The sequence below is a fragment of the Streptomyces sp. 378 genome (assembly GCF_030124145.1).
Lineage (GTDB): Bacteria > Actinomycetota > Actinomycetes > Streptomycetales > Streptomycetaceae > Streptomyces.
Genome location: NZ_JASKMS010000019.1, coordinates 1 through 56,269, shown reverse-complemented (window position 1 = coordinate 56,269; position 56,269 = coordinate 1). Strand labels below are relative to the sequence as shown.

General features: G+C 70.7%; 48 protein-coding genes, 1 tRNA gene and 7 pseudogenes (1 of these 56 cut by a window edge). 33 read left to right on the top strand and 23 right to left on the bottom strand.

Annotation, left to right across the window (positions count from 1 at the left end; all coding sequences use genetic code 11):
• Window positions 1–1,359, bottom strand: the 5' portion of a protein-coding gene (locus QNO09_RS24400; RefSeq protein WP_283972381.1) for a hypothetical protein. It extends 312 nt beyond the left edge of the window; only the first 1,359 of its 1,671 coding nucleotides appear in the window; its start codon is at window positions 1,357–1,359; its stop codon lies beyond the left edge, outside the window.
• A gap of 90 nt (window positions 1,360–1,449) precedes the next feature.
• Window positions 1,450–1,680: pseudogene (locus QNO09_RS40030) on the bottom strand (DUF1156 domain-containing protein); the annotation flags it as partial.
• Between the two features lie 291 nt (window positions 1,681–1,971).
• On the opposite strand from QNO09_RS40030, the gene QNO09_RS24395 reads away from it, so the two are divergent.
• A tRNA-OTHER gene (locus tag QNO09_RS24395) sits at window positions 1,972–2,050 on the top strand.
• A gap of 1,185 nt (window positions 2,051–3,235) precedes the next feature.
• Window positions 3,236–3,343 (top strand): annotated as a pseudogene (locus tag QNO09_RS24390) (DNA-binding protein); the annotation flags it as partial.
• Window positions 3,344–3,604: 261 nt separating this feature from the next.
• On the opposite strand, the gene QNO09_RS24385 reads toward QNO09_RS24390, so the two are convergent.
• Entirely contained in the window at window positions 3,605–4,078 is a 474-nt protein-coding gene (locus QNO09_RS24385) for a peptidoglycan-binding domain-containing protein (protein ID WP_283972380.1), read from the bottom strand.
• A gap of 320 nt (window positions 4,079–4,398) precedes the next feature.
• Between QNO09_RS24385 and QNO09_RS24380 the strand changes: the two genes are divergently transcribed.
• The 4 genes and pseudogenes from QNO09_RS24380 to QNO09_RS24365 all read left to right on the top strand — a co-directional run bounded on the left by QNO09_RS24380 (window position 4,399) and on the right by QNO09_RS24365 (window position 6,874).
• Window positions 4,399–5,196: a peptidoglycan-binding protein gene (locus QNO09_RS24380; protein WP_283972379.1), complete on the top strand. Its 798-nt coding sequence runs from the start codon at window positions 4,399–4,401 to the stop codon at window positions 5,194–5,196.
• The gene (locus QNO09_RS24375) at window positions 5,193–6,068 is read left to right on the top strand and encodes a helix-turn-helix domain-containing protein (RefSeq protein WP_283972378.1); all 876 of its coding nucleotides are present in this window, start codon (window positions 5,193–5,195) and stop codon (window positions 6,066–6,068) included. The genes QNO09_RS24380 and QNO09_RS24375 overlap by 4 nt, the downstream gene beginning before the upstream one ends.
• A gap of 139 nt (window positions 6,069–6,207) precedes the next feature.
• Window positions 6,208–6,303: pseudogene (locus tag QNO09_RS24370) on the top strand (IS5/IS1182 family transposase); the annotation flags it as partial.
• A gap of 115 nt (window positions 6,304–6,418) precedes the next feature.
• Window positions 6,419–6,874: an Asp23/Gls24 family envelope stress response protein gene (locus QNO09_RS24365; protein WP_283972377.1), complete on the top strand. Its 456-nt coding sequence runs from the start codon at window positions 6,419–6,421 to the stop codon at window positions 6,872–6,874.
• A 291-nt stretch (window positions 6,875–7,165) separates the two neighbouring features.
• Here QNO09_RS24365 and QNO09_RS24360 read toward each other — a convergent pair.
• Window positions 7,166–8,045: pseudogene (locus tag QNO09_RS24360) on the bottom strand (MBL fold metallo-hydrolase).
• Window positions 8,046–8,169: 124 nt separating this feature from the next.
• Window positions 8,170–9,189, bottom strand: coding sequence for a non-homologous end joining protein Ku (gene ku, locus QNO09_RS24355; RefSeq protein ID WP_502962340.1), 1,020 nt, complete (start codon window positions 9,187–9,189; stop codon window positions 8,170–8,172).
• A 63-nt stretch (window positions 9,190–9,252) separates the two neighbouring features.
• Between ku and ligD the strand changes: the two genes are divergently transcribed.
• Window positions 9,253–10,134 (top strand): non-homologous end-joining DNA ligase, encoded by an 882-nt coding sequence (gene ligD, locus QNO09_RS24350; RefSeq protein WP_283972376.1) that lies wholly within the window; start codon window positions 9,253–9,255, stop codon window positions 10,132–10,134.
• 157 nt (window positions 10,135–10,291) lie between these two features.
• On the opposite strand, the gene QNO09_RS24345 is transcribed toward ligD, so the two are convergent.
• Entirely contained in the window at window positions 10,292–11,095 is an 804-nt protein-coding gene (locus tag QNO09_RS24345) for a nuclease-related domain-containing protein (protein ID WP_283972375.1), read from the bottom strand.
• A gap of 119 nt (window positions 11,096–11,214) precedes the next feature.
• On the opposite strand from QNO09_RS24345, the gene QNO09_RS24340 reads away from it, so the two are divergent.
• The 7 genes from QNO09_RS24340 to QNO09_RS24310 all read left to right on the top strand — a co-directional run bounded on the left by QNO09_RS24340 (window position 11,215) and on the right by QNO09_RS24310 (window position 17,908).
• Complete coding sequence (locus tag QNO09_RS24340; RefSeq protein ID WP_283972374.1) at window positions 11,215–11,718, top strand: protein-tyrosine phosphatase family protein; 504 nt, start codon at window positions 11,215–11,217, stop codon at window positions 11,716–11,718.
• 239 nt (window positions 11,719–11,957) lie between these two features.
• Window positions 11,958–12,692 (top strand): hypothetical protein, encoded by a 735-nt coding sequence (locus QNO09_RS24335; protein WP_283972373.1) that lies wholly within the window; start codon window positions 11,958–11,960, stop codon window positions 12,690–12,692.
• On the top strand, window positions 12,689–13,936 hold the full coding sequence (locus tag QNO09_RS24330) for an ATP-binding protein (protein WP_283972372.1): 1,248 nt from the start codon (window positions 12,689–12,691) through the stop codon (window positions 13,934–13,936). The genes QNO09_RS24335 and QNO09_RS24330 overlap by 4 nt, the downstream gene beginning before the upstream one ends.
• Before the next feature lie 114 nt (window positions 13,937–14,050).
• Entirely contained in the window at window positions 14,051–14,443 is a 393-nt protein-coding gene (locus QNO09_RS24325) for an SH3 domain-containing protein (RefSeq protein WP_283972371.1), read from the top strand.
• 52 nt (window positions 14,444–14,495) lie between these two features.
• Window positions 14,496–15,860: an FtsW/RodA/SpoVE family cell cycle protein gene (locus QNO09_RS24320; protein WP_283972370.1), complete on the top strand. Its 1,365-nt coding sequence runs from the start codon at window positions 14,496–14,498 to the stop codon at window positions 15,858–15,860.
• On the top strand, window positions 15,857–17,350 hold the full coding sequence (locus QNO09_RS24315; RefSeq protein WP_283972369.1) for a penicillin-binding transpeptidase domain-containing protein: 1,494 nt from the start codon (window positions 15,857–15,859) through the stop codon (window positions 17,348–17,350). Before QNO09_RS24320 ends, QNO09_RS24315 begins: the two co-directional genes overlap by 4 nt.
• Before the next feature lie 45 nt (window positions 17,351–17,395).
• Complete coding sequence (locus QNO09_RS24310; RefSeq protein ID WP_283972368.1) at window positions 17,396–17,908, top strand: DUF3291 domain-containing protein; 513 nt, start codon at window positions 17,396–17,398, stop codon at window positions 17,906–17,908.
• Between the two features lie 42 nt (window positions 17,909–17,950).
• On the opposite strand, the gene QNO09_RS24305 is transcribed toward QNO09_RS24310, so the two are convergent.
• Window positions 17,951–19,063 carry a ferritin-like domain-containing protein gene (locus QNO09_RS24305; protein ID WP_283972367.1) on the bottom strand — a complete coding sequence of 371 codons (1,113 nt, stop codon included), beginning with the start codon at window positions 19,061–19,063 and terminating at the stop codon, window positions 17,951–17,953.
• Between the two features lie 121 nt (window positions 19,064–19,184).
• Between QNO09_RS24305 and QNO09_RS24300 the strand changes: the two genes are divergently transcribed.
• From QNO09_RS24300 to QNO09_RS24285, 4 genes are all read left to right on the top strand, one after another.
• On the top strand, window positions 19,185–20,123 hold the full coding sequence (locus QNO09_RS24300; protein ID WP_283972366.1) for an AurF N-oxygenase family protein: 939 nt from the start codon (window positions 19,185–19,187) through the stop codon (window positions 20,121–20,123).
• A gap of 297 nt (window positions 20,124–20,420) precedes the next feature.
• Complete coding sequence (locus QNO09_RS24295) at window positions 20,421–21,074, top strand: TetR/AcrR family transcriptional regulator (RefSeq protein WP_283972365.1); 654 nt, start codon at window positions 20,421–20,423, stop codon at window positions 21,072–21,074.
• Window positions 21,075–21,084: 10 nt separating this feature from the next.
• The gene (locus tag QNO09_RS24290; RefSeq protein WP_283972364.1) at window positions 21,085–21,408 is read left to right on the top strand and encodes a DUF8847 domain-containing protein; all 324 of its coding nucleotides are present in this window, start codon (window positions 21,085–21,087) and stop codon (window positions 21,406–21,408) included.
• Between the two features lie 106 nt (window positions 21,409–21,514).
• Entirely contained in the window at window positions 21,515–22,696 is a 1,182-nt protein-coding gene (locus QNO09_RS24285) for a C40 family peptidase (RefSeq protein ID WP_283972363.1), read from the top strand.
• Here QNO09_RS24285 and QNO09_RS24280 read toward each other — a convergent pair.
• Genes QNO09_RS24280 through QNO09_RS24260 form a run of 5 tightly spaced genes read right to left on the bottom strand, consistent with a single transcriptional unit; the run spans window position 22,693 to window position 28,562 of the window.
• Complete coding sequence (locus QNO09_RS24280) at window positions 22,693–23,955, bottom strand: styrene monooxygenase/indole monooxygenase family protein (protein WP_283972362.1); 1,263 nt, start codon at window positions 23,953–23,955, stop codon at window positions 22,693–22,695. The two genes, QNO09_RS24285 and QNO09_RS24280, sit on opposite strands and share 4 nt — an antisense overlap.
• A 12-nt stretch (window positions 23,956–23,967) precedes the next feature.
• Entirely contained in the window at window positions 23,968–24,615 is a 648-nt protein-coding gene (locus QNO09_RS24275; RefSeq protein WP_283972361.1) for a GTP-binding protein, read from the bottom strand.
• Window positions 24,596–25,018 (bottom strand): DUF742 domain-containing protein, encoded by a 423-nt coding sequence (locus tag QNO09_RS24270; protein WP_097220385.1) that lies wholly within the window; start codon window positions 25,016–25,018, stop codon window positions 24,596–24,598. The genes QNO09_RS24275 and QNO09_RS24270 overlap by 20 nt, the downstream gene beginning before the upstream one ends.
• A complete protein-coding gene (locus tag QNO09_RS24265) occupies window positions 25,015–25,539 on the bottom strand; it encodes a roadblock/LC7 domain-containing protein (protein WP_283972360.1) in 525 nt (174 codons plus the stop codon). The genes QNO09_RS24270 and QNO09_RS24265 overlap by 4 nt, the downstream gene beginning before the upstream one ends.
• Entirely contained in the window at window positions 25,536–28,562 is a 3,027-nt protein-coding gene (locus tag QNO09_RS24260; protein WP_283972359.1) for a sensor histidine kinase, read from the bottom strand. The genes QNO09_RS24265 and QNO09_RS24260 overlap by 4 nt, the downstream gene beginning before the upstream one ends.
• 368 nt (window positions 28,563–28,930) lie before the next feature.
• On the opposite strand from QNO09_RS24260, the gene QNO09_RS24255 reads away from it, so the two are divergent.
• On the top strand, window positions 28,931–29,716 hold the full coding sequence (locus QNO09_RS24255; protein ID WP_283972358.1) for a protein phosphatase 2C domain-containing protein: 786 nt from the start codon (window positions 28,931–28,933) through the stop codon (window positions 29,714–29,716).
• Window positions 29,717–29,739: 23 nt separating this feature from the next.
• Here QNO09_RS24255 and QNO09_RS24250 read toward each other — a convergent pair whose 3' ends face one another.
• Entirely contained in the window at window positions 29,740–30,231 is a 492-nt protein-coding gene (locus tag QNO09_RS24250; protein WP_283972357.1) for a MarR family winged helix-turn-helix transcriptional regulator, read from the bottom strand.
• A 190-nt stretch (window positions 30,232–30,421) separates the two neighbouring features.
• Window positions 30,422–32,836, bottom strand: coding sequence for an endopeptidase La (lon, locus tag QNO09_RS24245; protein ID WP_283972356.1), 2,415 nt, complete (start codon window positions 32,834–32,836; stop codon window positions 30,422–30,424).
• Between the two features lie 174 nt (window positions 32,837–33,010).
• Between lon and QNO09_RS24240 the strand changes: the two genes are divergently transcribed.
• The gene (locus tag QNO09_RS24240; protein WP_283972355.1) at window positions 33,011–33,694 is read left to right on the top strand and encodes a GNAT family N-acetyltransferase; all 684 of its coding nucleotides are present in this window, start codon (window positions 33,011–33,013) and stop codon (window positions 33,692–33,694) included.
• Between the two features lie 12 nt (window positions 33,695–33,706).
• On the opposite strand, the pseudogene QNO09_RS24235 reads toward QNO09_RS24240, so the two are convergent.
• Window positions 33,707–33,961: pseudogene (locus tag QNO09_RS24235) on the bottom strand (rhomboid-like protein); the annotation flags it as partial.
• 239 nt (window positions 33,962–34,200) lie between these two features.
• On the opposite strand from QNO09_RS24235, the gene QNO09_RS24230 reads away from it, so the two are divergent.
• From QNO09_RS24230 to QNO09_RS24210, 5 genes are all read left to right on the top strand, one after another.
• A complete protein-coding gene (locus QNO09_RS24230; RefSeq protein ID WP_283972354.1) occupies window positions 34,201–34,878 on the top strand; it encodes a spermidine synthase family protein in 678 nt (225 codons plus the stop codon).
• A gap of 136 nt (window positions 34,879–35,014) precedes the next feature.
• Complete coding sequence (locus QNO09_RS24225; RefSeq protein ID WP_221758607.1) at window positions 35,015–35,755, top strand: response regulator transcription factor; 741 nt, start codon at window positions 35,015–35,017, stop codon at window positions 35,753–35,755.
• Window positions 35,752–36,864 carry a sensor histidine kinase gene (locus QNO09_RS24220; protein WP_283972353.1) on the top strand — a complete coding sequence of 371 codons (1,113 nt, stop codon included), beginning with the start codon at window positions 35,752–35,754 and terminating at the stop codon, window positions 36,862–36,864. The genes QNO09_RS24225 and QNO09_RS24220 overlap by 4 nt, the downstream gene beginning before the upstream one ends.
• 281 nt (window positions 36,865–37,145) lie before the next feature.
• Window positions 37,146–40,973 (top strand): multifunctional oxoglutarate decarboxylase/oxoglutarate dehydrogenase thiamine pyrophosphate-binding subunit/dihydrolipoyllysine-residue succinyltransferase subunit, encoded by a 3,828-nt coding sequence (locus QNO09_RS24215; RefSeq protein ID WP_283972352.1) that lies wholly within the window; start codon window positions 37,146–37,148, stop codon window positions 40,971–40,973.
• 86 nt (window positions 40,974–41,059) lie between these two features.
• Window positions 41,060–41,239, top strand: a complete 180-nt coding sequence (locus QNO09_RS24210; protein WP_003992906.1) for a DUF6104 family protein — start codon at window positions 41,060–41,062, stop codon at window positions 41,237–41,239.
• 219 nt (window positions 41,240–41,458) lie between these two features.
• On the opposite strand, the gene QNO09_RS24205 is transcribed toward QNO09_RS24210, so the two are convergent.
• Window positions 41,459–42,289 carry a hypothetical protein gene (locus QNO09_RS24205; protein WP_283972351.1) on the bottom strand — a complete coding sequence of 277 codons (831 nt, stop codon included), beginning with the start codon at window positions 42,287–42,289 and terminating at the stop codon, window positions 41,459–41,461.
• Between the two features lie 148 nt (window positions 42,290–42,437).
• Between QNO09_RS24205 and QNO09_RS24200 the strand changes: the two genes are divergently transcribed.
• Window positions 42,438–43,409 carry a DUF4097 family beta strand repeat-containing protein gene (locus QNO09_RS24200; RefSeq protein WP_283972350.1) on the top strand — a complete coding sequence of 324 codons (972 nt, stop codon included), beginning with the start codon at window positions 42,438–42,440 and terminating at the stop codon, window positions 43,407–43,409.
• 1 nt (window position 43,410) lies between these two features.
• Window positions 43,411–44,478 carry a PadR family transcriptional regulator gene (locus QNO09_RS24195; RefSeq protein WP_283972349.1) on the top strand — a complete coding sequence of 356 codons (1,068 nt, stop codon included), beginning with the start codon at window positions 43,411–43,413 and terminating at the stop codon, window positions 44,476–44,478.
• A gap of 16 nt (window positions 44,479–44,494) precedes the next feature.
• Here QNO09_RS24195 and QNO09_RS24190 read toward each other — a convergent pair whose 3' ends face one another.
• The 4 genes from QNO09_RS24190 to QNO09_RS24175 all read right to left on the bottom strand — a co-directional run bounded on the left by QNO09_RS24190 (window position 44,495) and on the right by QNO09_RS24175 (window position 48,030).
• Window positions 44,495–45,067 (bottom strand): Clp protease N-terminal domain-containing protein, encoded by a 573-nt coding sequence (locus QNO09_RS24190; RefSeq protein WP_283972348.1) that lies wholly within the window; start codon window positions 45,065–45,067, stop codon window positions 44,495–44,497.
• The gene (locus tag QNO09_RS24185; RefSeq protein WP_283972347.1) at window positions 45,067–45,276 is read right to left on the bottom strand and encodes an HTH domain-containing protein; all 210 of its coding nucleotides are present in this window, start codon (window positions 45,274–45,276) and stop codon (window positions 45,067–45,069) included. The genes QNO09_RS24190 and QNO09_RS24185 overlap by 1 nt, the downstream gene beginning before the upstream one ends.
• Before the next feature lie 101 nt (window positions 45,277–45,377).
• On the bottom strand, window positions 45,378–46,343 hold the full coding sequence (locus QNO09_RS24180) for a zinc-binding dehydrogenase (RefSeq protein ID WP_283972346.1): 966 nt from the start codon (window positions 46,341–46,343) through the stop codon (window positions 45,378–45,380).
• Window positions 46,344–46,797: 454 nt separating this feature from the next.
• Window positions 46,798–48,030 (bottom strand): NAD(P)-dependent malic enzyme, encoded by a 1,233-nt coding sequence (locus QNO09_RS24175; RefSeq protein ID WP_283972345.1) that lies wholly within the window; start codon window positions 48,028–48,030, stop codon window positions 46,798–46,800.
• A gap of 625 nt (window positions 48,031–48,655) precedes the next feature.
• On the opposite strand from QNO09_RS24175, the gene QNO09_RS24170 reads away from it, so the two are divergent.
• Genes QNO09_RS24170 through QNO09_RS24160 form a run of 3 tightly spaced genes read left to right on the top strand, consistent with a single transcriptional unit; the run spans window position 48,656 to window position 51,344 of the window.
• Complete coding sequence (locus QNO09_RS24170) at window positions 48,656–49,606, top strand: ABC transporter substrate-binding protein (protein WP_283972344.1); 951 nt, start codon at window positions 48,656–48,658, stop codon at window positions 49,604–49,606.
• 32 nt (window positions 49,607–49,638) lie between these two features.
• Window positions 49,639–50,586 (top strand): amino acid ABC transporter permease, encoded by a 948-nt coding sequence (locus tag QNO09_RS24165; protein ID WP_283972343.1) that lies wholly within the window; start codon window positions 49,639–49,641, stop codon window positions 50,584–50,586.
• Window positions 50,583–51,344 (top strand): amino acid ABC transporter ATP-binding protein, encoded by a 762-nt coding sequence (locus QNO09_RS24160; RefSeq protein WP_283972342.1) that lies wholly within the window; start codon window positions 50,583–50,585, stop codon window positions 51,342–51,344. Before QNO09_RS24165 ends, QNO09_RS24160 begins: the two co-directional genes overlap by 4 nt.
• Before the next feature lie 66 nt (window positions 51,345–51,410).
• On the opposite strand, the pseudogene QNO09_RS24155 reads toward QNO09_RS24160, so the two are convergent.
• Window positions 51,411–52,214, bottom strand: a pseudogene (locus QNO09_RS24155) (class I SAM-dependent methyltransferase).
• Window positions 52,215–52,303: 89 nt separating this feature from the next.
• Between QNO09_RS24155 and QNO09_RS24150 the strand changes: the two are divergent.
• Window positions 52,304–52,963, top strand: coding sequence for a CGNR zinc finger domain-containing protein (locus QNO09_RS24150; RefSeq protein ID WP_349636985.1), 660 nt, complete (start codon window positions 52,304–52,306; stop codon window positions 52,961–52,963).
• Window positions 52,964–53,028: 65 nt separating this feature from the next.
• Here the strand turns inward: QNO09_RS24150 and sodX are convergent.
• A pseudogene (gene sodX / locus QNO09_RS40025) lies at window positions 53,029–53,202 on the bottom strand (nickel-type superoxide dismutase maturation protease); the annotation flags it as partial.
• A 223-nt stretch (window positions 53,203–53,425) separates the two neighbouring features.
• Between sodX and sodN the strand changes: the two are divergent.
• Window positions 53,426–53,821 (top strand): superoxide dismutase, Ni, encoded by a 396-nt coding sequence (gene sodN / locus QNO09_RS24140; protein ID WP_020123534.1) that lies wholly within the window; start codon window positions 53,426–53,428, stop codon window positions 53,819–53,821.
• A gap of 315 nt (window positions 53,822–54,136) precedes the next feature.
• Here sodN and QNO09_RS24135 read toward each other — a convergent pair whose 3' ends face one another.
• The gene (locus QNO09_RS24135) at window positions 54,137–55,291 is read right to left on the bottom strand and encodes an inorganic phosphate transporter (protein WP_283972340.1); all 1,155 of its coding nucleotides are present in this window, start codon (window positions 55,289–55,291) and stop codon (window positions 54,137–54,139) included.
• A gap of 103 nt (window positions 55,292–55,394) precedes the next feature.
• Between QNO09_RS24135 and QNO09_RS24130 the strand changes: the two genes are divergently transcribed.
• On the top strand, window positions 55,395–56,129 hold the full coding sequence (locus tag QNO09_RS24130) for a VOC family protein (RefSeq protein ID WP_283972339.1): 735 nt from the start codon (window positions 55,395–55,397) through the stop codon (window positions 56,127–56,129).
• Window positions 56,130–56,269 lie beyond the last annotated feature (140 nt).

The following is a 56,269-nucleotide window of genomic DNA, read 5'->3' as shown; positions in this document are numbered from 1 at the left end:
GAAAGCAAAAGGATTGGAGCCCCGAGCTCGTTTAGCCATCTCACGCAAGGATGCACCTAGCTGCTCCCCGAAGGATTGGACGGGATTTTCTGCCTTCGGCAACAACGGTTCACCTGCGAGATCCAATTCCCCGAACCAAGCACGGTGGAACTCGGACAGCTCGTCGTAAGCAATGAAGTCGAAATAGGGAGGATCGAATACCGCGATGTCAATCATCTCTATGGCTTCCGGAGCTGAGGTCGAGGCGGCATTCTTGAGGCCTACCCAGGAAGACCCATGGTTACGTGAGAAATTGAAAAGATTCGGCACGGGCCTACGCGTCTGAGTGTCCCACGCATGTCGCCGAACTTTCGCGGCGTCCGACTTTGCGACACGCTCAATGCAAGCTGCAAGAGTGCCGCGTCCACCAGTCTCATGGAGCGGGTTCAGCTCCACTGTCAGTGCGGGAAGGGAGTACCCACGCACGGAGAAAAGAGCTGACAGTCGCCCGTAGTCTGTCGCGTACCCGCACAATTTATTATTCGTTGATAGCGAATTTGACACCGCCAGTTCCAATGCGGCGCGAAAATCCTCCTCCGGGACATTTTCTTCTATCCACTTTAGGGCGTGCCCCAAAACCAAAAGCTGTCGGTGCGTGAAAAGGTTTTCGTATGCCTTGATGCCATAGCTTCGAGGCCGCTCGTCAGAGCGAATAGCCCTAATCTCCCCCTTAGGATGCGGCAGGGAATCACGTTGGGATGCCCACTCCCTTGCTGCTTTTAGCTGAACGGACTCATCGAGACCACTCTGCATTCGTAGGTTTCGACGGCCATTAGCTTTCGTTTCCTCGACGGCCACGATACGCCGCTTTGCCATGCCCGTCTTAAGATCGCGGTGCGTGGAAGCCACCCCGCATGATGGGCAGTGATACGCGCCAGCGCGGTATGTTCCTTCGGCAATCTTGAACCGTTTATCGCAGCACCGCAACACCTTGCGATCAGGAGAGTTAAGGTAGTGCAGCTTCCAGCAGAGCGGGCAAAAGACAGTAAGCGCATGATCACGGACTACCGCGCCAACCTTCTTTGGATCGCGCACCAAGATTAGGTTCCGATAGAGCGGACCAGCTTCCATGCAAGCAGGGCACTGCACTTCAGCAATTGAGAAGTAATGTAGGGGCGCTGCTGCTGACTCCGAGGGATAAAGCCACGAGAGATTCGCTTGCAGGTGAGCCAAGAGCAGCTTGCCGTAATCACGCAACTTCTTACCGTCGACCGGCGCGAGTTCGGCCTTTACAATGCGGACAGACATAGGGTCTACGTCTGATCCCATGACCGATGCACCAAGCCGCTGCGCTTCCACCAGTGTGGATCCGCCCCCCATGAAGGGGTCATATACAGTCTTACCTAGAAGGTGAGGCTCTTCCGATGCGTATCGTTCCCAGAACTGTTCTTCGCTTACACCGGAGGGCAGGGCGGTTGCGAGGAGGAGGGCGCGAAGCAACGCCGGCGGTCGGCGCGCCCACCATCGATGACCAGCATATGCCGAATCGCGGACTCGTCGGTCCTTAGCGATCACTTGCGAAAGCGCGCGTGCAGGGAACCACGACTCAATTAGGGATGCTCCCGTTTCGGGAACGCTCGAAAGATCTGTAAGGTATTCTGCGAACCTCAGTTGGGTTCCTGCTGCGACATCGAGAGTCATTGTTCCCCATTTTAGAGTGTTACCTGACGGGACCTCCAGATGCCGTCACGGTCCGAGCCGCACAGCGCTCTCGCGCGGTAGGATACCTGGTCGGAGATCACCTTCGCAGGCATACCCCTACTGGTAAGGCCACGTGCAAGCCACGATTGGTCAGCTCCCTGTGACCAGCACGTCGGCGGCGTGCTCTGTGGTGGGGCCACCATGCTTGACAGCTGCAACGCCTACAGCGATCGTGACTCGCCGGAGCGTGGACCAGTTGTGGACAGGCGCTGCCTGTGCCCCCAAACGCAGGCCGGTGACCAGGGCGAACACCGCATGCAGAACCGGCCTCCGGAGCCGTGTGCGCAGGTTTCGAATCCTGCCCGGGGCACTCCCGATCAAGGCGCTGAACTGCAGAGGTGCAGATCAGCGCCTTTCTTTTGCATGCCAGAACCGCAACGGCCAACCTGGTCGTCATCACCCGACGCCCTGGGCATGCTGGCCAGAGGCTTCACAACACCGAACCGGTGAATTCCCATTTGTCCGGCACTTGACGTATCGGGTCATGAGGACCTCACCGCTGTTGCCGGCGCGTTCGGCGACCGCGGTGGGATCCACTCCGGCATTCAGCCAGGTAGGCAGGGCCGAGTGGCGGAGGTCGTACGGGCGGGCCGCGAGCGGTGAGTCCGCCACATCGGACGGGAGGGCAAGGGCACGGGCTTCATGCCAGACCCCGTAGTAGGTGTTGGAGCTTACGATGCCCGCCGTGCTCGTTGAAGAACAGCCGTCCGTCCTCGGCAGTGCCGAAGGTCTGGATGCTCTCCGCCACAGCATCACCAGCTCGGGCGGCAGCGCACCGGTCGGGTCCCGCCCGGCTGGCGGCTCTCAGACCGCCGCTCGTCATGGAGACGTCCGGTGTCGGTCCACTTGCCCGCCAGGGGCCGAGTGACGTGCAGGATCGCCCAGCCCCGACCCTCCGTAAGCAGAACGCAGTCCGGCAGGGACACTGCGACCACCTCCGCAGGTCGGCGTAGTACATGCCAGCGAGCAAGCCGACCAACCGCCGTCCGCGGGCACGCCGGTAGCCACCGACGTAGGAGAGAGCGCACAACAGGGAGCGCGCCTGGGTGGGGTTGGCGACTACCCGTGGATCGGCCTGCTTTACGGTCTTGGCGATCCGCCCGTTGATGGCGGCCATCGGGTCGGTGCGGAGTCCGCCCCGCTCGATCGCTTACCGTGCTGCTTCACGAGGGACATGCGCTTGTGCCTCTGGGTCTCGGCGGCTGCGATCGTGCCGTCCTGTTTCAGCTACGGGGCTTGCATCACCGCCCGCATGACGACCGGGTAGGTCGGCCAAGGGGCGTGACGTCCACTCCGCCCAGCGCGGAGCAAGACGCACGCCGGCGGGCGCCATACGCAGCTCCGGCCGGAGCACGACGAACGCCCAGTCCCGCAGCCCTGGCCGCAGCAACTCGTCATTGGGGCGGCCTCGTACGTTCCGGAGCATCGCCTGAGTGATCGCGCACAGTGCGTCGTTGATCTCGTTGCGGGTTTTCGCCGCGACCTGCGGCCACTGCTCAGCGCCACCGCCCTCGCCGCCCCCGCCCCGGTCACGATCCTGACCTCCGCCCCGGAGGACCTCACCGCCCTCTGCGGTGGACGCGCCACCGTCATCAAGATTTGACCGGCACCCAGTGGGTTACCGACGAGGATTCGACGGTGTAGCGACGCTCGTGAGATCTATGACGGGACAGGCTGCGTCAGCCCGTACACGGTTCGCTCATGCGCATCCACGTTGCACTCGGCGCTGAGCGAGTGCGTCGGGGCGGTCGCGGCGGACGTCGAACCGGACGGGCCAGGCCGTGCCGTCCGGATCACCGAGTGGACCGGAGGGACCCAAGCGGCGCGTCCCCTCCTGCACGAGGGGACGCGCCGCGGCGGTCGCTCAGGCGCAGAAGTTCCGGCCGTTGAAGTCCCAGAACGCGCCCTTGGTCGCCGGTCCGGCTTTCCCGTCGACGGCCAGGTTGTAGTCGTCGCCGGTGTACTGGTCGATCCAGTTCAGGAAGCGCTGCAGCGCCGTGATCGTGTTGGGTCCGACGACTCCGTCGATGGAATCGTTGTAGAAGTCGAGGTCCCTGAACAGCCTCTGTGCCGCCTTCCAGCTGTTGGTACCCAGCTGCCCGTCGATCGTGCCGGGGTTGTATTCCGGGCCCACGTTGCGCAGGTAGCACTGCCAGTGCTTGGCCCGGGTGGTGTTCAGCCCCAGGTTGACCACCGCGAGCGTTGTGACCTCGCCGCTCACCGCCTGCCGCTGTACCGGCGCGGGAGCCGCCATGGCCGTGCCCGCGGTGGCCAGGCCGCCGGCGGCGATCCCGACCGCGGCGGTGACACTGACGAGTGCCTTCGTGAGAGCTCGCATGCTGTTCCCCTCGGTTGACGTGTGATGGGCGGGGCCGACCACGTGGGCCGGCTCCGCAACGAGACTGCGGGTTCGGCGTGACCGTCGGCCACAGCTGGCGCAGAAGTGACCTCATCCCGGGACGTCCCACCCGCTGACCTGCTGAGATGTCGCCCGCCGAGCCCATGCGACGGGACTGTGACGAGAGGGGACGCTGATTCTGCGCCAGAGCGGAGTCGCGCCGGGGCGAGGCCCGCACTGCGATTCCCGTCACGGCTGATGCAGAATGAGACCGGGACACGGGCCGGGCCCGAGGTCCGTGACGCGAGTGGGGGGAAAGCGTGTCGCGCTGGAAGGAACTGCCCGCGGAACTGCACCCACACGTCCACCAGTTGATCGTGCGACTGCGCAGGCTGAAGGACCACAGCGAACTGAGCGCGCGTCAACTGGCCGACCGGACCGGGTACAGCGCGAAGTCGTGGCAGCGATATCTGAACGGCAGGTCTCTGCCGCCCCGGGAGGCCGTCGAGGCGATGGCCCGCGTCGGCGGTGACGATCCGCACAGGCTGCTGGTGATGCACGAGGTCGCCGCCCAACGCTGGGCGGAGGGACGGGTGGTCACCCCCGACGCCCCCGAGGACTTCTCCGCGACACCGGCACACACCCCCACGGAGCGGCAGCCGTACGGGCGTCACCTGCGCGCCGCGGTCATGGCGGGAGCCGTGGTCACGGTGCTGTCCGTCTCCGCGGCGCTCCTGCTGGCCGTGCGGCTCACCGAGGCCCGTGCCCAGCTCGCGCGTGACCGCGGCGATGCTGTCGCGGCGGCCCCGGCCACCGTGTCGGAGTCCCTGGTGCCGGTCATCTACACCTGCCGGCTGGAACAGCGTGACGGCCGCTGGTACGCGGGCCTGAGCCGGACCACGGACATCCCCCTGTCCAACACCCATGTGGGGCTCGAAGTGGCCGAGGCCCAGTGCCTGCTGCGCCGGGCGGGCACTGCGCCAGGGGAGATCGACGGCGTCTTCGGCCCGAAGACGCGGCGAGCGGTCGAGCGCATGCAGAAGCGGAGCGGGCTGGTCGTGGACGGGGTCATCGGCCCGCGCACCTGGCGGGCCCTACGGGAAGCGGCGTCCGAGTGACCACGGAACTCCCCCGGCTGGCCGCGGCGTTGCGGGAGCTGCGGGCCGGTGCGGGGCTGAGCCTGGCGGCGCTGGCGGAGCGAACGGCGTACAGCAAGTCCTCGTGGGAGCGTTACCTCAACGGCAAGAGCCTGCCTCCTCGCCAGGCCGTACGGGAACTGTGCCGGCTCGCGAACGAACCGGACGGGCGGCTGCTGGCCCTGTGGGAGATCGCCGAGTCACACTGGAGCGGACGCGCGGTGGCTCCCGCGCCCGCCCCCGCGCCTCCCGCGGACGAGTCGCCACGACCGCAGCCCGAGGAGTCGCCACCGCCCTCCGCGGCCGGGCTGCTGCGCGGCCGCAGGAGCAGGCTCCTGGTGGTGCTGGCGTCGGCGTACACCGTGATCGTCGGTGGTGTCGCGGGCCTGTTGTTCATCCTGCTGCCGGACTCGGAGGCTCAGGAGGACGAAGCGCTGCCGGCCTCCGTCCCGTTCTCCCTCGCTCCCCAATGCCGCGGAGCCGCCTGCGAGGGCCGGGACCCGATGCGCCTGATCTGCGGCGTCGGCCCAGACACCCTCGCCTCGTACCGAACGGCCACCGGCGCCCACGTCGAGCTGCGTTACAGCAAGAAGTGCGGCGCGAGCTGGGCCCGGACCTGGGGGACCGAGATCAGCGACCGGGTGGACGTCACGGCAGGCGGCCCGACCCACGGCGTGCGCATCAGGAACAAGGAGGACGCGGCAACCTTCATCTATACCGAGATGACCGAAGTGCGTGTCGGCAGCATCGTCCGGGCCTGCTTCCGGCCGGCGTCGGCCGACGGCGAACGCGAGTGCTTCGAGGCCCGCGTGGGCGGGGCCGCCGCCACGACCCGGCCGTCCTCACCTCAGTAGCGTCAGGCCCTCGCGAGCAGCTTCCACACTGCCTTTCCAACCTGCTTCGGCAGCTTGCCCGTTGGCCTGACGCTACCGAGGTGAAGCCCCTGGTCGACGGGTTTTCGAGCAAGGGAACCGTGTCCACCAGAGGTTTCGCGTGATGGTCTGCCCGTTCGGCGTCGATGTCTCCAGCTCTGCCCTTCGCTTCCTGGCCGCCCGTCTGCGGCAGCATCACCGTGCTCTCGGCACCCGGGGAGGGTGACGCCCGCAGGGGAACAGGACGGCACTTTCGCCCCATACGCACCATTGTTCTACCGTGGAAGAGAACGATGCTGCTCATCCCCTCACCGATCATCGAGGTGACGGTCATGACGGAGACCACTCAGCGCAAGAACGAATCTCAGGACGGAGCGGCTGCTCCCGGCGCCCGGGGAAGCACGTCCATCGCGGATCCTGTCGTCGCGAAGATCGCGGGCATGGCGGCCCGGGAGATTCCCGAGGTGCACCACCTCGGTGGCGGCATGTCCAAGGCCTTCGGGGCTGTACGTCAGCGGGTGCCGGGCGGGGGCGGGGGCGGTGGGGTCACCCAGGGGGTCAAGGTGGAGGTCGGGGAGCGTCAGGCCGCCGTTGATCTCGACCTGGTCGTCGAGTACGGCGCGGCCATCACCGACACCGCCGCCGACGTCCGGACCAACGTCATCAACGCGGTGGAGCGGATGACCGGCCTCGATGTCGTGGAGGTCAACATCGCCGTCGGCGACGTGCATCTGCCGGATGACGAGGAGGAGGACGAGAACGGGCAGGAGGGCCGGCGGGTGGCCTGAGCGCCGGAGGGCCGGCGGGTGGCCGGAGGGCCGGCGGGTGGCCGGAGGGCCGGAGGGCCGGCGGGTGGCCGGAGGGCCGGAGGGCCGGCGGGCGCCGGAAGGCCGGAGGGCCGGCGGGCGCCGGAAGGCCGGAGGGCCGGCGGGCGCCGGAAGGCCGGAGGGCCGGCGGGCGCCGGAAGGCCGGAGGGCCGGCGGGCGCCGGAAGGCCGGAGGGCCGGCGGGCGCCGGAAGGCCGGAGGGCCGGCGGGCGCCGGAAGGCCAGAGAGGCCGGAAGGCGCCGGAAGGCCGGGGTCAGTAGACCTCCGGGGGCTCCCCGGGAGCGCACGGCACGCGGGCGTGTTCACCGTGGCCGCAGTGGATGATTCGTTCGTCGAGGCCGATGCGGTCGGCCTCGGCCAGGAACGCGGACAGGGGTGAGCGCATCACCGTGTAGTCCCCGTAGTGGACGGGCAGCACCAGCCGGGGGGGCGAGGCGGCGGGCCAGTTCGGCGCCCTGGCGGCCGTCCATGGTCACGACGAAGCCGCCGGGCAGGCGGGTGCCGCCGAGGTGGAGCACGGCGAGATCGGCGGACGGGAAACGTTCGGTGATCTCGCCGAGGCCGTCGTACAGGAACGTGTCGCCCGACAGGTAGAGCCGCATGCGGGGCGGCCCCCCGGTGGGGCCGAACTCCAGCATGCTTCCCATCACCGGCGGCAGCATCCTGCGCAGTAGGGCGTGGCCTGCGTGCCGGCCCGGCAGGGCGGTGATCGTGACCTGGGCGCCGTCACGCCGGAGGGTGAGCGCCTTCCAGGTGCGCAGTCCCGCCGTGCGGTGGAACCCGTGCACCACCCTCAGGCGGCGGGCCGCGTGCGGTGTGGTCAGGATCGGCACGGTGTGGTCCAGGTGCCGGCGTGCACGACGGTCCCAGTGGTCGCCGTGCAGGTGCGACAGCACGATTCCGTCGAGGCGTGGCAGCTCGTGGACATCGAGGGCCGGTTCGGTCAGACGGCGGCTCAGCAGGCCGTGGGACCGCCGCCGCGAGGGCCAGCCGAGGTAGGCGTACTGCCCGCGGTGCAGGAAGTTCGGGTCGGTGAGCAGGGTGAGCGGGCCGTACGACAGCAGCACCGTCGCGTTGCCGATGAAGTGGACGTCGATCGCGTCGTCGGTGTGGTGGTCCGGGCGCTGCGGCATGGTGCCTCTCCGGTCTCTCCCTCTGGTCCCCCCTCCGGTCTCCCCTCCGGTCTCCCCCTGCGGTCTCGCCCTGCGGTGGAGTGCGCCTCTCCCTCCGAGGCGGAGTATCCGTGGAGCGAGAGGGTCAGGCCGAGCGTTTGCGGGACGCCGACTTCTTCGCCGTCGTCTTCTTCGCGGTGTTCTTCGACGTCGTCTTCTTGGCCGTCCCCTGGCCCGACTTGGCCGTCGACTTCTTCGCCGCCGTGGTCTTCTTGGCCGCCGTCTTCTTCGCGGTGGACGTCGACTTCTTGCCGCCGCTCTCCTTGGGGGCCGCGCGGGCCGTCTTGCGCTGCGGGAGCGACTTGACCTCCGCGTGCTCGCCCTCCTCGCCCCGGGACTCGCGGGCCGCGCGGACGCTGCTCTCCAGGGCCGCCATCAGGTCCAGGACCTTGCCGCCCGTGGCCGGTTCGGGGGACTGAGGCGGGGCCTCGCCGGCGGCCTTGGCGGCGATGACCTCCTCCACGGCCTCGCGGTACTCGTCGTGCAGGTCCTCCAGGTCGACTTCGCCGAGGGTGTCCATCAGCGCGTCCGCCAGGTCGAGTTCCTGGTCCCGGATGGTGACGTTGGTGTCGGGGGCCAGGCCCTCGGGGGCGCGGACCTCGTCCGGCCAGAGCAGGCCGTGCATGGCGATGGCCTCGCCGACGACCCTGAGCATGCCCAGGCGTTCCCTGCCGCGCAGGGCGAACTTGGCGATCGCCACCTTGTTGCTGCGCTTCAGCGCCTCGCGCAGCAGGGTGTACGGCTTCGCCGCCGGGGTGCCGCCGGCTTGGAGGTAGTACGCGGCGTCCATCTGGAGCGGGTCGATCCGGTCGGCCGGGACGAAGGCGACGATCTCGATCGTCTTGGCCGTCGGGAGGGGGAGGCTGGACAGGTCTTCCTCGGTGATCGGGATGATCGTGCCGTCCGCGTCCTCGTAGCCCTTGCCGATCTCCCCCTGGGTGACCTCGCGGTCCTCCAGTTCGCAGAATTTGCGGTAGCGGATGCGACCGCCGTCCTCGGTGTGGATCTGGCGGAAGGAGATCGAGTGGCTCTCGGTCGCGTTGACCAGCTTGATCGGAATGCTGACCAGGCCGAACGAGATGGCGCCGTTCCAAATGGATCTCACGTGCAGCACCCTTCCGGTCACGCTCGGGAGTGTTCGTCACGGTTTGCGTGGGATTCTTATCGTATGGCGCCCATCACGGAGGTGGAGGGGCGACGGCTCCCTCTCAGCAATCTGGAGAAGGTGCTTTATCCCGCCACCGGCTTCACCAAGGGCGAGGTGCTGCACTACTACGCGACCGTCGCCGAGGTCCTGCTGCCCCATCTGCGTGATCGGGCGGTGTCCTTCCTGCGGTACCCGGACGGGCAGGACGGGCAGGTGTTCTTCACCAAGAACGTGCCGCCGGGTACGCCCCAGTGGGTCACCACCGCCGAGGTGCCTCGGGTGGAGGGGCCCTCGCGGATGGTCCTGGTGCAGGATCTGCCGAGCCTGATGTGGTCGGCGAACCTCGTCACCGAGTTCCACACCCACCAGTGGCTCGTCGATACGCCGAACGAGGCCGACCGGATCGTCTTCGACCTTGATCCGGGGGCGCCGGCGAGCATCGTGCAGTGCTGCGAGGTGGCGCTCTGGCTGCGGGAACGGCTCGCGCGGGACGGCATCGAGACCTACGCCAAGACCTCCGGCTCGAAGGGGCTGCACCTGCTCGCCGCCGTGCGCGGGTCGTCCTCCGAGCGGGTGTCCGAGTACGCCAAGGCACTCGCGGTCGAGGCCGAGAAGGCCATGCCCCGGCTCGCGCTCCACCGGATGACCAGGAGTCTGCGGCCCGGGAAGGTCTTCGTCGACTGGAGCCAGAACGCCGCCCGCAAGACGACGGCGACCCCCTACACCCTCCGGGCCCGCGCCGAACCGACCGTCTCGGCGCCGGTGACCTGGGCGGAGATCGAGGAGTGCCACGCGCCGGGACGGCTGGACTTCCATGCCGGGGACATCGCCCCGCGGGTCCAGGACTACGGCGACCTGCTCGCTCCGCTGCTGGACGCGGACGCGGCCGGGACCCTGCCGTAGCGGCACAGGCGGTGGGGCGAGGCGCGGCGTCAGCCGGAGGCCCGGAGGCCTTGGGGCGAGGGAGTTGCGACCCGCACGGGGCGGCGCCGTGCATCGCCCCGGTATGGAGGGCGCCTGCGTCACTACGCGGTCGGGCCGCCCGCGTCCCTCTGTTCCCTCACACCCGTGCCCACGTGTTCCGGTCCCGGGCCATGGCGTGCAGGGCCTCCACATCCGCCGGTTTCAGGATCCCGCCCCGGTGGGCCAGTGCCTCCACCTCCGTGGCCGTCAGGACCTGGACCGCTCGCGGGGCGGTCGGGACGGACACCCCCGCCGGGTCCACCAGGACGAGTACCGGGCGGACCTCCGCCGTCAGGGCGTGGGAGGCGCGGTCGGCGTCGGTGCGCAGGCGGCGGAGCAGCGGGTCGGGATCGCGGCGGGCCACCGTGATCACGGGGTCGGTGATCCGGACGCGCTGCTTGCGGGCGTAGAGGGTGTGGACGGCGTAGAGGCCGCCGGGGCCGATCAGCAGGTGGTGGATGCGGTCACCTCCGGGGAGCGGCACGGAGTGCAGGGCGTGCCAGCCCGCGCCGTCGAGGCCGTCCAGGGCGTCGCCGACCGTCTGCTCGGCCGCCAGGGCCCTGCGGCGCGGGTCGGGGCGCAGCCGGTGGCTCGGGCCGGGGTCGCGGTCGAGGGCGACGAGGAGGGCCTCGCCGGGGCGGTTGGGGGCCAGGTCGTCGTCGGGGTGGAGGGTGAGGCGGGCCAGTTCGGCGGGGGTCGGCACGGGGGGCGGTCCCACCGTCACCTGGCCGGTGAGGAAGGGCCTGAGCGCCCGCAGGACGTCGTCCTCGTGGTCCTCGCCCAGCAGGTTCACCCGGGCCGCCTCGCGGTCGTACCAGGCGATGTTCCTGCCGTCCGGGAGGCAGACGTAGAGCCGCTCCCGGCCGTGCCGCCAGGTCGGTATGACGCGCAGTCCGTTCATGCACCATCACCCCAGTCCATGGGAACAGGCGGGGTGCTGCGGGGGCAAGAACCCAGTTACCTTTGAGAGGAGTTGGGCCTGCCCGCGGACCCTCGGGCGGTGATGGTGGGGAGGCGCCTTTGCGTACCCGCAGTAAAGCCGACGTACCCGCTCCGGAGAGCCCCTGGAGCGAGGTCGTCCCAGGGCTCTGGATGGGCGGTCACGAGTTCACGGGGGCCTTGGGGCAGCTGGAGTTCGCCGTCGTGCGCGACGAGTTCGATCTCGTGCAGACGCTGCTGCGGCTGCCGGGGCACGGGCCGGATCCGGGTGTGCGGCACCATGTGTGGCCCATCCCCGACGGGCCGCTGGACGGGACGCAGCTCGCCGGTGTGATCCGGCTGGCCGAGGCCGCGTGTGAGGCGCTGGACGAGGGCCACAGGGTCCTCGTCCGCTGCTACCACGGGTACAACCGCTCCGGCCTCGTCGTCGCGCACGCGCTGATGCGCCAGGGCAGCTCCGCCGAGGCGTCGATCCGGCTGATCCGGGCCCGCCGGTCGCCCTGGGCGCTGCACAACGACCTGTTCGTCGCGTACCTGCGGGCCGGGCTGGCCACGGCCCGGCTGCTGGAGGAGCTGACCGAGTAGAACGGACCACACGAGCTCACCGAGCAGACCGGGACCGCACGAGCTCACCGAGCAGCTCGCGCCACACAGCCGCGCGGCTGCGGCTCCGGCAGCGGCAGCGGCTCCGGCTGCGGCTCCGGCTGCCGCGAACGGCCGCCCTCCCGCGCAAATGGGACTTCCCCGCGAATAAGGTGTACGCGGCCGACGGTCGCGTCCGTCGTGTGTCCGCCGCGTCATCCCCACGAACCGCCAGGAGTGCAGTGCCCCTCACCCGCCCCGGACGGGCCGCCCGTCGCCTCTCCGTCGTCGCCCTCGTGCTGGCCACCGCCGTGGGCTGCGGGGACGCCGGCGGTCTGGAGGGCGCGGGGTCGGCCCCGACGGCGCGGGGGCCTGCCAGGCTCTGGCCGGAGCTGACCCCGGCGTCCAGCCCGGCCTTCGAGATCGGCGAGGTGAACACGGAGGTGGTCGAGGGGGTGAAGGTCCCCGGCGACGACATCCGCCGGGTCGACCCGGTCGCGATCGTCCGGGCCGAGATCGCCGGGAACCCGGGCGACTACGACGGCGACAAGGCGCCCTACCGCGCCACGAGGCGCCGGATGGCCGACTGTGCGAAGGGCCCGGGGCACGGGAAGTGCCCGGTGCTCAGGCCGTACTACCGGGACCTGACCGGCGACGGGCGCGACGACCTGACGCTGGGTTTCCCCTTGCTGCCGGGCAGCACGACCGCCGTGCGCGTCTACACCGTCGAGAGGCACCGGCTGGTGCAGGTGATGGCGTGGGAGGACGCCCTCAGCGGTGTCGAGCTGGCCGGGCGTTCCCTGGTCATCCGCTCGCCGTCCGAGGTGGCGGGGTACGAGTACCGCCTGCAGTGGACCTGGGACCGGGACCAGCGGGCCATGCTGCTGACCCACGACGAGATGCTGCGCACCGGTCCGCGCAAGCACTCGCCGCGCCCTCCGGCCCCCACCGTCTCCCCCTCGGCGAGTGGCGGATGAGGCCCCTGCTCCCCCCGTGGTCCGGGACGCTCGCCGCGAAAGCCGCCGCCTTCATCACGGTGATGTGCTGCGCTCTCGCGGCGCTGCTCGGCGTCCTGGTCCATGTGCAGGTGACGAACCAGACGGTCGGCCAGGCCCGTGACCAGGCATTGCAGCGGCTGACGCAGGCGACGGAGCGGTACGAGGCCGGGGACACGCTCCGGCGGGGTGCCGGGGTGGATCCGCCGGGACTGCCCGGTGAGCTGCGGGAGCTGGCGGTGGCGGGGGACCGCGGCACGATGGTCGCCGAGCGCGCGGGGCGCCCCGCGATGTGGGCGGCGGCTCCCGTGGACGGCGGCCGGGCGCTGGCCGTGGCGGTCGACTACTCCCAGCAGGCCCGCACGATCGACGGCCTCGACCGGGCGATCGTGTGGTCGTCGGGCCTGGCGATCGGGGTGACCTTGCTGGTCGGGGCGTTCGCGGTGACGCGGGTGACGCGGCGGCTGCACACCACGGCGCTGGTGGCCCGGCGGATCAGCGCGGGCGACCTGGACGCCCGGGTGAACGACCCCCGCTCGGGCCACCGCACGAAGTCCGGTCCGCCGGACGAGGTGGCCGCGGTCGCCGCCGCGCTGGACTCCATGGCGGCCTCGCTCCAGGGCAAGCTGCTCGCCGAGCAGCGGTTCACGGCGGATGTCGCGCATGAGCTGCGCACGCCGCTGACCGGCCTGCACGCGGCGGCCGAACTGCTGCCGCCGAGCCGTCCGACGGAGCTGGTCCGGGACCGGGTGGCGGCGCTGCGCACCCTCACCGAGGACCTGCTGGAGATCTCGCGGCTGGACACCGGGCGGGAGCGGGTGGAGCTGGACACCGAGCAGGTGGGGCCGCTGGCCGAGCGTGCGGTGCGGGCGGCGGGGAACGGCACGGAGGTCAGGGTCGTACGGGACGTGGCGGTGGAGACGGACCGGCGGCGGCTGGAGCGGGTGCTGGGCAATCTCGTCGCGAACGCCCACAAGCACGGGCGGGGGCCGGTGGTGGTGACCGTGGACGGGCCGGTGGTGACCGTTCGGGACCACGGGGACGGGTTTCCGGAATACCTCGTCGCGCACGGGCCGCAGCGGTTCCGCACGGAGGGCGGCACGCGGGGGCACGGGCTGGGGCTGACCATCGCGTCGGGGCAGGCCGAGGTGCTGGGGGCGCGGCTGGAGTTCGCGAACGCGCCGGAGGGCGGGGCGGTGGCCACCCTGCGACTGGCGGCGGAGTGAGGGTTCGGGGCACGTCCTCCTATGGCCCAGCGTGAGGGGCGGGGTTTGCCGGGCGCTCCTAATGTGGCGATTGGTCAGCTTCGGCCTTTCCGCCCCCACATGGAGGTATCTCCCATGTCCCTGCGTTTCCGCATCTGCATAGCCGCTGCCGCCGGACTCCTCGCCGCCGCGGCCGCCGTCACGCCCGCCGCCGCGTACGACGACTGGGACCCGAGCGGCGGCAACGGCAACAGCCACCACGACCCCAGCGGCGGGAACGGGCAGCACGACCCGAGCCTTCACCAGGGGGTCGTCACGGCGGACACCCTGGCGCTGCGCAGCGCCCCGAACCGCGGTTCGCAGATCATCCGCTACGCCCACCGGGGCGACGTCGTCAGGATCTACTGCAAGACGGGCGGCGAGACCGTCCAGGGCAATCCGCTCTGGTACCTCCTGACGGACGGCACCTGGGCCTGGGGCGCGGCCCGATACATCGACACCATCGGCCCCGCCCCCCGTCGGTGCTGACGCTCCGTCACCCAAAGGCAGATAAGACGCCCTGTTTGGGTAGGTTTCGGATATGAGCAAGGCCGGAATCACCGTGGCGACGGCGGACCCGCCCGCACCCGCCGTCCGCCCCCTCCCCCGGCGCCGGGGCGTCGAACTCGCCCTCATCGTGCTGGCCGTCCTGCTGTCGGTGTACGGCTACTGCGCCGTCGGCCTGGCCCGGTACGGAGCGCTTCCGCCCGGTGCCGCCGGTTACGGCGCCGGGCTCGGCGTGCTGGCGCTGCTGGCCCATCTGGCGGTACGCCTGCGGGCCCCGTACGCCGACCCGCTGCTCCTGCCGATCGGGGTGCTGCTCAACGGGCTCGGCCTGGTGCTGATCTACCGGCTCGACCTGGAGACCCCCGGTGACCGGGCGGCACCGGCCCAGCTGGTGTGGTCGACCCTGGGCGTGGCGCTGTTCATCCTGGTCGTCCTGCTGCTGCGTGACCACCGGGTCCTCCAGCGCTACACGTACGTCTGTGTGGTCACGGCCCTGGTGCTGCTCACCCTGCCGATCCTCTTCCCGGCGGTGAACGGGGCCCGCATCTGGATCCGGATCGCGGGGTTCTCCATCCAGCCGGGCGAGTTCGCGAAGGTGCTGCTGGCGGTGTTCTTCGCCGCGTACCTGGCGGCGAACCGCAACGCCCTCGCCTACACCGGCCGCCGCGTCTGGAAGCTCCAGCTGCCGACCGGCCGCGTGCTCGGCCCGATCGTCGCCGTCTGGCTGGTGAGCGTGGGCGTGCTCATCCTGGAGCGCGACCTCGGCACCTCGCTGCTCTTCTTCGGCCTCTTCGTGGTCCTCCTCTACGTCGCGACCGGACGGACCGGGTGGATCGCGGTCGGCCTACTGCTGGCCGCGCTGGGCGCGGTCGCCGTCGGCCGGCTGGAGCCGCACGTGCACAGCAGGATCGAGACCTGGCTGCACCCCTTCGCCTCCATCGAGGCGGGCGAGGGCGCGAACCAGCTCGCCCAGTCGCTGTTCGCCTTCGCGGAGGGCGGCATGCTCGGCACCGGCCTCGGACTCGGCCACTCGTTCCTCATCGGCTTCGCCGTGAAGTCGGACTTCATCCTGGCCACCGCGGGCGAGGAACTCGGCCTGGCCGGTCTCTGCGCCGTCTTCCTCCTCTACGCCCTGCTGGTGGAGCGCGGCTTCCGGGCGGGTCTCGACCAGCGCGAGCCCTTCGGCCGGCTGCTCGCGGTGGGCCTCGCCTCACTGGTGGCGCTCCAGGTCTTCGTGATCGCGGGAGGCGTGACCGGATTGATCCCGCTGACCGGCATGGCGATGCCGTTCCTGGCCCAGGGCGGGTCGTCGGTGGTCACCAACTGGGCGATCGTGGCGCTGCTGGTGCGGGTGAGCGACTCGGCCCGGCGCAGTCACGACGGGCGGGGCGTCCGGTGACGCGGCACATCCGGCACGCCGGATACTTCTGCCTCCTGCTGCTGGTGGCGCTGCTGCTGAACGCGGCCCGTGTCCAGGTCGTCCAGGCCCCCGCGTACGACCGCAACCCGGCCAACCGGCGTCCCGACATCACGCGCTACGAGCTGCCCCGCGGGGACATCCTGGTCGGCGGCCGGCCCGTCACCGGGTCCAGGGACACCCGCGAGCACCTCCGCTACGAACGGACCTACGCCGACGGGCCCCTGTACGCCCCCGTCACCGGCTTCGCCTCGCAGCTGTACGGGACGACTCTGCTGGAGAGGACCGAGGACGGCGTGCTGTCCGGCGCGGACCCGATGCTCGCGCCGTTCCCGCTGTGGAACGACTTCACGCGCGCCCGCAACGCCGGCGGGGACGTCGTCACGACGCTCCACCCGGCCGCACAGCGGGCGGCGTACCAGAGGCTCGCCGGCCGCAAGGGCGCCGTGGCGGCGCTGGAGCCGTCGACCGGCCGGATCCTCGCCCTGGTGTCCGCCCCGTCCTACGACCCGCAGCCGCTGGCCGGCAACGGCTCCGCTGCGGCCGAGGCCTGGACGCGGCTCAACGCCGACAAGGGCCGGCCGATGCTCAACCGGGCGGTGCGGCAGACGTATCCGCCGGGCTCGACCTTCAAGGTCGTCACGGCCGCCGCCGCGCTGGACGCCGGTGTGGTCACCGACCTCGAAGCGCCGACCGACTCCCCCGACCCCTACCGGCTGCCCGGGACGCGCACGCGCCTGACGAACGCGTCGAAGGGCTGCGCGGACGCCTCCGTGCGGGAGGCCTTCGCCTTCTCCTGCAACACGGTGTTCGCCAAGCTCGGTGTGAAGGTGGGGGTCACGGACATGACGGCCACGGCGCACGCCTTCGGCTTCAACAACGGGCAGTTGAGGATTCCCTTCCCGGTGGCCCGGTCCACCTTCGACACCACCCTCGACAAGGCCCAGCTGGCCCTGTCGTCGATCGGCCAGTACAACACCCGCGCCACACCGCTGCAGATGGCGATGGTCGCGGCGGCCGTGGCGAACGGCGGCCAGGTACGGGACCCCTATCTGGTGGAGCGCACGATCCGGCCGGGCGGCGGCACCCTCGCGACGGCCGGCTCACGGGCGATCCGCCAGGCGATGTACCCGTCCACCGCGGTCCGGCTGCGGGCGATGATGCGGGACGTGGTCGAGAACGGTACCGGGCGCAACGCGGCGATCCGCGGTGCCAAGGTCGGCGGCAAGACCGGCACCGCCCAGCACGGCCTCGGCAACTCCGGTACTCCGTACGCCTGGTTCATCTCCTGGGCGCAGGGCGACCGGGACCTGGCGCCGCGGGTGGCGGTCGCGGTCGTCGTGGAGGACGCCGAGGCGGACCGCGGGGAGATCAGCGGGGGCGGCGACGCGGCACCGATCGCGCGGGCGGTGATGGAGGCGGTGCTGAAATCCCCTGAGCCGTCCACCGGTTGGCGGCCGACCGGTGGATGAGACGGGGGTGGCGGGAGGAGGATCTCCCGACCTACCGTTCGGTCCATGACCGAGACCTCCGCCGCGTACGAACTCGCCCAGGTCAACCTCGGTCGCCTCAAGGCCCCACTGAACTCGCCTCAGTTGAAGGACTTCGTCGACAACCTCGACCCGGTGAACGCGGACGCGGACGGGGCCGACGGTTTCGTCTGGCGCCTGCAGGGCGAGGCCGGCGACGACGCCACGGACGTGCCCGTCTTCGGCGACTCCTGGCTGATCATCAACATGTCGGTGTGGCGCGACACGGACGCCCTGACCGCGTACATGTACCAGGGCCGGCACCGGGAGATGCTCGCCCGCCGCCGCGAGTTCTTTGCGCGTGTCCAGGAGGCCATGGTGGCCCTCTGGTGGGTCCCGGTGGGCCACCGCCCCACGGTCGCCGAGGCCGAGGCGCGCGTGTTGCATCTGCGCACCCACGGGCCGACGCCGTACGCCTTCACCCTGCGGACGTCGTTCCCGCCCCAGGGGGCGACGCCGCTGATCGGCGAGGTGCCGGAGGGGCTGGGCTGCACGCTCTAGCGTGAGCTGACCCGGCGGTTCCGCTCACGCTCCAGCGGGAGCTCACCCGGCGGCTCCGCGCCCCGCGTCGATCGCATCGCGCACCTCGGCGACCCGCTCCCTCTCCTCCGCCGCAAAGCGCTCGGCGTCGAGCTTCTCGGCGATCTCCTCGTCCTGGGACATCAGCAGATCGAGGCTGGAGTCGCCCATCTCCAGCACGCCCATGTCGACGTAGGCCCGCTGAAGGCGTTCGCCCCACAGGCCGATGTCCTTGACGCAGGGGACGATGCGGCTGAAGAGGAGCTTGCGGAACAGGGTGAGGAACTCGGACTGCTCGCTGTACTCCTCTGCCTCGGCCTTGGGGATGCCGAAGTTCTCCAGGACCTCCACGCCCCGCAGCCGGTCCCGCATGAGGTAGCAGCCCTCGATGACGAACTCCTCGCGCTCCCTCAACTCGGCGTCGGTGAGCTGCCGGTAGTAGTCGCGCAGGGCCATCCGCCCGAAGGCGACGTGCCGGGCCTCGTCCTGCATGACGTAGGCGAGGATCTGCTTCGGCAGCGGCTTGTCCGTCGTGTCCCTGATCATGCCGAAGGCGGCCAGCGCGAGGCCCTCGATCAGCACCTGCATGCCCAGGTACGGCATGTCCCAGCGTGCGTCACGCAGCGTGTCGTCCAGCAGGGACTGGAGGTTGTCGTTGATCGGGTACAGCATCCCGATCTTCTCGTGCAGGAACCGGCCGTAGATCTCGGCGTGCCGGGCCTCGTCCATGGTCTGGGTCGCGGAGTAGAACTTCGCGTCCAGGTCGGGGGCCGACTCCACGATCCGCGCGGCGCAGATCATCGCCCCCTGCTCGCCGTGCAGGAACTGGCTGAACTGCCAGGAGGCGTAGTGCCGGCGCAGGTCGCCCTTGTCCTTCTCCGTCAGCTTCGCCCAGTGCCGGGTTCCGTGGAGGGAGATCGCCTCGTCCGGAGTCCCGAGCGGATCGCAGGGATCCACCTCCAGCTCCCAGTCGATGCGCTTCTGGCCGTCCCACTGCTTGTCCTTGCCCTTCTGGTAGAGGGCCAGGAGACGGTCGCGGCCGTCGTCGTACTCCCAGGTGAAGCGGGCCGCGCCGCTCGCCGGGACCTGCCGGACGGGCTCTTCCGGCTCCATGGCGTACAGGTCGAAAGTCGGCATGCCCGCAGGCTCACACGAGGTAGACACCGGGTCAACAAGTAGCGCACAGGGGATTGACGAGCTTGCTGACAGGCAGTCTCATAAGAACAACAATGACGTGTGCACAACGAGGTGGGCAGCCATGACGACCCTGACGGAAGCCGACGCGCTCGACGGACTGCGCGATGCCCTCGGCCTGCTGAAGGACCGGGAGCAGGTGGCCCAGCGGCTGCTCGACTCCTCCGCCAAGCACTCCTTCGACCCGGACAAGGAGCTGGACTGGGAGGCGCCCTTCGAGGAGGGCAAGTGGTTCTGGCCGCCGGAGCTGGTGTCGCTCTACGACACCCCGCTGTGGAAGCGGATGAGTGAGGAGCAGCGGATCCTGCTCTCCCAGCACGAGGCGGCGGCCCTGGCCTCCCTGGGCATCTGGTTCGAGATCATCCTGATGCAGCTGCTGGTCCGGCACATCTACGACAAGGCGGCGACGAGCGCGCACGTCCGTTACGCGCTCACCGAGATCGAGGACGAGTGCCGGCACTCCAAGATGTTCGCCCGGCTGATCGCCCGGGGCGACACGCCCTGGTACCCGGTCAGCCGCGCACACCAGCAGCTCGGGCGCCTGTTCAAGACCATCTCCACCACTCCGGGTTCCTTCACGGCGACCCTGCTGGGCGAGGAGGTCCTCGACTGGATGCAGCGGCTGACGTTCCCCGACGAGCGGGTCCAGAGCCTCGTCCGCGGTGTCACCCGCATCCACGTCGTGGAGGAGGCCCGCCACGTGCGTTACGCCCGCGAGGAACTGCGACGCCAGATGGTGACGGCCCCCAAGTGGTCGCAGGAGTTCACCCGCGTCACCTCCGGTGAGTTCGCCCGCGTCTTCTCCGTGGCCTTCGTGAATCCCGAGGTCTACACGAACGTGGGCCTCGACAAGCGCGAGGCGCTCGCCCAGGTCCGGGCCAGCGGGCACCGCCGAGAGGTCATGCAGAACGGCTCCAAGCGCCTGACCGACTTCCTCGACGACATCGGGGTGCTGCGGGGGGTCGGCCGCCGGTTGTGGAAGTCGTCGGGGCTGCTGGCGTAGCGGGGCGGGCGGGGGGCGGCCCACTTGGTGAATCCGGTGGGCACCCCACTCGGTGAACCCGGTGGGCACCGCTTGGTGAACCGTGTGGAGTGTCGCGAGGTCGCTGCTCAGGGCCAGGGCGTGGCCGAGCCGGCCACCGAGGCGGGCCGGATCACCGCCGTCCGCTTCCCGCCGGGGACGCCGGGCGGTGCCAGGGGCCGTGTCGCGCGGCCCCGGCCCACACCCGAGAGGGCGCTCCGCGCACCCGCCCCGTTCTCCGCTACGCAGCCCCCCGGCCCCCCGATTACCCTGCGGAGCATGACACCAGCCGCCCCCACCCCCGCCTACCGGCGACTCAGCGTCGAGGAACGCCGCAGTCAGCTGCTCACCTCCGCGCTGGGCCTCTTCGCCCACCGCGCCCCGGAGGAGGTGTCCCTCGACGACGTGGCGGAGGCGGCCGGGGTCTCGCGGCCCCTGGTCTACCGGTACTTCCCGGGCGGCAAGCAGCAGCTCTACGAGGCCGCCCTGCGCTCCGCCGCCGACGAGCTCCAGCACTGCTTCGACGAGCCCCGCGAGGGCCCCCTCCTCCCCCGGCTGTCCCGCGCCCTCGACCGCTACCTCGCCTTCGTCGACGAGCACGACACCGGCTTCAGCGCCCTCCTCCAGGGCGGCAGCGTCGTGGAGACCTCACGCACCACCGCCATCGTCGACGGCGTCCGCCGCGTCGCCGCCGAGCACATCCTCAGCCACCTGGGCGTCACCGGCCCCGGCCCGAGCCTGCGCATGACCATCCGCATGTGGATCACGGCCGTCGAGGCGTGTTCACTCATCTGGCTCGACGAGGACAAGCGACCCCCCGCCGGGGAGCTGCGCGACTGGCTGGTCGAGCAGTTCATGGCGATGCTGACCGTGACCGCCCGCCGCGACCCGCAGACCGACGCCCTGGTCCGGGCGCTCGCCGAGGATGTCTGACACTGGTCCCGTGAGAAGCGAAGAGACCCCCTTCGAGGGCGGGCCCATGGACGGCAGGGTCCTGCCCGTCCTCCTCGGCATCACCGGCCACCCGCCCAAGACGTACCGCATCCCCGTCCCGGACCCCGACGGCGGGCCCGACACCGTGCTCGTCTACCGCCGTGTCCCCCGGGGCCCGGGCAAGGTGGGCCTGACCAACCGCTGGAAGTACGAGTACGCCCCGGAAGGCGTCCCGCCCCACCGGCTCAATTGGCCCTGGTCGAAGCCGGACCCCACACCCCCCGGCAAGCCAGACGCCACGCCGCCCGGCAAGCCGGAGGACGCCGACGGGTGAACCCGTTGCGCCGAACCGCGCACACCCACCGCGCGCACCGCGCGCACACGCCTGATCCTCACGATGTCCGGCGGCACCACGCCGCCCCCGCACCGGAGGTGATGGCATGTCAGGAAAGATTCTGCGTCTGGTCTGCATCGCGGCGACGGCGGCCGGAACCGTCCTGGCACCCGCCCCGGCCGTGGCCGTGCCCGAGCCGGACACGGAACAGCGCGACATCGCCGAACTTCTGACGGATCTTCAGTCGCTGTACCGGAAGGCCGAGGAGGCCACCGAGGCCTACAACGCCACCGAGGAGAAGCTGAAGAGGCAGCGCGCCGAGACCGACCGTCTGGACCGGGCCCTCGCCCGCGTCCGGCTCTCCCTGCACGACAGCCGGGGAGCGGCCGGCCGGCTGGCCCGGCAGCAGTACCAGAGCAGCACCGCCATCTCCCCGTACGTACGCCTGCTTCTGGCCCGCGACCCGCAGCGCGCGGTCGAGCAGGGCCATGTGATCGGCCGGATCGCACGGGAGCGGGCGGACACCACCGGCCGGCTGACCGGCCACGAGCACAAGGCCCAGGAGCTGGCCCGCAAGGCCCGCAAGGCCCTCGACGAGCAGCTCGCCCTCACCGAGCGGCGTGGGAAGGAACGGGACGAGGTCCGCTCCCGCCTCCACGACGTCGAGGAAGCGCTCGCCTCCCTCAGCCCCGACCGGCTGAGCGCACTGGCCGAGTTCGAGCGGAACGGCGTCACGAAGGCGCAGGAGGAGTTCATGACGTCCGGCGCGCTCGGCCCCGCCGGGAGCAGCGGCGTCCGCACCCCGTCGGCCGGAGGAGCCCGGGCCGTGCGCTACGCCGTACGGCAGCTCGGCAAGCCGTACGAGTGGGGCGCCGAGGGCCCGCGGACGTACGACTGCTCGGGGCTGACCTCCCGGGCCTGGGAGGCGGCAGGGACGCCCATCCCCCGGACCAGCCAGGAGCAGTGGGAGCGGCTCGAGCGGATCCCGCTGGACGAGCTGCGCCCGGGCGACCTGGTGGTGTACTTCCCCGAGGCCACGCACGTCGCGCTGTACCTCGGGGACGGCATGGTCGTCCAGGCACCCCGTCCCGGCGCGAAGGTGAAGGTGTCACCCATCGCGGCCAACCCGGTCCTGGGCGCGGTACGGCCGGACCCGGACGGGGAGCCCCTGCGGCGTTACGAGCCGCCGGAGCTCCCCGAGGGCGCCATGGACGGCCCGGACGAGGGCTATGAGGGCGACGGGAGCGATGCCGGCGGTACGGGGTACGCGGACGACAAGGGGGACTAGGCGGCGCCCGCGCCCGACACCTCGGTCAGGTAGGCCTGCGTCTTCGCCGGGTCGTAGAGGAAGTTCTCGAAGTCGGCCGGGTCGTTGAAGCCGTTGGCGAAGCGGTCGGCCACCGGCTGGAGCTCACCGGCGGCACCGATGAGGTTCAGGATGTGCTCCGGCGGCGGCGCGAGCATCGCGTTGGTCCACTTGGTGACGTGCTGGGCGGTGTCCCAGTAGCGGTCGAAGGTGGCCCGCATCCACTCCTCGTCGAACGGCTTGTCGCCGTGCTCGACGATCGAGGAGAGGTACGCGGCGGCGCACTTGGACGCCGAGTTGGAACCCTGCCCGGTGATCGGGTCGTTGGCGACGACCACGTCGGCGACGCCGAGGACCAGCCCGCCGCCCGGGAGGCGGCCGACGGGGTTGCGGACGGTGGGGGCGTAGCGCCCGGCCAGCGTGCCTCCGGCGTCGGTGAGTTCGACCTTGGTGGCCCGCGCGTACTCCCAGGGGACGTACCGCTCCATGAGTTCCAGGGTCAGGGAGAGGTGCTCCGCGGGGTCCTTGACGCCGTTGAAGGCGTCGAGCGGGCCGCCGGGTATGCCCTCCCAGAACAGGATGTCGGCGCGGCCGGAGGTGGTCAGGCAGGGCATGACGAACAGTTCGCCGACGCCCGGGACGAGATTGCAGCGGACCGCTTCGGTGCCGGGGTGCTCGGGACGCGGGCCGAGGCCGTGGACGTACGCCACGGCCAGCGCGCGCTGCGGCTCGCTGTAGGGGGAGCGCTCGGCGTCGCGGCCGAACATCTGGACCAGCTCGCCCTTTCCGGCCGCGACGAGCACCAGGTCGTAGGTGCGGGAGAAGTAGTCGAGGTCGCCGACGGCCGCGCCGTGGATGACGAGCTGGCCGCCTCGCTGGGCGAACGTCTCCATCCAGCCGGCCATCTTCACGCGCTGGTCGATCGACTGGGCGAATCCGTCGAGCTTGCCCAGCCAGTCGATGGCACGGGCGGACGGGCCCTCGGCCCAGGAGCCGGGGGCGGCGACCGAGACGCCGAGTCCTTCGATCTTCGGGGCCCGGGACTCCCAGAAGTTCAGCTGGAGATCGCGCTCGTGCTGGAGTGCCGTGTGGAACATGCACTGCGTGGACATGACCCGGCCGGTGCGGATCTCGTCCGCCGTCCGGTTGGACATCAGGGTGACCTCGTACCCCTGTGACTGGAGGCCGAGGGCGATCTGGAGCCCGGACTGACCGGCTCCGACGACGAGTATCTTCCGCATGCGGGCTGTCCTCTACTCGGGGGTTTCGTCGAGCGCGTGGCCCACGAGGGCCAGGAGGGTCTCGATCACGGAGATCCGGCGACGCGCGTCCATGATCATGACAGGTATGTGTCGCGGGATGGTCAGGGCCTCCCGCACATCCTCCGGCTCGAACAGCTCGCTGCCGTCGAAGTGGTTGACCGCGACCACGTACGGCAGCCCGGAGCTCTCGAAGTAGTCCAGGACCGGGAAGCAGTCCTTCAGACGGCGGGTGTCGGCCAGGACGACGGCGCCGATCGCGCCGCGCACGATGTCGTCCCACATGAACCAGAACCGCTGCTGGCCCGGGGTGCCGAACAGGTAGAGCACCAGGTCGTCGTCGAGCGTGAGGCGCCCGAAGTCCATGGCGACGGTGGTGGTGGTCTTGCCGGGCGTGGCGGTGAGGTCGTCGGTCGCCTCGCTCGCCTCGGTCATCAGCGCCTCGGTCTGCAGGGGCGTGATCTCCGAGACGGCGGTGACCAGGGTGGTCTTGCCGACGCCGAAGCCGCCCGCCACCACGATCTTCGTGGCGATCGGGGCACGGGTGCGGTCCGTCTCCCAGGCGTGCATGCTCTCGCCGGGCTGGACGAACGGGGATGAACCAGATACGCCGTGAGCGGCGTCAGAGACGACGGAGTCCACTCAGCACCCTTTCCAGCAGAGCGCGGTCCGGGCGGCCCGTGCCATGGCCGGTGCCCGTTCCGTACACACGGATCTTTCCCTGGTCCGCGAGGTCGCTCAGGAGCACGCGGACCACGCCGAGCGGCATCTTCAGCAGCGCGGCGATCTCGGCCACCGTACGCATCCGGCGGCACAGTTCGACGATGGCCCGCAGCTCCGGCATGACGCGGGTGGAGAGGTTGCCGTTCGTCAGTTCCTTGCGCTCCTCGGGAGCGTCGAGCGCGGCCGTGCTCGCCACGAACGTCTCCACGAGGAGGACGTGGCCGAAGCGGGTGCGGCCGCCGGTGAGCGAGTAGGGGCGGACCCGGGCGGGTTTGCGGTCGCCGCCGCGGACCGGGAGGTGGTGCTTGGGCGTACTGCTCATCGGGCACTCCCCGTCGTCTGGGAATCCTCCAGGGATTTACGGAGCTCGCTGCGGAGTTCGGGCGTCAGCACATGGCCGGCCCGGCCGACGAACAGGGCCATGTGATACGCCACGACGCTCATGTCGCAGGCCGCGGAGCCGTGGACGCCGAGCAGCGAGCCGTCGCTGATCGACATCACGAACAGGCTGCCCTCGTCCATCGCGATCATCGTGTGCTTGACCCCGCCGAAGTCCATCAGCTTCGCGGCGCCGATGGTCAGGCTGCCGATGCCGGAGACGATGGTGGCCAGGTCGGCGGCGGAGCCGCGCGGCCCGGTGCGCCGGGTCCCGGCGGCGTGCAGGGCCTCCCTCGCCTCCTTGTTGCGGCTGTCGTCGGAGGAGAGCAGGAGCAGTCCGTCGGACGAGACGACAGCGACGGAGAGGATGCCGGGCACCTCCTCGACCAGATTGGTCAGCAGCCAGTGCAGGTTGCGGGCCTCACTGCTCAGTCCGATCAGTCCGAAGGTACTGGGAGCGGTCAACTGCTTGCCTCCTCGACTGTGCCCCCCGTGGCTTCTTCGGATTCAGCTGGTCCTGCGGTGCCGGTGGCCGGCCGCTGGTGCGAGGCCGTCCTCTCGGCGATCTCCGCCTCCACGTCGCGGTAGCCGGCCTGCGCCCCCTGGCGGAAGCCGCCGAGACGGCGGCGCAGGGCATCGGCGTCGACGGAGCCGCTGCGCTGGCGCGGGGCGGTGGTCGATGCGGTGATCTTCGGAGTGCGCTTGGGGAGGCCCTTGTCGGTGACGCGGTCCTCCTCCTCGTCGGGAGCGCGTTCGTGCTCCGGGCTCTCGTCCGCGTCCGCATCGCCCGTGCGGGGTGCGTCCTCGGGTGCGAGCGGGCTCCGAGGGCCGGTCCCGCCCTCGGCTGCCGCCGTCTCGCCCCGGTCCGGGTCCGGCGCCCCCTGCTGCGCCGGGATGAGCAGTTCCATCGTGGTTTCCGCGGGGGACTCCACGGGTGCCGCGCTTCCGGCCGGTTCGGCGTCTGCGGCGGGTTCGGCGGGCACCGGTTCGGTGGGTGCCGCCGGTTCGGTGGGTGCCGCCGGTCCCGCGGGAGCCGCCGGTCCCGCGGGAGCCGCCCGTTCCGCGGGAGCCGCCCGTTCCGCGGGAGCCGCCCGTTCCGCGGGTGCTCGCGACTCGGCCTGGGCCGCCGGTACGGCCGCCTCGGCCGGTTTAGCCGCCTCGGCCGGTTCCCGCTCCCCTGCTGCTGGTTCCGGCTCCCCTGCCGGTTCCGGGTGCTGGGCGGCACCGGTGCTCTCCGTGGTCTCGTCCCGCTGCACCGCCTTCTCCGCCAGGGCGACCAACGGGTCGTCACCGGCCGTGCGGCCGGGCAGCACGTTGGAGTTGGCCTCGGCGTCGGCACCCGGGAAGGAGAAGGAGTGGGTCGCGCCGGCCGGGGTGCCGGAGGTCGGCACGGACACGGGCGGGGCGGCGGCGAGGAGCGTGCGGGGCAGGACGACGACCGCCGCGACACCGCCCTGCTTCTGCTCGCGCAGCTGGACGCGCACGCCGTGGCGGTGGGCGAGCCGGGCCACGACGTACAGGCCGAGGCCCAGACCGTCCTCGCCCTCCTGGTCGTACGGCGCCTCGGGGTCGAAGTCGGTGAGGCGGGAGTTGAGGCGCTGCAGCCGTTCCTCGGTCATACCGATGCCCTCGTCCTGGACGGAGAGCATGACCTCGCCGTTCTCCAGCAGCCAGCCGGAGATCTCGACGGGCAGGTCGGGCGGGGAGAACGAGGTGGCGTTCTCCATGAGTTCGGCCAGCAGGTGGGAGAGGTCGTCGGCGGCGAACCCGGCGATGTGCGCGTGCGGTGGCAGCGCGGCGATCCCGACCCGCTCGTACCGCTCGATCTCGCTCACCGCGGCACGTACGACGTCCACCAGCGGCACCGGCCCGGCGGCGTGCTGGACGTGCTCGGTGCCGGCGAGGACCAGGAGGTTCTCGCTGTGCCGGCGCATGACCGTCGCGAAGTGGTCGAGCTTGAACAGCGTGGCGAGCCGGTCCGGGTCCTGCTCGCGTTCCTCCAGGTTCTCGATCACGGCCAGTTGCCGTTCGACCAGGCCGAGGGTGCGCAGCGCGAGGTTGACGAACGTCCCGCCGATCGCCGTGCGCAGCCGCTCCAGCTGAGCGGCGGACTCGGCGAGTTCGCCGCGCAGTTCCTCGCGTGCGTCGGCCATCTTCTGGCGCTGGCCGACGAGGTGCTTGCGGTCGGACTCCAGCGTGGTGATGCGCTCGGTGAGGGCGGCCGCGTGCGCGTGCAGGGCGTTGACGGAGCGGACGACCTGGGCGAACTCGTCGTTGCGGCCGGTGAACTTCACCGGCTCCTCGGCCGCCGGGTCGTCGGCCTCGGCGAGGCGCTTGGACCCCAGGCGCAGGACCGCGAGGGGACGGGTGAGGCTGCGCGCCATGCCCGTGGCGACACCGACGGCGAGCAGCATGAGTGCGCCGAGGACGGCGATGCGGATCTCCAGCGCGGTGACGTCGTCGTCGCGCAGCGCCTCCAGGTCCTTGGTACGCCGGTCGTAGAGGGCCGACTCCACGCCGCGCATCAGATCCACACGGGCGGACAGGGCCGCGTCGAGCTGCTTGGTGCTGGTGGCGAGATCGCTGCGGGAGAGCGTCGGCTGGTCGGTCAGGGCGGCGAGGTACTTGTCGGCGGAGTTGACCTCGGTGCCGGTGACCGTGGAGTCGAAGGAGGCGCGGGCCTGCTCGGGGGCGGTGCCGCGGAAGTCGGCCAGGGCCGCGTCGGAGCGCAGCCGGGCCTGCTGGGCGGCGGCACTCAGCAGGTCGCGCCGTCGGGTGTCGGCGTCCGAGGAGGTGCTGGTCTCGGTCGGCAGGCCGGTGAGAGGGTCGATGACCGTCTGGGTGCTGCTCGGCACGCTGAGCGCGGCGAGCAGCAGCCCGCGGGCCGCGGCGGCCTGCTGGACGGCGGAATCGAGCTCGGCCAGGGCGTAACCGCCGTCACCCGCGCGCGGCGGCGTCTGCTGCGCCAGCTGCTCGGCGAGGCGGTGGAGTTCGGTGATGGTGGTGGAGTACGCCTGGTGCGCTTCGAGGGCGCTGCTCTTGCCGGTGAGCGCCGCCCTGCGCACGGCCGCTATGGCGTCGAGGTCCGAGCGGAGCGAGGCCGGGGTGTCGGTGTCGGACCGCAGTTCCTCGACCTGCCGGTCCACTCGGGCGCTGCGCTGCTCGGAGGGCGCCTTGGTCTTGGGGCGCCCGGCCGCGATGTAGGAGGTGACGTCGTCCCGCTCGTCGGCGAGGGAGTGCGCGAGGGTCAGCGCGTCCTGGGTCTGCTCCGCGAGCGTCACCAGTTCCTGGGAGTCGTGGAGTTGCCCGGAGGCGGCGAGGACGGACGGGGTGCCGGCGGCGGCGATGGCCGCGGCGACCACGGCCACGGCGACGATCAGCCGGTTGCGTACGTGGGTGGGGCGGCCCTTGCCGGTGGGGGTGGTCGGCTCAGCGCCCTGAACAGGGGCCGTCTGCTTGCCTGTGCGACGAGGCCGCGTCTTCTGCACCGGTGCTCGCATTCCTGACTCGTGAACCCTTGGGCCCGGGTGACGCTCCGTCAACTGGCGCGTACTCCCGGTACACTTCCCGACCCTCCCAGCGCCGGTGGGCAGCGCACGCGCATCACCTGACCCGCCACCCGAAGGAGTGAACCTCGGACGGGAGTTGAGGGGCAAGTTCCGCAGGCTTTCGCAGCGGACGTGCGCGGCACGCCGGTTGGACGACGGGGACGGCCGGTGGCAGTATTCGCCACCACGCCTTCCCGGAACAAATCATTCCAGCCCAAACCCGGCGTCTGACCTGCGTGGCCGCGTCGGTCTCGCGCCCCTTGCGGACCCTTTGCGGGCCGTGTGAAGGGCTCGTGCAGACTGGCCGGATGCGAACTGAACTCGCCTCGGAGCCGGGAGACGCCGACCGCCCCAACGAGGACTTCGCCAGTGTCGGACTACCGGCCTCGGGACAGGGCGGTTCGGTCGTCGTCCTGGACGGGGTCACGCCACCGAGGGCCGGGACGGGTTGTCTGCATTCCGTCCCCTGGTTCACCGCGCGCCTCGGTGGGGCACTGACCGAACTGACCGTTTCACTCCCGGATGTTCCCCTGGTCGACGCCTTGTCCCGCGCCATCGCGCGTACCTCCGAGGCACACGCCGCAACCTGTGACCTTTCTCACCCCCGGACGCCTCAGGCCACGGTCGTGGCGGCCCGCTGGAATCCGGACACGGTGGAGTACCTGGTCCTGTCGGACTCGGCCCTTCTCCTGGAGTCCCCGGACGGTGGGGTGACGCCCGTCCTCGACGACCGGCTGGCCCTGCTCCCCCGCTCGGCGCTGGCGACGGACGCGCTGGTGGACTCCACGCTCCGCAACAGGGAGGGCGGCTTCTTCACGGCGGCCGCGGACCCTTCGGTGGCCCGCCGAGCGGTGACCGGCACCCTGCCCCGCAGCGAGGTGCGCGCCCTGGCCGCGCTGACGGACGGTGCCACCCGCTGGATGGAGCGGTTCGAGGAGGGCGACTGGGCGGACTGCTTGCACGTCGTCCGCAAGGAGGGCCCGCAGGCACTGCTGGACCGGGTCCGGATACTGGAGCGGTCGGACGTCGTCGCGACCTCCCCGGGCAGGGGCAAGAGGCACGACGACGCGACCGTGGTGTTCGTCGAGTTCTAGTCGGGTTCCGCGGAGTGTCCGGTCTACTTCTCCATACCGCGGTTGAGCTGGTGCAGCAGTCGGGCCAGTTCGGTGACCTCGCGGGAGTCCCAGTCGGCCAGGCGGCCGGCGTAGCGGGCGCGGCGGGCCTCCCGGACCCGGCGGACGCGGTCGTGGCCCTCCTGGGTGAGGGCGACGAGCCAGGCGCGTCCGTCGGCGGGATCGGGCTCGCGCGCGACCAGTCCCAGGTCCTCCAGGGCGCGCAGCTGGCGGGACATCGTCGCCTTGCCGACCCCGATGTAGGCGGCGAGCTCGGTGGCCCGCTGCTGTCCGCACTCGTCCAGCCGGACCAGCAGACCGTAGGCGGACGACTCCAGGTCGGGGTGGACCTCGCGGGCCATTTCGCCCTGGCTGGCCCGGGCGCGCCGCAGCAGCACGGTCAGCTCGCGCTCCAGCGCCAGGAAGGCGGGCTGATCCACACCGGTTCCGGCCACACCGGCGTCGCGGTGTCCGTCGTCGTTGCCGCCCTCGTGCACGTCAGCCCCTGCCTCGGTCGTCGCCCGGCCGTGAGAATGCCGGTAATGGAATTTTCCGCCATCTGCCGTGATCACCGCAGTTCGGCAAGTATTCCGCAGGTCAGGGCGCTTCTGTCCACACGGCCACCCCATCGTGAAGGCCCGGGCTCCCTCACGGGAACCCGGGCCTTCCTCTATCCGGCCACGCCCGTCACGCCGCGACCGGAACCTCCGGCGCCGCCTCGCTCGTCGCGGGCGCGAGCGCCAGTTCCAGGACCTGGCGGACGTCGGTGACGGCGTGGACGTCGAGCTTGTCCAGCACCTCCGCCGGGACGTCGTCCAGGTCGGGCTCGTTGCGCTTGGGGATGATCACCGTGGTGACACCGGCCCGGTGCGCCGCGAGCAGCTTCTGCTTCACACCGCCGATCGGCAGGACCCGCCCGGTCAGCGAGACCTCACCGGTCATCGCCACGTCCGTGCGGACCAGTCGTCCGGACAGCAGCGACGCGAGGGCCGTGGTCATCGTGATGCCGGCGCTCGGGCCGTCCTTGGGAACCGCGCCCGCCGGGAAGTGGATGTGCACGCCCCGGTCCTTCAGGTCGCCCACCGGCAGTTCGAGCTCGGCGCCGTGGGAGCGCAGGAAGCTCAGCGCGATCTGCGCGGACTCCTTCATCACCTCTCCCAGCTGACCGGTCAGGGTCAGTCCGGCCGCGCCCGTCTCCGGATCGGCCAGCGACGCCTCGACGTACAGCACGTCACCGCCCGCCCCGGTCACCGCGAGCCCGGTGGCCACGCCCGGCACGGACGTCCGCCGCTCGGCCGGGTCCTGGGCGGACTCGGGCACGTGGTGGGGCCGGCCGATCAGGTCGCGCAGATCCTCGTCCCGGACGGTGAACGGCAGCTTCCGCTCGCCCAGTTCGTGCTGGGCCGCGATCTTGCGCAGCAGCCGTGCGACGGACCGCTCCAGGGTGCGGACCCCCGCCTCGCGCGTGTACTCACCGGCGAGCTTGCGCAGCGCGCCCTCGTCGATGGTCACCTCGTCCCTGTCGAGCCCGGCCCGCTCCAGTTGGCGCGGCAGCAGGTGATCGCGGGCGATGACGACCTTCTCGTCCTCGGTGTAGCCGTCCAGACGGACGATCTCCATCCGGTCGGCCAGGGCCTCCGGGATCGCCTCCAGGACGTTGGCCGTGGCCAGGAAGACGACGTCCGACAGGTCCAGCTCGACCTCCAGGTAGTGGTCCCGGAAGGTGTGGTTCTGCGCGGGGTCGAGCACTTCCAGGAGGGCGGCGGCCGGGTCGCCCCGGAAGTCGGAGCCCACCTTGTCGATCTCGTCGAGCAGCACGACCGGGTTCATCGACCCGGCCTCCTTGACGGCCCGGACGACCCGGCCCGGCAGGGCGCCGACGTACGTACGCCGGTGACCGCGGATCTCGGCCTCGTCTCGGACGCCGCCGAGGGCGACGCGCACGAACTTGCGGCCCATGGCGTGGGCGACGGACTCGCCCAGGCTGGTCTTGCCGACGCCGGGCGGTCCGACGAGCGCGAGCACGGCACCGCCGCGCCGCCCGCCGACCACGCCCAGACCCCGGTCGTCACGGCGCTTGCGCACGGCCAGGTACTCGGTGATGCGTTCCTTCACGTCCTCCAGCCCGGAGTGCTCGGCGTCCAGGACCGCCTTGGCGCCCCGGATGTCGTAGGCGTCCTCGGTGCGCTCGTTCCACGGCATCTCCAGGACCGTGTCGAGCCAGGTGCGGATCCAGGAGCCCTCGGGCGACTGGTCGGAGGACCGCTCCAGCTTGTCGACCTCCTTGAGGGCGGCCTCGCGGACCTTCCCGGGCAGGTCGGCGGCCTCCACGCGGGTGCGGTAGTCGTCGGACTCCTCGCCCTCCTGCTCGCCGTTGAGCTCGCGCAACTCCTTGCGGACGGCTTCCAGCTGGCGCCGCAGCAGGAACTCGCGCTGCTGCTTGTCGACGCCCTCCTGGACGTCCTTGGCGATGGACTCGGCCACGTCCTGCTCGGCGAGGTGGTCGCGCAGCTGCTGCGTGGCGAGCTTGAGCCGGGCCACCGGGTCGGCGGTCTCCAGCAGCTCGACCTTCTGGTCGGTGGTCAGGAACGGCGAGTAGCCGGAGTTGTCGGCGAGCGCCGAGACGTCGTCGATGGCCTGGACCCGGTCGACGACCTGCCAGGCGCCGCGCTTGCGCAGCCAGGCGGTGGCGAGGGCCTTGTATTCCTTGACCAGGTCGGCGACCTGCCCGGGCAGCGGCTCCGGCACGGCCTCGTCGACGCTGGTGCCCTCCACCCAGAGGGCGGCGCCGGGGCCGGTCGTGCCCGCACCGATGCGCACCCGGCCCCGGCCCCGGATCAGCGCACCGGGGTCGCCGTCGGCCAGCCGGCCGACCTGCTCGACGGTGCCGAGCACACCGGTGTTCGCGTATGTCCCGTCGATGCGTGGCACCAGGAGTATCCGGGGCTTTCCGGGCGTTGTCCGGGCAGCGGCCTGGGCGGCCTCCACCGCGGCACGGACCTCGGAATCGCTCAGGTCCAGCGGGACCACCATCCCGGGCAGCACGACCTCTCCGTCGAGCGGCAGCACGGGCAGGGTGAGCGGTGTGGACGTCGAAGCCATGATCTCCCCTTCGGCAGTCAAGTTGAGCTATGTCGACTCAATGCTTGGGCGGTGCCGGTTGTTCCCGGCCCACTGTTCGCTGTCAGCGATCACCCGTGACGCCGGGAGCCGGAGGCCGCGTAAGGTCCCCAGGTAAGGGATAACAACGCTGCGCGCTCATTACGGGGGGATGGCATGGACGGAACCGTGCAGGCCTGGGTGAACGGATGGGTCGTGTCGCGCGGGGCCGCTCCACCGCTGGCCGAGCCGTGGGGCTGGACCATCGACATGGGGATGTACGGCCACGTCACACGGCATGTGTTCGGCGCGACGGGCGAGAGCCTCGACGAGACGACCGTCCGCAAGGTGGCCGACGGGGTGACCGGCCGGGGTGTGTGGCTGAAGGCCTTCCGGGACCCCTCGGTGGTCTCCGGCTGGCTCAATGACACCTGGTGGATCGACCCCGAGCCCGGCTGTCTGATGACGGTCCCCCTGAAGGCGGGCGGCGCTCCGGCCGTACCCGAGGGCTTCCGACTGCGCGCGTGGTCGCGCGGTGGGGTGACCCGACTGATGGTGGCCGCGCCGGACGGGTCGCTGGCGGCCCGCGGGCAGGTCACCCCGACGGGCGAGACCGCCGTCGTCGACCAGATCGAGACGGCCCCCGAGCACCGCCGCAAGGGTCTGGGCAGCCTCGTCGTGCGGACGTTGCAGAACGCCGCCGCCCGGCAGGGAGCACGGACCGGGGTCCTGGCCGGCACCCCCGCGGGCCGAGGTCTCTACGAGGCGCTGGGCTGGGAGACGGTGGCCCCGCTGACCAGCGCCAAGCACGGACCGTCGGCCTCCACCGGGCCTGAGCCGCCGGCCTCCGCCCGGGCCTGAAGGGCCTCGCGGTCAGCCCCCGGCCGGGCCGAGGCGCGTCGCGTACCACCGCCGGGCCACCGGCCAGGTCGCGAGCCCGATGCCCAGGGCGATCAGATGCCCCCAGTTCGTCAGCGGGTCGGTGAAGGCGAGCAGGTCCTGGAGCAGCATCCAGCCGAAGCCGGCCAGCAGCGGCAGGCGCGGCCACAGCGGCAGCAGGCCCGCCAGAGCGCCGATGCCGGCGGCGACGCCGAAGCTGACGCCGTGGTCGAGGCGGTGCAGGGAGCTCCCGCACGGGCGCACCCGTCGGCGTCGGCGTGGCCGCCCCGTGGGGCGGCACGGCGCGTTCCACGACGGGCGCTCCTCTCCCTCGTGTCCCAGCCTTCGCCCCGCGCGCTCCGCTGCCTGTGACCCGCGCCACGCGAGAACGGATTCACAGCAACCCGAAAGCCGCGCCCCACGTCCCCTCCCGGGGCCACAGCCGAATGGCGAGGCGCCACGCCCTCCTCCCCTGCCAGGATGTCCCCATGCCTACCCCTTACGACATGCCCGATGTACTGGACCGTCGCGAGGGCCCGCACGGCGAGGTGGTGCTGCGGCGGCACGACGACCGACTGGAGATCATCTCCAACGGCTGTTTCCTGATGGACACCTCCGACGGCCGCTCGGAGCGGCGGCTGGTCGACGCGGCACTCGACGCCCTGGCCGGCCGGGACCGCCCCGACGTCCTGATCGGCGGCCTCGGCGTCGGCTTCTCCCTGGCACACGCCGCCGCGGACCCGCGCTGGGGCGGGATCACGGTGGTGGAACGCGAGCACGCGATCGTCGAGTGGCACCTCGACGGCCCGCTCTCCGCGATCTCCGCCCAGGCCTTGGCGGACCCTCGCACGACCATCGTCGAAGCCGATCTCGTCGCACACGTCAATGAGACATCCGACACGTACGACGCCCTGTGCCTCGACATCGACAACGGACCGGACTGGACCGTCACGGAGGGCAACGGACACCTGTACCGGGAGGCCGGACTGGCAAGCTGCGCAAGGGTGTTGAGACCCGGCGGGGTTCTCGCCGTCTGGTCCGCCCAGCCGTCTGCGGAATTCGAGGAAACTTTGCGGAATGCCGGGTTCCAGCAGGTGCGTACCGAAGAGATCCCGGTTGCCCGGGGCGTTCCGGACGTCGTGCACCTCGCCATCAGCCCTGGATAGCAAAGGTGTACTGACTCCCCGTACGCTGCTCCCCTGACGCCGATCATTCAAGCGTCAATCGCAACCATGCGCAGGCATAGCCAGTCAGAAGGAATCACCCCACTGATTCCGGGAAAGCACACCCCAGGGGCGGGCGATGGAGCAGACACAGACCTCCCACAACGGTTCGGCGACGGCTACTCCGGGCGCACAGCGCCGGGTCCTGGTGGTCGAGGACGACGCGACGATCGTGGACGCCATCGCGACCCGCCTGCGAGCCGAGGGATTCCTCGTGCAAACGGCGGGTGACGGCCCGTCCGCGGTCGACACGGCCGAGGCATGGCAGCCCGACCTGCTGATCCTCGACATCATGCTGCCCGGCTTCGACGGCCTGGAGGTTTGCCGGCGCGTACAGGCCGCCCGCCCGGTGCCGGTGATGATGCTCACCGCGCGCGACGACGAGACCGACATGCTGGTCGGGCTCGGCGTCGGCGCCGACGACTACATGACCAAGCCGTTCTCGATGCGGGAGCTGGCGGCGCGCGTGCACGTCCTGCTGCGCCGGGTGGAGCGGGCCGCCATCGCGGCGGCCACCCCCCGCTCCGGCATCCTGCGCCTGGGCGAGCTGGAGATCGACCACGCCCAGCGCCGGGTCCGGGTGCGCAGCGAGGACGTCCACCTCACGCCCACCGAGTTCGACCTGCTGGTGTGCCTGGCGAACACCCCGCGCGCGGTGCTCTCCCGTGAGCAGTTGCTCGCCGAGGTCTGGGACTGGGCGGACGCCTCCGGCACCCGCACGGTCGACAGCCACATCAAGGCGCTGCGCCGGAAGATCGGCGCCGAGCGGATCCGCACGGTGCACGGCGTGGGTTACGCCCTGGAGACGCCGACGCCATGAGCGGCGGGCCGGCCGGACGGAGAAACCCCGGGGAGCCGGATCCCTGGGGCGGGGTGAGCCCGTTCTCGATCAAGACCAAGCTGGGCGCGCTGGTCGTCATCTCGGTGCTGATCACCACAGGTCTGTCGGTGATCGCGGTGCACACGAAGACGGAACTGCGCTTCATCACGGTCTTCTCGATGATCGCCACGCTTCTCATCACGCAGTTCGTGGCCCATTCACTCACCGCACCCCTGGACGAGATGACGGCGGTGGCCCGTTCCATCTCGCAGGGCGACTACACCCGCAGGACGCGGGAGAACCGCCGCGACGAGCTGGGCGACCTGGCCGTGACGATCAACGCCATGGCCGACGAGCTGGAGGCCCAGGACAGCCAGCGCAAGGAACTCGTGGCGAATGTCTCGCACGAGTTGCGCACACCCATCGCGGGCCTGCGCGCGGTGCTGGAGAACATCGTCGACGGCGTCACGCAGGCCGACCCGGAGACGATGCGCACGGCGCTGAAGCAGACCGAGCGGCTCGGGCGGCTGGTGGAGACGCTGCTGGACCTGTCCCGTCTGGACAACGGCGTCGTCCCGCTGAAACAGCGGCGGTTCGAGGTCTGGCCGTATCTGTCCGGCGTGCTGAAGGAGGCCAACATGGTGGCCTCGGTGCGCGCGGGCATCGCCACCGGCTCGGGCAGTCACACCCGTACCGACGTCCATCTGCATCTCGATGTCCACCCGCCCGAGTTGACCGCGCACGCGGACCCGGAGCGCATCCACCAGGTCGTCGCCAATCTCATCGACAACGCGGTCAAGCACAGCCCGCCGCACGGCCGGGTGACGGTCAAGGCGCGGCGCGGCGCCCTGCCGGAGTCGCTGGAGCTGGAGGTCCTGGACGAGGGACCGGGCATTCCGAAGTCCGAGTGGCATCGCGTCTTCGAGCGGTTCAACCGCGGCAGCGCCAAGCGGCCGCAGGGTCCGGGCAGCGACGGCGGCACGGGTCTCGGCCTGGCGATCGCCCGCTGGGCGGTGGACCTGCACGGGGGCCGGATCGGAGTGGCCGAATCCGAGCGTGGTTGCCGGATTCTTGTCACCCTTCCGGGACTGTCATCTCTGCCAAATTGACGTAAAGTTCGAAGCGGAGCCACAAGATCCACGGGCGTCCGCGCTGACGGACACGTGTGATCAGGCACAGGCCCGCGCCATCGGCGCCCGGGGCCCGGCCCCGCCCATCCCTGCTGAAGCGGAACCACGCTTGTTTCCCGCCATTTCGAGGCCCGAAACGCAGTTCCAGATGTGACTTGCACGACGTTGAACGGGCCCGGCCTGACCTTCCCCGTCCGGGGGGCGTAGCCTTGATTCCCGCTGTCCATCATCTTGTGAAGCGGAAGAGGGCGGTTGCCGCCGTGTCGCCACAGTCCCCCAGTAACTCGAGCATCTCGACCGACACCGACCAAGCGGGGAAGAACCCTGCCGCGTCGTTCGGTGCCAACGAGTGGCTCGTCGACGAGATCTATCAGCAGTACCTCCAGGACCCGAATTCGGTAGACCGAGCCTGGTGGGACTTCTTCGCCGACTACAAGCCGGGGGCGGCCGCCGCCTCGGCTCCGGCGGGTACCGCGGCCGCGGGGGCCGCGGGGACCACCACCGCTCAGCCGGCCACTCCGGCCGCTCCCACCCAGGCCCCCGCCCCGGCGGCCGAGAAGCCCGCCGCCGCGCCGGCTCCCGCCCCGGCTCCGGCCCCGGCGAAGCCCGCCGCGCAGGCCCCGGCCCAGGCCCCCGCACCGGCGCAGGCCGCCCCGGCCGCGAAGCCGGCCGCCAAGCCCGCCGCCGCGAAGAAGGCCGAGCCCGCCGCCGAGGCCCCCTCGGGCCCCGAGCAGGTCGTGCTGCGCGGTCCGGCCGCCGCGGTCGCGAAGAACATGAACGCCTCCCTGGAGGTGCCCACGGCCACGTCCGTGCGCGCGGTCCCGGTGAAGCTGCTCTTCGACAACCGCATCGTCATCAACAACCACCTGAAGCGCGCCCGGGGCGGGAAGATCTCCTTCACGCACCTGATCGGCTACGCGATGGTGCAGGCCATCAAGGCCATGCCGTCGATGAACTACTCCTTCATGGAGAAGGACGGCAAGCCGACCCTGGTCAAGCCGGAGCACATCAACTTCGGTCTCGCCATCGACCTGGTCAAGCCCAACGGCGACCGCCAGCTCGTGGTCGCGGGCATCAAGAAGGCCGAGACGCTGAACTTCTTCGAGTTCTGGCAGGCCTACGAGGACATCGTCCGCCGCGCCCGCGACGGCAAGCTCGGCATGGACGACTTCACCGGTGTGACGGTCTCCCTGACCAACCCCGGCGGCCTCGGCACCGTCCACTCCGTGCCGCGTCTGATGCCCGGCCAGTCGGTGATCATGGGTGTCGGCTCCATGGACTACCCGGCGGAGTTCCAGGGCACGTCCCAGGACACGCTGAACAAGCTCGGCATCTCGAAGGTCATGACGCTCACGTCGACCTACGACCACCGGGTGATCCAGGGCGCCGCCTCCGGCGAGTTCCTGCGGATCGTCGCGAACCTCCTCCTCGGTGAGAACGGCTTCTACGACGACGTCTTCGAGGCGCTGCGCATCCCCTACGAGCCGGTCCGCTGGCTCAAGGACATCGACGCGTCCCACGACGACGACGTCACCAAGGCCGCCCGCGTCTTCGAGCTGATCCACTCCTACCGGGTCCGCGGCCACGTCATGGCCGACACCGACCCGCTGGAGTACCAGCAGCGCAAGCACCCCGACCTGGACATCACCGAGCACGGGCTCACCCTGTGGGACCTGGAGCGCGAGTTCGCCGTCGGCGGATTCGCCGGCAAGTCCCTGATGAAGCTGCGCGACATCCTCGGCGTGCTGCGCGACTCGTACTGCCGCACCACCGGCGTCGAGTTCATGCACATCCAGGACCCGAAGCAGCGCAAGTGGATCCAGGACCGCATCGAGCGCTCGCACACCAAGCCGGAGCGTGAGGAGCAGCTGCGCATCCTGCGCCGGCTGAACGCCGCCGAGGCCTTCGAGACCTTCCTGCAGACGAAGTACGTCGGCCAGAAGCGCTTCTCCCTGGAGGGCGGCGAGTCCGTCATCCCGCTGCTGGACGCCGTGCTGGACTCGGCCGCCGAGTCCCGCCTGGACGAGGTCGTCGTCGGCATGGCCCACCGCGGCCGCCTGAACGTCCTCGCCAACATCGTCGGCAAGTCGTACGCGCAGATCTTCCGCGAGTTCGAGGGCAACCTCGACCCGAAGTCGATGCACGGCTCCGGCGACGTGAAGTACCACCTGGGTGCCGAGGGCACCTTCACCGGTCTCGACGGCGAGCAGATCAAGGTCTCCCTGGTCGCGAACCCCTCGCACCTGGAGGCGGTGGACCCGGTCCTGGAGGGCGTCTCGCGCGCCAAGCAGGACATCATCAACAAGGGCGGCACGGACTTCACCGTCCTGCCGGTGGCGATCCACGGCGACGCGGCCTTCGCGGGCCAGGGCGTGGTGGCCGAGACCCTGAACATGTCGCAGCTGCGCGGCTACCGCACCGGCGGCACGGTCCACATCGTCATCAACAACCAGGTCGGCTTCACCGCGGCCCCCGAGTCCTCGCGTTCCTCCATGTACGCGACGGACGTGGCCCGCATGATCGAGGCCCCGATCTTCCACGTGAACGGCGACGACCCGGAGGCCGTGGTCCGCGTCGCGCGGCTCGCCTTCGAGTTCCGCCAGGCGTTCAACAAGGACGTGGTGATCGACCTCATCTGCTACCGCCGCCGCGGTCACAACGAGTCGGACAACCCGGCCTTCACCCAGCCGCTGATGTACGACCTGATCGACAAGAAGCGCTCGGTGCGCAAGCTCTACACCGAGTCCCTCATCGGTCGCGGCGACATCACCCTGGAAGAGGCCGAGCAGGCGCTGCAGGACTACCAGGGCCAGCTGGAAAAGGTCTTCACGGAGGTCCGTGAGGCCACCTCCCAGCCGGCGACGGTCGAGTCCTCGGACCCGCAGGCCGAGTTCCCGGTCGCCGTGAACACCGCGGTGACCACGGAGGTCGTCAAGCGGATCGCCGAGTCCCAGGTCAACATCCCCGACCACATCACCGTCCACCCGCGTCTGCTGCCGCAGCTGCAGCGCCGGGCGGCGATGGTCGAGGACGGCACCATCGACTGGGGCATGGGCGAGACCCTCGCGATCGGCTCCCTGCTGCTGGAGGGCGTCCCGGTCCGCCTGGCGGGCCAGGACTCCCAGCGCGGTACGTTCGGCCAGCGCCACGCGGTCATCATCGACCGCAGCACCGGCGAGGAGTACACGCCGCTGCAGTACCTCTCCGAGGACCAGGCGCGGCTCAACGTCTACAACTCCCTCCTCTCCGAGTACGCCGCGATGGGCTTCGAGTACGGCTACTCGCTGGCCCGCCCCGAGGCGCTCGTGATGTGGGAGGCGCAGTTCGGCGACTTCGTCAACGGCGCGCAGACGGTCGTGGACGAGTTCATCTCGTCGGCCGAGCAGAAGTGGGCCCAGACGTCCGGCGTCGTCCTGCTCCTGCCGCACGGCTACGAGGGCCAGGGCCCGGACCACTCCTCGGCCCGCCCGGAGCGCTTCCTCCAGATGTGCGCCCAGAACAACATGACGGTCGCCATGCCGACGTCTCCGTCGAACTACTTCCACCTCCTGCGGTGGCAGGTGCACAACCCGCACCACAAGCCGCTGGTGGTCTTCACGCCGAAGTCGATGCTGCGCCTGAAGGCGGCGGCGGCCAAGGCCGAGGAGTTCACGACGGGCCAGTTCCAGCCGGTCATCGGCGACGCGTCGGTCGACCCGGCCGCGGTGAAGAAGGTCGTCTTCTGCGCCGGCAAGGTCTACTACGACCTGGAGGCCGAGCGTCAGAAGCGCGGTGTGACGGACACGGCGATCATCCGCATCGAGCGCCTGTACCCGCTGGCGGGTGCCGAGCTCCAGGCGGAGATCAAGAAGTACCCGAACGCCGAGAAGTACCTGTGGGCCCAGGAGGAGCCGGCGAACCAGGGTGCCTGGCCGTTCATCGCGCTCAACCTGATCGACCACCTGGACCTGGCGGTCGGCGCGGACGTCCCGCACGGCGAGCGGCTGCGGCGCATCTCGCGCCCGCACGGCTCGTCCCCGGCGGTGGGTTCCGCGAAGCGGCACCAGGCCGAGCAGGAGCAGCTGGTGCGCGAGGTGTTCGAGGCGTAATCGCCCACGCACGTCCCGCGTGACCGGGCCGCATCCCCGCTTCGGGGGTGCGGCCCGGCCGTTTGCGCCCACCTATCCTTGGGGGCATGTACTTCACGGACCGTGGCATCGAGGAACTGGAGAAGCGGCGCGGCGAGGAGGAAGTCACCTTCGAGTGGCTCGCCGAGCAACTGCGGACGTTCGTCGATCTCAATCCCGACTTCGAGGTTCCGGTGGAGCGGCTGGCGACGTGGCTGGCGCGACTGGACGACGAGGACGACGAGTAGGACACACACCGCCGCCGAGGCGTGAGGGCGTCAGGCCGTGAGGGCGTCAGGCCGTGAGGGCGTCAGGCCGTGAGGGCGTCAGGGCGTGAGGGCGTCAGGGCGTGAGGGCGTCAGTCAGGTGGGCCGTCAGGCTGCCGGTCAGGCGGGCTCAGGCCGTCGGTCAGGCGGCCGTCAGGGCGTCAGGGCGTCAGGGCGTCAGTCAGTGAGGCAGGCGGGCCGTCAGTCTGGCGGGTGCGTGAGGGTGTACGCCAGGCCCAGTGCGCCGTGCGCGAGCAGCAGCACTCCTGCCGTGGTCCAGCCGCCGCTGCGCCGCCTCAGGCCCCAAGCGATGAGCGGGAGACCCACCGCCACCTGGGCGAAGGCCAGGGCGCGGGCCCTCGGGCCGCCGGTCCAGGGCATCCAGGGGCCGAAGCGGCTGTGGTCGACGGTGTCGCGTTCCGCGACCGCCTCGCGCCGGCCCGGCCATGCGACGGGCACGGTGTCAGGCCGACGGGCGGCGGCCTCCCGGAGTCGGTCGGCGGGTTCGCCGGGAACGAGTCCGGCGGGCAGGGAGACCCCCACGCGCGCGAGCACCGCGAGCAGGCCGCGCAGGCGGGCGTCGGCGTCGGCCGCGGAGTCGGGTTCGGTCAGTCGCCCAAGGTCCTGGACGTCCAGGACGGGGTCGAGGCCCAGGCGTGCCGCGAAGGTGCGCATCGCCTCGTCCTCCCCCACCGGGACGCCGCTCGCGAGCCATACGAAGCCGACCGGGCGGCGGAAGCCGGACGCGAACGTGAATCCCGCGTGCTCGGTGTCCCACCACAGGGCGAGGACGGGCCAGGGCGCGCCGACGGCGAGGGCCGTGGCCCAGCCGGTGACCACCCGGTCGACGGGATCGGCGCCGTCCCGCCAGGGACGGCCCTCGGGGACGAGAGCACTCCACTCGTCGCCCGCCCGGGTGAGTTGCATCGGTTCGCGCAGCAGATGCGCGACGGGGGCGACGGAGCCGGGTGACGCCCGGCACAACAGCAGCGCCCCGGGGGCGGGACCGGTGCGGTCAGCTTCCGTCGACATGCTCATACGCTAGGGCGATTTGCCACATCTTGATGACTTTTGCGCACCCGGCCGTCGCCGGAACGAGTGTCTTGACTTTCCCGCACCGCGATATATCGTGAATACGAGAGGACGCGATATGGCGCGTCGAGTCGGGGAGGTCTGCACCATGTCCGAGTGGTCCGTCACGGAACCGAGGAAGCTCACCTTCGACGAGCCTGTGAGCGATCTGCACGTACGTCTCGTCAACGGAACGGTGAACGTGGTGGGCACCGACGAAGGTTCCGCCCGCCTGGAGATCTCCGAGATCGAGGGGCCGCCCCTGGTGGTGACCCAGCAGGACGGCACCCTCACGGTGGCCTATGAGGACCTGCCGTGGAAGGGCTTCCTCAAGTGGCTGGACCGCAAGGGCTGGTGCCGCAGCGCGACGGTCTCCCTGGCCGTCCCGGCCGGCACCCGGGTGGAGGTAGGGGTGGTGGGCGCGGGTGCCGTGATCTCCGGGGTCCAGGGCCCGTCGGTGGTGAAGGGCGTCACCGGCGACACCACCCTGGTCGGCCTCTCCGGCCCGGTCCGCGCCGAAACGGTCTCCGGCAACCTGGAGGCCCAGGACGTGACCGGCGACCTGCGGTTCAAGTCGGTCTCCGGCGACCTCACGGTGGTCGAGGGCTCCGGCCCCTCCGTGCGGGCGGAGTCGGTCAGCGGCTCGATGATCGTCGACCTCGATCCGAACGGCCCGACGGACGTCCGGCTGACCAGCGTCTCGGGCGAGATCGCGATCCGGCTGCCGTACCCGGCGGACGCGGACGTCGAGGCGAACACGGCGAGCGGCTCCGTCTCCAACGCCTTCGACGGACTGCGGGTGCACGGCCAATGGGGCGCCCACAAGATCACGGGCCGCCTGGGCGCGGGCACCGGCAAACTCCGGGCCACCACCGTGTCCGGCTCGATCGCCCTGCTGCGACGCCCGGCCCGGGAGGACGAGGACGAGGAGCCGTGGGGCACGCGGCCCGGTGGCAACGGATCGGCGGCGGACCCGGCGGACGCCCCCCGGAGCGGCTCGGGAGACAATTCCGTCTCCGGCCCCGGCGATGACCCCACCACCGCCCCGGCCGACGGCACGACCGACAAGAAGGTGCTCTGACATGCCCCCCGTCTTCGCCCACGGCCGCCTCCGCCTCTACCTGCTGAAGTTGCTGGACGAGGCCCCCCGCCACGGCTACGAGGTGATCCGCCTCCTCGAGGAGCGCTTCCAGGGGCTGTACGCGCCGTCGGCCGGCACGGTCTACCCCCGCCTGGCCAAGCTGGAAGCCGAAGGCCTGGTCACCCACACCACCGAGGGCGGCCGCAAGGTCTACTCGATCACGGACACGGGCCGAGCCGAACTGGCCGACCGCAGCGGTGAACTGGCTGATCTGGAGCTGGAGATCCGGGAGTCCGTGGCGGAGCTGGCCGCGGAGATCCGGGCCGATGTGCGCGGAGCAGCCGGTGACCTGCGCCGCGAGATGCGCGCGGCGGCGACCGAGGCCCGCCGGGACACCGCCACCAGGACCGACGGCCAGGCGGGTGCTCCGGGCGGTGACTTCTCGCAGCACGGCGACAGGGAGACCTGGCGCATCGCCAAGGAGGAGATGCGCCGCGCCCGGCAGGAGTGGAAGGAACAGGCCCGGCGCGCCAAGGACGAGAGCCGCCGCGCCCGGGAGGACGCCCAGCGCGCCCGCCGTCAGGCGAAGGAGGCCCAGGAACAGGCCCGCGCCCAGGCCCAGGAGCAGGTGCAGCGCATCACCCGCCGCGTCCAGGAGCAGGTGCAGGACCACTTCGCCCGCGGCGACTGGCCGACGGGCCTGCGGGAGGGCCTGAGCGAACTGGTCAAGGAGGCGGGCGAGTTCGGAAAGGACTACGGCAAGGACTTCGGCAAGGATTTCGGCTTCGACTGGACCGGCACCGGCAAGCCCGCGGAGCCGACCCCCTCATCACCGCCCCGGGAGGACTTCCCGGCCGCCTACGAACCGGCCTGGGCCCACGAGGACGCCGCGGACTCCACCGGCGACCCTGCCCGCGACCTGGACCGCCTCCTCGACCGCTTCCGGGACGACATCCGGGACGCGGCCCGCGACCACGGCGTCTCCCCCGACCAACTGCGTGACGCCCGCCGCCACCTGTCGACGGCGGCGGCCCACATCGGAGCCCTCCTGCGCACGCAGAAGAAGTAGGCCCGGGGCGCAGCCCTCAGCCGGCCTTGGCCTCGCCACCACTGCCGTACAGCACCCGCACCAGTGACTCGTACGTCACCCCGTGGTCGGCGAGAACCTCGGCCGGCACATCGGGGCGCAGGGTCAGGGCCAGCAGGATGTGCTCGTCCCCGATGTTCCGGTCCCGCTGGGCGAGTGCGACCCGCAAAGAGCGCTCCAGCACGTCCTTGGCGCCCCGGCTGAAGGAGACCCGCCCCGACCACCACCGCTTGTCCTTGCGGTCGCCGGCCAGGGCGCCGACCCCGTGCACGTCCTCCACCCGGGCGACGATCTCCTCCACGTCGATCCCCAGCCCGGCCAGCGCATCGGTCTCGGCCTGTGTCAACCCGGCCCGCCGCCGCGCCTCACGCAGCGCCTCACGCACGGAGCCCCGCCGCTCACCGAGCCCGAGGGCCGTGAGTGCGAAGGAGCCACGACTGCCCTCCCGGTCGAGCAGTGCCAGCAGCAGATGCTCCGGCTCCACACACCCTCCGCCCCCGCCACTCCCCTCCACATGTTCGTACGCGCTCTTCACCACGTCACGGGCGTCCTTCGTGAACCGCTCGAACATCAATGCCTCCCGTACTTCTTGTGCACGGCCTGCCTGCTCACACCGAGTTCGGTGGCGATCTCCTGCCAGGACCAGCCGTGGTTGCGCGCATTGCGCACCTGCACGGCTTCCAACTGCTCCAGCAGCCGGCGCAGCGCGGCGACGGCCCGCAGGCCGACCCGGGGATCATGGTCACCCGCGCGCTCGGCCAGATCCGTTGCTTCGGTCATGACGTCAACCTACGTTGACACCGAGCTCACGTCAATCCTAGTTGACACACGAAAACGGCCGGCCCGCTCCGGACCGACCGTCAACGCACCCTCAGCCGTGCTCAGGGGTTCGTCAGCACGACCTTCCCGAACTGTTCACCCGAAGCCAGCCGCTCGAAGCCCTCCCGCGCGCGATCCATGGGCATGACCTCGTCGATGACGGGCCGCACACCGGTGGCGGCACAGAAGGCGAGCAGGTCCTCCAGCTCGTCCTTGGTGCCCATGGTGGACCCGACGACCTTGAGTTCCAGGAAGAAGATCCGGGTCAGCTCGGCGTGCGAGGGCCGGTCGCCGCTGGTGGCACCGGAGATCACCAGCGTGCCGCCGGGCTTCAGCGACTTCACGGAATGCGACCAGGTGGCGGCCCCGACGGTCTCGATCACGGCGTCGACCCGCTGCGGCAGCCGCGCCCCGGACTCCAGCGCCTCCACGGCCCCGAGCTCCACGGCCCGCTTCCGCCTGGCCTCGTCCCGGCTGGTGGCGAAGACCCGGAGACCGGCGGCCCTGCCCAGCACGATGGCGGCCGTGGCGACACCACCGCCGGCACCCTGCACCAGCACGGAGTCGCCGGGGCGGACACCCGCGTTGGTGAAGAGCATCCGGTACGCGGTCAGCCACGCCGTGGGCAGACAGGCGGCCTCCTCGAAGGAGAGCTCCTTGGGCTTGGGCAGGATGTTCCAGGTCGGCACGGCGACCTGCTCGGCGAAGGTGCCCTGGTAACGCTCCGTGAGGATGGACCGGGGTTCCTTCGGGCCCACCCCGTGCCCACTCTGTCCGACCACGGAGTGCAGGACGACTTCGTTGCCGTCCTCGTCGACGCCGGCGGCGTCACAGCCGAGGATCATCGGCAGCTTGTCCTCTGCGAGGCCTACGCCACGCAGGGACCAGAGGTCGTGGTGATTGAGGGAGGCGGCCTTGACCGTGACGGTACTCCAGCCGGGACGGGCCTCGGGAGCCGGGCGCTCTCCCAACTCCAGGCCGGACAGCGGCTGGTCGCGGTCGATTCGGGCGGCGTAGACGGCGAACATGACCTTGACGATAGGTTCCGCGGGGGACCGAAGGAACCATCCGGCCCTGTGAGACACGCCCTCTTGCCAGGGACGGGCGGTGTGCTGCGGCGCCGGCCGGAACGCTCCCGCAGCCGCCGGACGACGCGAGGGGCCGTGTCGGGGGGTGTCGGGGGTGTCCGCCCGCAGCGGTTGGCGCGTCAACGCCGGCCAGTCGGCGTGAGACCCCATCGCGCCGTTCCGAGGACGGACACCCCCGGCGCGGCCCCGACCCACCACTCGGCGTCAGGCGAAGCGGACGCGTACCCCCACCACCGCAGCACCCCACCGCCGGAGGTACCCGCACACGACCACCGGAGTCACCGCCGGAACCACCCGCACACCACCCGAACAGCCCCGGCCCCACCCGGAACGCAAAGAAATGGCCCCGCCCGATCCCGGGCGGAGCCACATCACACCAGCGCCAGTGTCACTGTCAGCGCCGGGCCACACCCTCGGCCCGGGCCGCGGCCGCCACCGCGGCGGTGACCGCCGGAGCGACCCGCTCGTCGAACGGCGACGGGATGACGTAGTCGGCGGCGAGATCGTCCCCGACCACAGCGGCCAGCGCCTCCGCGGCGGCCAGCTTCATCCCCTCGGTGATCCGCGAGGCCCGCACCTGCAGCGCCCCGGCGAAGATTCCGGGGAACGCCAGCACGTTGTTGATCTGGTTCGGGAAGTCCGACCGCCCGGTCGCGACGACCGCCGCGTACTTGTGCGCGACCTCGGGGTGCACCTCGGGGTTCGGGTTCGCCATGGCGAAGACGAACGCGCCCTCGGCCATCGTCGCCACCGCGGACTCCGGGACCGTCCCGCCGGACACGCCGATGAACACATCGGCCCCGTCCAGCGCCGACTCCAGCGACCCGGTGATGCCGGCCTTGTTCGTGAACCCGGCCAGCTCCTGCTTCACCGGCGTGAGGTCGTCACGGTCGGCCGACACGACACCCTTGCGGTCGGCCACCGCCACATCCCCGATCCCGGCCTCGACCAGCATCTTCGCGATGGCGACACCGGCCGCGCCGGCGCCGGAGATGACGGCCCGCAGCTCGCCCAGTGCCCGCCCGCTCAGCCGCGCGGCGTTCCGCAGGGCGGCCAGCGTCACCACGGCCGTACCGTGCTGGTCGTCGTGGAAGACCGGGATGTCCAGCCGCTCCTGCAGCTTGCGCTCCACCTCGAAGCACCGGGGCGCCGAGATGTCCTCCAGGTTGACTCCGCCGAACGACGGCGCGAGCCGCACCACGGTCTCGACGATCTCGTCGACGTCCGTGCAGTTCAGGGCGATGGGAACCGCGTCCACGCCGCCGAACTGCTTGAACAGGATCGCCTTGCCCTCCATCACCGGGAGGGAGGCCTCGGGCCCGATGTCACCGAGCCCCAGCACGGCCGTACCGTCCGTCACGACGGCCACGACCGATGACTTCCACGTGTAGTCGTGCACGAGCTCCGGCTGCTCCGCGATCGCGCTGCACACCTTCGCGACGCCGGGCGTGTACGCCAGGGACAGATCGTCCTTGTCCCGGACCGGCACGGTGGCCTGCACAGCCATCTTGCCGCCGCGGTGCAACGCGAACGCCGGGTCGAAGGAGTCGAGGGGCTCCGCACCGCCCTCGTGATCCGTATCGCCGGTCCTGCTCTCGCTGCGAGGATTGACAATCTCCGCTGCCACTTCGTTTTACCCCTTAAATCTTCATTGGTTTGAGGGTGGCCACTCCTGGTGAGGGGTGGGCGGGCACCGCGTAGGCCCATGTCGTGCTTGTACGTGTATACGTACGGGCGCGTACGCGACGGGCGCGCCGCACACGCGCCCTGAGCCCCGGATGAGGGGTGTAAGGACCCTTCTTACCGGACGGACGGCATCGAGGACGAGTCCATAACGCGAAGGTCACATGACGGGGCCCTGACTCTTCGTCCAAAATCAGGACAAGACCTGGACAAGCCGGATACAACCACTCAGCCACTGACGAAGGCCGCGCTCCCCGTATCGAAATCCCGGGATTTACCGAAGTTCTTCCGGCCGGAAGGGGTGATTCCCATAGAAGGTCCGGCCGTGATGTACCGGAGTGGTGCGGTTCGGGGGTCTCCCGTTATCCGATTTTGACATGACTGGCCCCCAGAATCGCGCAGTCCGAATGGCAAGATGCCGTAATCACACGAGGTCGCGACACTCGAAGACGTGTGCACTCGTCGACCCACGGCACTGCCGAGACCTTCGGCGTGCCACGGCCGCGTCGAACTCATCGGCAGCGGCCCGCCCCATCGGCAACTCCACCCATCCGCCGGAGGAACCCACCATGACCGCAAGCTCCACCCGTCGTACGACCGCCGCGCACTCCCGGCTAGCAGCGGTCGGTGCGATCGCGGTCGCAGGCGCGCTGATGCTCACCGGATGCGGTGACCAGACCAAGGACACCGGCTCGAGCGACACCGCGGCCTCGGCCCCGCTCGCCGACAAGCTGCCGAAGGCCATCCGCGACAAGGGTGTCATCAAGGTCGGTTCCGACATCGCCTACGCCCCGGTCGAATTCAAGGACAGCTCCGGCAAGGTGGTCGGCATCGACCCCGACCTCGCCGCCGCCATGGGCAAGCAGCTCGGGGTCGATTTCCAGTTCGAGAACGGCACCTTCGACACGCTGATCACGGGTCTGCGGTCCAAGCGGTACGACATCGCCATGTCCGCGATGACCGACACCAAGGACCGCCAGGAGGGCATCGACTCCGGCACCGGCAAGAAGGTCGGTGAGGGCGTCGACTTCGTGGACTACTTCACCGCCGGTGTCTCGATCTACACCAAGAAGGGCGACGACCAGGGCATCAAGACCTGGTCCGACCTGTGCGGCAAGAAGATCGTGGTGCAGCGCGGCACCGTCTCCCAGGACCTCGCCAAGGCGGAGTCGAAGAAGTGCCCGGCCGGCAAGAAGATCACCATCGAGCCCTTCGACAACGACCAGCAGGCCCAGACCCGCCTGCGCGCGGGCGGCGCCGACGCCGGCTCGTCCGACTTCCCGGTCGCCGCGTACGCCGTGAAGACCTCGGGCGGCGGCAAGGACTTCCAGCTGGTCGGCGAGCAGGTCGAGGCCGCTCCGTACGGCATCGCGGTCGCCAAGAACCAGACGCAGCTGCGGGACGCCCTCAAGGCCGCCCTCGACGCCATCATCGAGAACGGCGAGTACGAGAAGATCATGAAGAAGTGGGGCGTCACCGAAGGCTCCGTCGACGAAGCCACGATCAACGGCGGCAAGTGACCGCGACGCAGCGGCACTGAAAGGCAACACCCGTGACTGTTGACATCGACAAGACGTCGGGGCCGTCCGACACGCCCCCGGCCGGACCGGAGGCCATCAAGGCCATCCCGGTCCGGCACTACGGGCGGTACGTCTCCGCCGTCGTAGCGATCGCCCTGCTGGTCGGGGTCGTGTACGCGTTCGCCCAGGGCAAGATCAACTGGGGCGCGATCCCGGACTACTTCTTCGACGACCGCATCCTGGACGGCGTCGGCAAGACGCTCCTGCTGACCGTCCTGTCCATGGCGATCGGCATCGTCGGCGGCGTCCTGCTCGCCGTGATGCGCCTGTCGAAGAACCCGGTGACCTCGTCGATCGCATGGTTCTACATCTGGTTCTTCCGCGGCACCCCGGTCCTGGTGCAGCTGATCGTCTGGTTCAACCTGGGCCTGGTCTTCGAGTACATCAACCTCGGGCCGTTCTACAAGGACGAGTGGTCGGACTTCATGACCCCGTTCCTGACGGCGCTGCTGGGCCTCGGCCTCAACGAGGCCGCGTACATGGCGGAGATCTGCCGGGCCGGTCTGCTCTCGGTCGACGAGGGCCAGACGGAGGCGTCGCACGCGCTGGGGATGAGCCACACCAAGACGCTGCGCCGGATCGTCATCCCGCAGGCGATGCGCGTGATCGTGCCGCCGACGGGCAACGAGGTCATCAACATGCTGAAGACGACCTCCCTGGTCTCGGTCGTCCAGTATCCGGAGTTGCTCCGTGCCGCTCAGGACATCGGGCAGACCTCCGGCGCCCCGGCCGAGATGCTGTTCCTGGCGGCGGCCTGGTACCTGCTGATGACGTCGATCTTCAGCATCGGCCAGTACTACCTGGAGCGGTACTACGCGCGTGGCTCCAGCCGTTCGCTGCCGGCCACGCCGCTCCAGAAGATCAAGGCGAACGTGCTGTCCCTGTCCAACCGCTCGGCGTCGACGGGAGGCACCGCATGAACGCCATGGTGAAGGCCGAGGGCGTCCACAAGTCCTTCGGTCCCGTAGAGGTCCTCAAGGGCATCGACCTGGAGGTGAAGTCCGGCGAGGTGTTCTGCCTCATCGGCCCCTCCGGCTCCGGCAAGTCGACCTTCCTCCGGTGCATCAACCACCTGGAGAAGATCAACGCCGGGCGCCTGTACGTCGACGGCGATCTGGTCGGCTACCGGCAGAAGGGCGACAAGCTCTACGAGCTGAAGGACAGCGAGGTCGCCGTCAAGCGCCGGGACATCGGCATGGTCTTCCAGCGCTTCAACCTGTTCCCGCACATGACGTCCGTGGAGAACGTCATGGAGGCGCCGGTCCAGGTCAAGGGCGTGAGCAGGGCCAAGGCCCGGGAACGCGCCCTGGAACTGCTGGACCGGGTGGGCCTGGCCGACAAGGCGGGCAACTACCCCTCGCAGCTCTCCGGCGGCCAGCAGCAGCGCGTCGCCATCGCCCGGGCCCTCGCCATGGACCCGAAGCTGATGCTGTTCGACGAGCCGACCTCGGCACTCGACCCGGAGCTGGTCGGTGACGTCCTGGACGTCATGCGCGACCTGGCCGAGTCGGGCATGACGATGATCGTCGTCACCCACGAGATGGGCTTCGCCCGCGAGGTGGGCGACAGCCTGGTCTTCATGGACGGCGGTGTGGTGGTCGAATCCGGTCACCCGCGCGAGGTGCTGACGAACCCGCAGCACGAGCGGACGAAGTCGTTCCTGTCCAAGGTGCTCTGAGGGTACGCACGGCGAGGGGGCGGTACGGAATCTCCGTGCCGCCCCCTTCGCGGTCCGTCGCGCGGCCTACTTCATGGCGAGCAGCAGGGTGTCCGAGGGCGAGCACCACACCGGCCTGGCCTCGCCGAACCCCTTCTCGCGCAGCACGCGCGCGTGCCACTGCACCGACGGCATGTCACCGTCGGCGTGGTCGCCGTAGATCTCGTAGCGCCGGGCCGTCGGTCCGGCGAGGACGGGGTCCTTCGCGGCGAGCTGCCACCACTCGGTCCAGCCGAGGATGCCGGATTTGCCTGGCCTGTTCCATGCGGGCGTGGCGCTGCGCGCGCTCGGCGGCGTTGATCCGGGGCGTCGTCTCGTCGATCATGTGGTCCGCGTTCATGAAGACGCCGCCGTCGCGGACAAGTCCTGCGACCCGGCCGTAGAGCTCCGCGAGAGGTTCCCGGTGCAGCCAGTGCAGGGCCGTCGCGGTCAGGACGGCGTCGTACGCGTCGTGCGGCAGCCGCGCCGGCCAGTCGGGGTCCTTGAGGTCGGCGGTGACCAGGGTGACCCGCTCGTCGCCGGCGAAGGTGCCCTCGGCGATGGCGAGGAGCGCCGGGTCGAGGTCGACTCCGGTGCTGGTGGCGTCCGGGAACCGGGCGAGCAGCCGGGCGGTGATGCTGCCCGTGCCGCAGGCGAGGTCGAGGACGCGCGGGGCGGTGCCCACGACGGCCTCGACCTCCCCCATAGCCCGAAAGGCATGGGGGGACCCCCACCGAGCATGATCCGGAACCGCTCCTCGCGGTCGGGCATGTACCACTCCTGCTGCCGGTCCCAGCTCTCCTGCCAGGCCTGCCAGTCGGCGGCGGTGGCCTGGATGTCCGCGTCCGTCATCGAGCCCCTCCCTCGTAATACCCTGGATACGCCATCAGCTGTTACCAGTGCGCGCTCACGACCCTAAAGCCCTTCCGTAAGGACTACAAGTGGAACTGGCCTATTACTCGGACTACGCCGTGCGTCTCGTCAACACCGAGGAACCGGCCCGGGGCAAGGACGCCCTGACATCGGTCGAGGCCATCCGCGGCCTGTTCGGCGGCCAGCAGTCCGCGGCCCGCCGCGCCACCGACGCGGACGTCACCCGCTTCCGCTCGGTCCGGGCCCGGCTGCGCGCGGTCTTCGAGGCGGCCGACAGCGGCGACGAGCAGCTCGCCGTGGACCTGCTGAACTCGCTGCTGCTGGAGTTCCCGGTCAGCCCGCAGATCTCCGGGCACGACGTCCGCGACGACGACGGCCGTCCCCTGTGGCACATGCACCTGGCGGACCACCCGTCGAACGCCACCGCCGGCTATGCGGCGATCGCGGCGATGGGCCTGGCGTTCCACCTGACCGAGTACGGCGTGGACCGCCTCGGCCTGTGCGAGGCGGCGCCCTGCCGCAACGCCTACCTCGACACCTCCACCAACCGCTCGCGGCGCTACTGCTCCGACCGCTGCGCGACCCGCGCCAACGTGGCGGCCTACCGCGCCCGCAAACGCCTGGAGGCCGCCCGGCCCGACCTGCCCGAGAGGACCGGCCTGGCCGCCGACAGCGCCCAGCCCAGCAGCGCCCACGGCGACCGCCGGTCCGGCCTGCGCGGCCGGTAGCGGAACCGGACCCGCCCCAGGACCAGTTCGTCGGGCACGACGCCGTAGTCGGTGCTGTCGCCACCGGCGTACGCGTTGTCACCGAGCACCCACCAGCCGCTCTCGCACCGCTGGGCGACCCGCTTGACGACCAGCAGGTCCTGCTGGAAGGGGTGCCGCAGCACGACGACGTCCCCGGGCCTGACCCTGGCCCCGTAGTGCACCAGGAGCCGGTCCCCGTGGTGCAGCGTGGGCACCATGGACGGCCCGGTCACTTCGGCCAGCCCGAAGGGCGGGGCCTGCCTCCCCCGCTCGGACTCGTGCGACAGCTCCGGCATCACCCGGCACCTCCCCGGTTCTTCGTCCACCAGTCTCAGTCTCACCCCGGACTTTTGTCCTAAGCCCATGGGGGCACCCGACAAAAGCCGTCCCTCACGGAGTAATGTCCCCTGTGAGAAGACGATCACGAGGAAGGAATGCTCCATGCTTTCCCGCCTGTTTGCCCCCAAGGTCAAGGTCAGTGCGCACTGCGACCTTCCCTGCGGTGTGTACGACCCCGCCCAGGCCCGCATCGAGGCGGAGTCGGTGAAGGCCGTGCAGGAGAAGATGGCCGCCAACGACGACCCGCACTTCCAGGCGCGCGCCACCGTCATCAAGGAGCAGCGCGCCGAGCTCGCCAAGCACCACGTCTCGGTGCTGTGGAGCGACTACTTCAAGCCCCCGCACTTCGAGAAGTACCCGGAGCTGCACCAGCTGGTCAACGACGCCCTGAAGGCCCTTTCGGCCGCCAAGGCGTCGACCGACCCGGCCACCGGCCAGAAGGCGCTGGACTACATCGCCCAGATCGACAAGATCTTCTGGGAGACCAAGAAGGCCTGACCGCCTTCGTACGACGCGGGGGCCCGACCGAGAACCGGCCGGGCCCCTTCGTCGTGGCGCCCCCTGAGGGACGATCAGGTATGCCCCGTACGCCGACGCCACCACGGCCGTGCGGGCGAGAAGGCCCAGGGTGGCCTGGGCGAGACCGTTGGGCGGACGCGCCCGCCCCGCTGTTCGCGGCCGTCCCCAGCCGGGCGAGGCCGAGGACGCCCAGCGCGAAGACGCCGACGGCCCCGGTGGCGGAGCCCCCCACGCTCACCGCGGCCACCCGACCGAGTGCGGTCCGGTCCCGACGCATGTCCGGCTCCCCGTCCCTCAGGCGGCCGTGCCGACCTTGGCCGGCGGCTCGATGCGGATGCCGACCTCCTGCGCGTCGTTGACGTTGCGCGCGTGCACCGGGTTACGGCGCGAGATGGCCACGATGCCCGCGGCGAGCGCCGCGCCCACCAGGGCGACGACCGCCGTGCCGGCGTCCCCGCCGTACTGCACGACCGCGGCGGCCAGGCCGCCGACCAGTGCGGCGGCGGGCAGGGTGACCGCCCAGGCGATCGCCATCCGGCCCGCCACGCCCCAGCGGACCTCCGCGAGCCTGCGGCCGAGACCCGCGCCCAGGATGCTGCCCGAGGCCACCTGGGTGGTGGACAGGGCGAAGCCGAGGTGGGCGGAGGTCAGGATGACGGTCGTGGAGGCCGTCTCGGCCGCGAAGCCCTGGGGCGACTGGATCTCGGTGAGGCCCTTGCCCATGGTGCGGATGATCCGCCAGCCGCCCAGATAGCTGCCGAGGCCGATGGCGAGGCCCGCGGACGCGATGACCCACAGGGGCGGTCCCGCGTCGTGGCCGAGCGCGCCGGCCGAGATCAGGGCGAGGGTGATGACGCCCATGGTCTTCTGCGCGTCGTTGGTGCCGTGGGCGAGGGAGACCAGCGAGGCGGAGGCGATCTGGCCGATGCGGAAGCCCTGGGTGACGGAGTCCTCGCGGGCGCGGTCGGTGAGGCGGTAGGCCAGGCAAGTGGCGAGCAGCGCGGCGACACCGGCCACCACCGGCGAGGCCACCGCCGGCACCAGCACCTTCTCGACGACCTTGCCGAAGTCGACGCCGTGGCTGCCCGACCCGACCCACACGGCCCCGATCAGCCCGCCGAACAGGGCGTGCGAGGAGCTTGAGGGCAGGCCGACCAGCCAGGTCAGCAGATTCCACAGGATCGCGCCGACGAGCCCCGCGAAGATCATGCCCGGGGAGACGAGGGTGTCGTCCACGATGCCGCCGGAGACGGTCCTGGCAACCTCCGTGGACAGGAAGGCACCGACGACGTTGAGGACACCGCTGATCAGGACCGCCGTACGGGGAGCGAGCGCGCCGGTGGCGATGGACGTGGCCATCGCGTTCGCCGTGTCGTGGAATCCGTTGGTGAAGTCGAAGGCGAGTGCCGTGACGATGACGACCGCCACGAGGAACGTGATGTGGTCCATCCCTGCATGCAAACAAGCGGGGGCCGATGCACGGGGAACGGTGCGCGACGGCTGGTCAAGGTTCACGCGGGTGGCCTTGGCGCGCGCCCTCTACGATCCGCCCATGAGGATCAGCTGGACGTACGCCTTCATCGACCGCCCGCGTGAGGCCTTCGGCGCCGCCTGCGCGTTCTGGACGGCGGTCACGGACACCCGACTGTCCGAACGGCGCGGAGAGCACGACGAGTTCGTCACCCTGCTGCCCGACGGCGCCGACGCATGCGTGAAGATACAGGCGGTCGGGCCGCGTTCCGGCGGCGCGCACATCGACCTCTGTGTGGACGACATACCGGAGTTCGCCGCCGCGGCGGTACGGCTCGGCGCGAGTGTCGTGGCGGACCTCGGTTCCCTCGTCGTGCTGCGTTCGCCGGCCGGGCAGTTGTTCTGCGCGGATCCCTGGCGCGGGCAGTCGTCGCGCCCGGGCGTGGTGCGGGGCAGCCGGCTCGATCAGGTGTGCGTGGACATCGCGCCCTCGGCCTTCGACGCCGAGGTCGCCTTCTGGAGCACGCTGCTCGCCGGCTGGGAGTCGCTGCCGGGCTCCCTGCCCGAGTTCCACGTGGTCAAGCCGCCGCCCGGCCTGCCGGTCCGTCTGCTCCTGCAACGGCTCGACGAGGAACGTCCGGCCTCCGCCCACCTCGACCTCGCCTGCGCGGACGTCACGGCGACCCGGGCTCGGCACGAGGAACTCGGAGCCGCCGTCGTGTCCGCCTTCCCCGGCTGGACGGTGATGCGCGACCCGGCGGGCGGCACGTACTGCCTGACCGGCAGGAATCCGGTGACGGGCGGGCTGGACGGCTAGGCCCCTTCTGATGGATCTCCGTGGGAGAAGGAGCGGCGTTCGGTGCGTGCTCTGGGGGTCTCCCCTGCTCGAAGAGCTTGGGGGAGTGCCGCGTGGAAGCCCTCGTAGCGGAGCTACTCGGGCTTTCGCGCGGTGCGGCG

Excerpts from the sequence above, each read along its gene's own strand:
- QNO09_RS24365 (WP_283972377.1), top strand. The coding sequence starts at position 6,419 with ATGACGGAGACCACTCAGCGCAAGAACGAATCTCAGGACGGAGCGGCT.
- QNO09_RS24200 (WP_283972350.1), top strand. The coding sequence starts at position 42,438 with ATGTCCGAGTGGTCCGTCACGGAACCGAGGAAGCTCACCTTCGACGAG.
- QNO09_RS24210 (WP_003992906.1), top strand. The coding sequence starts at position 41,060 with ATGTACTTCACGGACCGTGGCATCGAGGAACTGGAGAAGCGGCGCGGC.
- QNO09_RS24255 (WP_283972358.1), top strand. The coding sequence starts at position 28,931 with ATGCGAACTGAACTCGCCTCGGAGCCGGGAGACGCCGACCGCCCCAAC.
- QNO09_RS24285 (WP_283972363.1), top strand. The coding sequence starts at position 21,515 with ATGTCAGGAAAGATTCTGCGTCTGGTCTGCATCGCGGCGACGGCGGCC.
- ligD (WP_283972376.1), top strand. The coding sequence starts at position 9,253 with ATGGCGCCCATCACGGAGGTGGAGGGGCGACGGCTCCCTCTCAGCAAT.
- QNO09_RS24230 (WP_283972354.1), top strand. The coding sequence starts at position 34,201 with ATGCCTACCCCTTACGACATGCCCGATGTACTGGACCGTCGCGAGGGC.
- QNO09_RS24130 (WP_283972339.1), top strand. The coding sequence starts at position 55,395 with ATGAGGATCAGCTGGACGTACGCCTTCATCGACCGCCCGCGTGAGGCC.
- QNO09_RS24270 (WP_097220385.1), bottom strand. The coding sequence starts at position 25,018 with ATGAGCAGTACGCCCAAGCACCACCTCCCGGTCCGCGGCGGCGACCGC.
- QNO09_RS24195 (WP_283972349.1), top strand. The coding sequence starts at position 43,411 with ATGCCCCCCGTCTTCGCCCACGGCCGCCTCCGCCTCTACCTGCTGAAG.
- QNO09_RS24310 (WP_283972368.1), top strand. The coding sequence starts at position 17,396 with ATGACCGAGACCTCCGCCGCGTACGAACTCGCCCAGGTCAACCTCGGT.
- QNO09_RS24220 (WP_283972353.1), top strand. The coding sequence starts at position 35,752 with ATGAGCGGCGGGCCGGCCGGACGGAGAAACCCCGGGGAGCCGGATCCC.
- QNO09_RS24325 (WP_283972371.1), top strand. The coding sequence starts at position 14,051 with ATGTCCCTGCGTTTCCGCATCTGCATAGCCGCTGCCGCCGGACTCCTC.
- QNO09_RS24225 (WP_221758607.1), top strand. The coding sequence starts at position 35,015 with ATGGAGCAGACACAGACCTCCCACAACGGTTCGGCGACGGCTACTCCG.
- QNO09_RS24280 (WP_283972362.1), bottom strand. The coding sequence starts at position 23,955 with ATGCGGAAGATACTCGTCGTCGGAGCCGGTCAGTCCGGGCTCCAGATC.
- QNO09_RS24295 (WP_283972365.1), top strand. The coding sequence starts at position 20,421 with ATGACACCAGCCGCCCCCACCCCCGCCTACCGGCGACTCAGCGTCGAG.
- QNO09_RS24180 (WP_283972346.1), bottom strand. The coding sequence starts at position 46,343 with ATGTTCGCCGTCTACGCCGCCCGAATCGACCGCGACCAGCCGCTGTCC.
- QNO09_RS24185 (WP_283972347.1), bottom strand. The coding sequence starts at position 45,276 with ATGACCGAAGCAACGGATCTGGCCGAGCGCGCGGGTGACCATGATCCC.
- QNO09_RS24305 (WP_283972367.1), bottom strand. The coding sequence starts at position 19,063 with ATGCCGACTTTCGACCTGTACGCCATGGAGCCGGAAGAGCCCGTCCGG.
- QNO09_RS24385 (WP_283972380.1), bottom strand. The coding sequence starts at position 4,078 with ATGCGAGCTCTCACGAAGGCACTCGTCAGTGTCACCGCCGCGGTCGGG.
- QNO09_RS24240 (WP_283972355.1), top strand. The coding sequence starts at position 33,011 with ATGGACGGAACCGTGCAGGCCTGGGTGAACGGATGGGTCGTGTCGCGC.
- lon (WP_283972356.1), bottom strand. The coding sequence starts at position 32,836 with ATGGCTTCGACGTCCACACCGCTCACCCTGCCCGTGCTGCCGCTCGAC.
- QNO09_RS24320 (WP_283972370.1), top strand. The coding sequence starts at position 14,496 with ATGAGCAAGGCCGGAATCACCGTGGCGACGGCGGACCCGCCCGCACCC.
- QNO09_RS24345 (WP_283972375.1), bottom strand. The coding sequence starts at position 11,095 with ATGAACGGACTGCGCGTCATACCGACCTGGCGGCACGGCCGGGAGCGG.
- QNO09_RS24330 (WP_283972372.1), top strand. The coding sequence starts at position 12,689 with ATGAGGCCCCTGCTCCCCCCGTGGTCCGGGACGCTCGCCGCGAAAGCC.
- QNO09_RS24190 (WP_283972348.1), bottom strand. The coding sequence starts at position 45,067 with ATGTTCGAGCGGTTCACGAAGGACGCCCGTGACGTGGTGAAGAGCGCG.
- QNO09_RS24170 (WP_283972344.1), top strand. The coding sequence starts at position 48,656 with ATGACCGCAAGCTCCACCCGTCGTACGACCGCCGCGCACTCCCGGCTA.
- QNO09_RS24135 (WP_283972340.1), bottom strand. The coding sequence starts at position 55,291 with ATGGACCACATCACGTTCCTCGTGGCGGTCGTCATCGTCACGGCACTC.
- QNO09_RS24160 (WP_283972342.1), top strand. The coding sequence starts at position 50,583 with ATGAACGCCATGGTGAAGGCCGAGGGCGTCCACAAGTCCTTCGGTCCC.
- QNO09_RS24300 (WP_283972366.1), top strand. The coding sequence starts at position 19,185 with ATGACGACCCTGACGGAAGCCGACGCGCTCGACGGACTGCGCGATGCC.
- QNO09_RS24205 (WP_283972351.1), bottom strand. The coding sequence starts at position 42,289 with ATGTCGACGGAAGCTGACCGCACCGGTCCCGCCCCCGGGGCGCTGCTG.
- sodN (WP_020123534.1), top strand. The coding sequence starts at position 53,426 with ATGCTTTCCCGCCTGTTTGCCCCCAAGGTCAAGGTCAGTGCGCACTGC.